Annotated in this window: 53 protein-coding genes, 4 tRNA genes and 1 pseudogene (1 of these 58 only partly in view); 28 read left to right on the top strand and 30 right to left on the bottom strand. The window is 74.6% G+C overall.

Features of this window, described 5'->3' with window-relative positions:
- Positions 1-317: 317 nt before the first annotated feature.
- The 6 genes from AB0C69_RS01855 to AB0C69_RS01880 form a co-directional block, all read right to left on the bottom strand.
- A tRNA-Gln gene (locus AB0C69_RS01855) sits at positions 318-388 on the bottom strand.
- A gap of 90 nt (positions 389-478) precedes the next feature.
- Positions 479-550, bottom strand: a tRNA-Gly gene (locus AB0C69_RS01860).
- A 27-nt stretch (positions 551-577) separates the two neighbouring features.
- Positions 578-649: transfer RNA gene (locus tag AB0C69_RS01865), tRNA-Phe, on the bottom strand.
- A 1-nt stretch (position 650) separates the two neighbouring features.
- Positions 651-723, bottom strand: a tRNA-Ala gene (locus AB0C69_RS01870).
- A gap of 292 nt (positions 724-1,015) precedes the next feature.
- Positions 1,016-1,144, bottom strand: coding sequence for an LPFR motif small protein (locus AB0C69_RS01875; RefSeq protein ID WP_268248260.1), 129 nt, complete (start codon positions 1,142-1,144; stop codon positions 1,016-1,018).
- A 54-nt stretch (positions 1,145-1,198) separates the two neighbouring features.
- Positions 1,199-1,981 (bottom strand): putative protein N(5)-glutamine methyltransferase, encoded by a 783-nt coding sequence (locus AB0C69_RS01880; protein WP_360348490.1) that lies wholly within the window; start codon positions 1,979-1,981, stop codon positions 1,199-1,201.
- A gap of 103 nt (positions 1,982-2,084) precedes the next feature.
- On the opposite strand from AB0C69_RS01880, the gene AB0C69_RS01885 reads away from it, so the two are divergent.
- The 3 genes from AB0C69_RS01885 (at position 2,085) to AB0C69_RS01895 (ending at position 4,650) form a co-directional block, all read left to right on the top strand.
- Positions 2,085-2,888 carry a pentapeptide repeat-containing protein gene (locus AB0C69_RS01885; protein WP_360348493.1) on the top strand — a complete coding sequence of 268 codons (804 nt, stop codon included), beginning with the start codon at positions 2,085-2,087 and terminating at the stop codon, positions 2,886-2,888.
- 92 nt (positions 2,889-2,980) lie between these two features.
- Positions 2,981-3,550: a hypothetical protein gene (locus AB0C69_RS01890; RefSeq protein ID WP_360348496.1), complete on the top strand. Its 570-nt coding sequence runs from the start codon at positions 2,981-2,983 to the stop codon at positions 3,548-3,550.
- A complete protein-coding gene (locus tag AB0C69_RS01895; RefSeq protein WP_345187777.1) occupies positions 3,541-4,650 on the top strand; it encodes a PrsW family intramembrane metalloprotease in 1,110 nt (369 codons plus the stop codon). The genes AB0C69_RS01890 and AB0C69_RS01895 overlap by 10 nt, the downstream gene beginning before the upstream one ends.
- Here AB0C69_RS01895 and AB0C69_RS01900 read toward each other — a convergent pair.
- Entirely contained in the window at positions 4,616-6,010 is a 1,395-nt protein-coding gene (locus tag AB0C69_RS01900; RefSeq protein WP_360348499.1) for an MFS transporter, read from the bottom strand. The two genes, AB0C69_RS01895 and AB0C69_RS01900, sit on opposite strands and share 35 nt — an antisense overlap.
- A gap of 97 nt (positions 6,011-6,107) precedes the next feature.
- Here AB0C69_RS01900 and AB0C69_RS01905 point away from each other — a divergent pair, with 97 nt between their 5' ends.
- Positions 6,108-6,986, top strand: coding sequence for a LysR family transcriptional regulator (locus AB0C69_RS01905; RefSeq protein ID WP_360348502.1), 879 nt, complete (start codon positions 6,108-6,110; stop codon positions 6,984-6,986).
- 89 nt (positions 6,987-7,075) lie between these two features.
- Positions 7,076-8,710, top strand: a complete 1,635-nt coding sequence (locus AB0C69_RS01910) for a ubiquinol-cytochrome c reductase cytochrome b subunit (protein ID WP_360348505.1) — start codon at positions 7,076-7,078, stop codon at positions 8,708-8,710.
- 10 nt (positions 8,711-8,720) lie between these two features.
- Here the strand turns inward: AB0C69_RS01910 and AB0C69_RS01915 are convergent.
- The 4 genes and pseudogenes from AB0C69_RS01915 to AB0C69_RS01930 all read right to left on the bottom strand — a co-directional run.
- Positions 8,721-9,299 (bottom strand): annotated as a pseudogene (locus AB0C69_RS01915) (cbb3-type cytochrome c oxidase subunit I); the annotation flags it as partial.
- Between the two features lie 74 nt (positions 9,300-9,373).
- Positions 9,374-10,306, bottom strand: coding sequence for an aminoglycoside phosphotransferase family protein (locus AB0C69_RS01920; RefSeq protein ID WP_360348508.1), 933 nt, complete (start codon positions 10,304-10,306; stop codon positions 9,374-9,376).
- A 112-nt stretch (positions 10,307-10,418) separates the two neighbouring features.
- Positions 10,419-12,011, bottom strand: coding sequence for a Coagulation factor 5/8 type domain-containing protein (locus AB0C69_RS01925; protein ID WP_360348511.1), 1,593 nt, complete (start codon positions 12,009-12,011; stop codon positions 10,419-10,421).
- 121 nt (positions 12,012-12,132) lie between these two features.
- Positions 12,133-13,254 carry an FAD-dependent monooxygenase gene (locus tag AB0C69_RS01930; RefSeq protein ID WP_360348513.1) on the bottom strand — a complete coding sequence of 374 codons (1,122 nt, stop codon included), beginning with the start codon at positions 13,252-13,254 and terminating at the stop codon, positions 12,133-12,135.
- 62 nt (positions 13,255-13,316) lie between these two features.
- Here AB0C69_RS01930 and AB0C69_RS01935 point away from each other — a divergent pair, with 62 nt between their 5' ends.
- Together AB0C69_RS01935 and AB0C69_RS01940 are read left to right on the top strand one after the other, a co-directional pair.
- Positions 13,317-13,763 carry a MarR family transcriptional regulator gene (locus AB0C69_RS01935; protein WP_360348516.1) on the top strand — a complete coding sequence of 149 codons (447 nt, stop codon included), beginning with the start codon at positions 13,317-13,319 and terminating at the stop codon, positions 13,761-13,763.
- Between the two features lie 112 nt (positions 13,764-13,875).
- On the top strand, positions 13,876-15,435 hold the full coding sequence (locus tag AB0C69_RS01940; RefSeq protein WP_345179344.1) for a FadD3 family acyl-CoA ligase: 1,560 nt from the start codon (positions 13,876-13,878) through the stop codon (positions 15,433-15,435).
- Here AB0C69_RS01940 and AB0C69_RS01945 read toward each other — a convergent pair.
- Positions 15,432-16,334, bottom strand: a complete 903-nt coding sequence (locus tag AB0C69_RS01945) for an acyl-CoA dehydrogenase family protein (protein ID WP_360348519.1) — start codon at positions 16,332-16,334, stop codon at positions 15,432-15,434. The two genes, AB0C69_RS01940 and AB0C69_RS01945, sit on opposite strands and share 4 nt — an antisense overlap.
- Entirely contained in the window at positions 16,331-17,515 is a 1,185-nt protein-coding gene (locus AB0C69_RS01950) for an acyl-CoA dehydrogenase family protein (RefSeq protein ID WP_360348522.1), read from the bottom strand. Before AB0C69_RS01950 ends, AB0C69_RS01945 begins: the two co-directional genes overlap by 4 nt.
- Before the next feature lie 254 nt (positions 17,516-17,769).
- Here AB0C69_RS01950 and AB0C69_RS01955 point away from each other — a divergent pair, with 254 nt between their 5' ends.
- The 4 genes from AB0C69_RS01955 to AB0C69_RS01970 all read left to right on the top strand — a co-directional run bounded on the left by AB0C69_RS01955 (position 17,770) and on the right by AB0C69_RS01970 (position 22,527).
- A complete protein-coding gene (locus AB0C69_RS01955; protein ID WP_360348525.1) occupies positions 17,770-19,392 on the top strand; it encodes a carboxylesterase family protein in 1,623 nt (540 codons plus the stop codon).
- 95 nt (positions 19,393-19,487) lie between these two features.
- A complete protein-coding gene (locus tag AB0C69_RS01960; protein WP_345179352.1) occupies positions 19,488-19,892 on the top strand; it encodes a LytTR family DNA-binding domain-containing protein in 405 nt (134 codons plus the stop codon).
- Positions 19,893-19,902: 10 nt separating this feature from the next.
- Entirely contained in the window at positions 19,903-21,486 is a 1,584-nt protein-coding gene (locus AB0C69_RS01965; RefSeq protein ID WP_360348528.1) for a PQQ-binding-like beta-propeller repeat protein, read from the top strand.
- Between the two features lie 264 nt (positions 21,487-21,750).
- A complete protein-coding gene (locus AB0C69_RS01970) occupies positions 21,751-22,527 on the top strand; it encodes an NYN domain-containing protein (RefSeq protein WP_345179355.1) in 777 nt (258 codons plus the stop codon).
- Here AB0C69_RS01970 and AB0C69_RS01975 read toward each other — a convergent pair.
- The 3 genes from AB0C69_RS01975 to AB0C69_RS01985 form a co-directional block, all read right to left on the bottom strand.
- Positions 22,524-23,843, bottom strand: a complete 1,320-nt coding sequence (locus tag AB0C69_RS01975) for a phosphodiester glycosidase family protein (RefSeq protein WP_360348531.1) — start codon at positions 23,841-23,843, stop codon at positions 22,524-22,526. The genes AB0C69_RS01970 and AB0C69_RS01975 overlap by 4 nt on opposite strands.
- 114 nt (positions 23,844-23,957) lie before the next feature.
- Positions 23,958-24,914 (bottom strand): DUF5954 family protein, encoded by a 957-nt coding sequence (locus AB0C69_RS01980; protein WP_345179371.1) that lies wholly within the window; start codon positions 24,912-24,914, stop codon positions 23,958-23,960.
- A 230-nt stretch (positions 24,915-25,144) separates the two neighbouring features.
- A complete protein-coding gene (locus AB0C69_RS01985; RefSeq protein WP_360348535.1) occupies positions 25,145-26,506 on the bottom strand; it encodes an endo-1,4-beta-xylanase in 1,362 nt (453 codons plus the stop codon).
- Between the two features lie 419 nt (positions 26,507-26,925).
- On the opposite strand from AB0C69_RS01985, the gene AB0C69_RS01990 reads away from it, so the two are divergent.
- The gene (locus tag AB0C69_RS01990) at positions 26,926-27,936 is read left to right on the top strand and encodes a patatin-like phospholipase family protein (protein WP_360348538.1); all 1,011 of its coding nucleotides are present in this window, start codon (positions 26,926-26,928) and stop codon (positions 27,934-27,936) included.
- Between the two features lie 22 nt (positions 27,937-27,958).
- Here the strand turns inward: AB0C69_RS01990 and AB0C69_RS01995 are convergent, their stop codons facing one another.
- The 11 genes from AB0C69_RS01995 to AB0C69_RS02045 form a co-directional block, all read right to left on the bottom strand.
- Positions 27,959-28,990: a M20/M25/M40 family metallo-hydrolase gene (locus AB0C69_RS01995; protein WP_353834706.1), complete on the bottom strand. Its 1,032-nt coding sequence runs from the start codon at positions 28,988-28,990 to the stop codon at positions 27,959-27,961.
- On the bottom strand, positions 28,987-29,772 hold the full coding sequence (locus tag AB0C69_RS02000) for a [LysW]-aminoadipate kinase (RefSeq protein ID WP_345179378.1): 786 nt from the start codon (positions 29,770-29,772) through the stop codon (positions 28,987-28,989). Before AB0C69_RS02000 ends, AB0C69_RS01995 begins: the two co-directional genes overlap by 4 nt.
- A 29-nt stretch (positions 29,773-29,801) precedes the next feature.
- A complete protein-coding gene (gene argC / locus AB0C69_RS02005; RefSeq protein WP_360348543.1) occupies positions 29,802-30,815 on the bottom strand; it encodes an N-acetyl-gamma-glutamyl-phosphate reductase in 1,014 nt (337 codons plus the stop codon).
- Positions 30,812-31,666 (bottom strand): lysine biosynthesis protein LysX, encoded by an 855-nt coding sequence (gene lysX, locus AB0C69_RS02010; RefSeq protein ID WP_360348546.1) that lies wholly within the window; start codon positions 31,664-31,666, stop codon positions 30,812-30,814. The genes argC and lysX overlap by 4 nt, the downstream gene beginning before the upstream one ends.
- Positions 31,663-31,830: a lysine biosynthesis protein LysW gene (lysW, locus tag AB0C69_RS02015; protein ID WP_179846692.1), complete on the bottom strand. Its 168-nt coding sequence runs from the start codon at positions 31,828-31,830 to the stop codon at positions 31,663-31,665. Before lysW ends, lysX begins: the two co-directional genes overlap by 4 nt.
- The gene (locus AB0C69_RS02020) at positions 31,805-32,815 is read right to left on the bottom strand and encodes a transketolase C-terminal domain-containing protein (RefSeq protein ID WP_345179384.1); all 1,011 of its coding nucleotides are present in this window, start codon (positions 32,813-32,815) and stop codon (positions 31,805-31,807) included. Before AB0C69_RS02020 ends, lysW begins: the two co-directional genes overlap by 26 nt.
- Positions 32,812-33,651, bottom strand: coding sequence for a transketolase (locus tag AB0C69_RS02025; RefSeq protein WP_345179385.1), 840 nt, complete (start codon positions 33,649-33,651; stop codon positions 32,812-32,814). The genes AB0C69_RS02020 and AB0C69_RS02025 overlap by 4 nt, the downstream gene beginning before the upstream one ends.
- Entirely contained in the window at positions 33,651-34,496 is an 846-nt protein-coding gene (locus tag AB0C69_RS02030) for a family 3 encapsulin nanocompartment shell protein (RefSeq protein ID WP_360348551.1), read from the bottom strand. The genes AB0C69_RS02025 and AB0C69_RS02030 overlap by 1 nt, the downstream gene beginning before the upstream one ends.
- Positions 34,497-34,507: 11 nt before the next feature.
- A complete protein-coding gene (locus AB0C69_RS02035) occupies positions 34,508-35,281 on the bottom strand; it encodes an SDR family oxidoreductase (RefSeq protein ID WP_360348554.1) in 774 nt (257 codons plus the stop codon).
- A 1-nt stretch (position 35,282) separates the two neighbouring features.
- The gene (locus AB0C69_RS02040) at positions 35,283-36,170 is read right to left on the bottom strand and encodes a sulfotransferase (protein ID WP_360348556.1); all 888 of its coding nucleotides are present in this window, start codon (positions 36,168-36,170) and stop codon (positions 35,283-35,285) included.
- Between the two features lie 232 nt (positions 36,171-36,402).
- Positions 36,403-37,440: a ketoacyl-ACP synthase III family protein gene (locus tag AB0C69_RS02045; RefSeq protein ID WP_360348559.1), complete on the bottom strand. Its 1,038-nt coding sequence runs from the start codon at positions 37,438-37,440 to the stop codon at positions 36,403-36,405.
- A 155-nt stretch (positions 37,441-37,595) separates the two neighbouring features.
- On the opposite strand from AB0C69_RS02045, the gene AB0C69_RS02050 reads away from it, so the two are divergent.
- Entirely contained in the window at positions 37,596-39,827 is a 2,232-nt protein-coding gene (locus tag AB0C69_RS02050) for a lantibiotic dehydratase (RefSeq protein WP_360348561.1), read from the top strand.
- Here AB0C69_RS02050 and AB0C69_RS02055 read toward each other — a convergent pair.
- Both AB0C69_RS02055 and AB0C69_RS02060 read right to left on the bottom strand, forming a co-directional pair.
- Positions 39,800-41,164: an MFS transporter gene (locus tag AB0C69_RS02055; protein ID WP_345179394.1), complete on the bottom strand. Its 1,365-nt coding sequence runs from the start codon at positions 41,162-41,164 to the stop codon at positions 39,800-39,802. The genes AB0C69_RS02050 and AB0C69_RS02055 overlap by 28 nt on opposite strands.
- Before the next feature lie 107 nt (positions 41,165-41,271).
- A complete protein-coding gene (locus AB0C69_RS02060; RefSeq protein WP_360348564.1) occupies positions 41,272-41,856 on the bottom strand; it encodes a dihydrofolate reductase family protein in 585 nt (194 codons plus the stop codon).
- A gap of 761 nt (positions 41,857-42,617) precedes the next feature.
- Here AB0C69_RS02060 and AB0C69_RS02065 point away from each other — a divergent pair.
- Positions 42,618-44,375 carry a hypothetical protein gene (locus AB0C69_RS02065; protein ID WP_353834716.1) on the top strand — a complete coding sequence of 586 codons (1,758 nt, stop codon included), beginning with the start codon at positions 42,618-42,620 and terminating at the stop codon, positions 44,373-44,375.
- On the top strand, positions 44,359-45,756 hold the full coding sequence (locus tag AB0C69_RS02070) for a hypothetical protein (protein ID WP_360348567.1): 1,398 nt from the start codon (positions 44,359-44,361) through the stop codon (positions 45,754-45,756). Before AB0C69_RS02065 ends, AB0C69_RS02070 begins: the two co-directional genes overlap by 17 nt.
- On the opposite strand, the gene AB0C69_RS02075 is transcribed toward AB0C69_RS02070, so the two are convergent.
- Positions 45,757-47,037 carry an MFS transporter gene (locus AB0C69_RS02075; RefSeq protein WP_360348599.1) on the bottom strand — a complete coding sequence of 427 codons (1,281 nt, stop codon included), beginning with the start codon at positions 47,035-47,037 and terminating at the stop codon, positions 45,757-45,759.
- Positions 47,038-47,052: 15 nt separating this feature from the next.
- Here AB0C69_RS02075 and AB0C69_RS02080 point away from each other — a divergent pair, with 15 nt between their 5' ends.
- From AB0C69_RS02080 to kdpA, 13 genes are all read left to right on the top strand, one after another.
- Positions 47,053-47,310 carry a hypothetical protein gene (locus AB0C69_RS02080; RefSeq protein WP_360348602.1) on the top strand — a complete coding sequence of 86 codons (258 nt, stop codon included), beginning with the start codon at positions 47,053-47,055 and terminating at the stop codon, positions 47,308-47,310.
- 241 nt (positions 47,311-47,551) lie between these two features.
- Positions 47,552-47,674 carry a hypothetical protein gene (locus tag AB0C69_RS02085; protein ID WP_360348570.1) on the top strand — a complete coding sequence of 41 codons (123 nt, stop codon included), beginning with the start codon at positions 47,552-47,554 and terminating at the stop codon, positions 47,672-47,674.
- Between the two features lie 159 nt (positions 47,675-47,833).
- On the top strand, positions 47,834-48,268 hold the full coding sequence (locus AB0C69_RS02090) for a hypothetical protein (RefSeq protein WP_360348573.1): 435 nt from the start codon (positions 47,834-47,836) through the stop codon (positions 48,266-48,268).
- Complete coding sequence (locus tag AB0C69_RS02095) at positions 48,265-49,188, top strand: hypothetical protein (RefSeq protein ID WP_360348576.1); 924 nt, start codon at positions 48,265-48,267, stop codon at positions 49,186-49,188. The genes AB0C69_RS02090 and AB0C69_RS02095 overlap by 4 nt, the downstream gene beginning before the upstream one ends.
- Positions 49,175-50,602 (top strand): V-type ATPase 116kDa subunit family protein, encoded by a 1,428-nt coding sequence (locus AB0C69_RS02100; protein WP_360348579.1) that lies wholly within the window; start codon positions 49,175-49,177, stop codon positions 50,600-50,602. Before AB0C69_RS02095 ends, AB0C69_RS02100 begins: the two co-directional genes overlap by 14 nt.
- A complete protein-coding gene (locus AB0C69_RS02105) occupies positions 50,587-50,838 on the top strand; it encodes an ATP synthase subunit C (RefSeq protein ID WP_345181340.1) in 252 nt (83 codons plus the stop codon). Before AB0C69_RS02100 ends, AB0C69_RS02105 begins: the two co-directional genes overlap by 16 nt.
- The gene (locus AB0C69_RS02110; protein WP_345181338.1) at positions 50,835-51,065 is read left to right on the top strand and encodes a hypothetical protein; all 231 of its coding nucleotides are present in this window, start codon (positions 50,835-50,837) and stop codon (positions 51,063-51,065) included. The genes AB0C69_RS02105 and AB0C69_RS02110 overlap by 4 nt, the downstream gene beginning before the upstream one ends.
- On the top strand, positions 51,062-51,586 hold the full coding sequence (locus tag AB0C69_RS02115; RefSeq protein ID WP_360348583.1) for a hypothetical protein: 525 nt from the start codon (positions 51,062-51,064) through the stop codon (positions 51,584-51,586). Before AB0C69_RS02110 ends, AB0C69_RS02115 begins: the two co-directional genes overlap by 4 nt.
- Positions 51,571-53,079: a V-type ATP synthase subunit A gene (locus AB0C69_RS02120; RefSeq protein ID WP_360348586.1), complete on the top strand. Its 1,509-nt coding sequence runs from the start codon at positions 51,571-51,573 to the stop codon at positions 53,077-53,079. The genes AB0C69_RS02115 and AB0C69_RS02120 overlap by 16 nt, the downstream gene beginning before the upstream one ends.
- On the top strand, positions 53,076-54,485 hold the full coding sequence (locus tag AB0C69_RS02125; RefSeq protein WP_360348589.1) for a V-type ATP synthase subunit B: 1,410 nt from the start codon (positions 53,076-53,078) through the stop codon (positions 54,483-54,485). The genes AB0C69_RS02120 and AB0C69_RS02125 overlap by 4 nt, the downstream gene beginning before the upstream one ends.
- Positions 54,482-55,099, top strand: a complete 618-nt coding sequence (locus AB0C69_RS02130; protein ID WP_360348592.1) for a V-type ATP synthase subunit D — start codon at positions 54,482-54,484, stop codon at positions 55,097-55,099. The genes AB0C69_RS02125 and AB0C69_RS02130 overlap by 4 nt, the downstream gene beginning before the upstream one ends.
- 170 nt (positions 55,100-55,269) lie before the next feature.
- Positions 55,270-55,359, top strand: a complete 90-nt coding sequence (gene kdpF / locus AB0C69_RS02135; protein ID WP_345181326.1) for a K(+)-transporting ATPase subunit F — start codon at positions 55,270-55,272, stop codon at positions 55,357-55,359.
- Positions 55,360-55,431: the 5' end (the start) of a potassium-transporting ATPase subunit KdpA gene (gene kdpA, locus AB0C69_RS02140; RefSeq protein WP_360348596.1), read on the top strand. Its footprint extends 1,599 nt past the window's final position; the window shows 72 of its 1,671 coding nt (coding positions 1-72); its start codon is at positions 55,360-55,362; its stop codon lies off the right edge, out of view. It begins immediately after the preceding gene.

Consider the following 55,431-nt stretch of genomic DNA (forward strand, 5'->3'; position numbering starts at 1 on the left):
ACGCACCGAACTCCGCAGCAGCTCATGCTCCTCAGACGGCGCGTACGAGGGAAAGTCGCTCATCGTTCCTCCAGGTTGCCGGGGATGCGGGCCGATACTTTGACGGCCAATATTTGGACGCCAAATTAAGCGAGCGGGCGGGCGCCGTCAAGGCGGTCTCCGGCGGTCACAAGTGCCGCAGCAGCAGGTCGAGCGCCGGGTTGTCGTGGCCGCGCCGCCAGGCGCGGCTCAGCTCCACGGGCGCCGCCTCCGGCAGGCCGACGGGCGAGTACTGACGCTGCGGGCTCCGCCGGTGAGGCGGCGGCCCGGCCGTCGGGCTGCTGGAGCAGGGGTCGAACCTGCATGACGTGATCCAGAGTCACGCATCCTGCCCTTGGATGATCCAGCACGGGTGCCCGCCGGCGGGCGGTGGCGTCCGCCCGCCCGTGGGCACGGGGAGGACCGGCCGGGGGTCGTTACTCCCGCCGGTCCAGTCCAGAGCCGCACCCGGGAATCGAACCCGGTTCTGCTGGGTGGAAGCCAGCCGCCTCACCATTCAGGCCTGTGCGACGCGCGGAGCCGGGAAAGCTCCGCTCGGTGGCCGTCCGAGGAGTCGAACCTCGTCCTCCCGGGTTTCGACCGGGCGCTCGTCCACATGAGCTCGAAGGCCGTGGATCGGGCCGGATTCGAACCGGCATCCTCCCGCTTGCAAGGCGGGCGCTCTCCCCATTGAGCTACTGACCCTTGAGGGAAACGAAAGGCCGCCGGGATCTCTCCCTGGCGGCCTCCGGCGGAGCCTGGCGGCCCTATCCAGAGGCGTTTCCGATAAAGACGGGACCCTGACCCGCGCCGAATCCGGAAAGCCGCGGGGCCTGCTGGGTGATGGTCGTGACCATGGCCGCCGCTCCTTCCCGTCCGTTTCCGATCAGTGGCTTGCTCCTATGGTGCGGGACGCCGGCCGGGCGCGCAACGCTTTTTCCATGCGATCGCCCCGGGCCGTTCGGGGAGAACCGGCCCGGGGCGATCCGGATATGCGTCACGCCGCCCCGCGGCGGCTGCGGCCGCGACCGGGGGTCAGCAACCGCCCCAGAACGCGGAACGGCAGGGTCACGACGCTGACGATCGTCCCGACAATGGCGCTGATCGCTGCGCTGATGCGGCGCATCTGGCTTCACTCCTTCGGCTCGGTCCTGACCGACCGATACCCGCCTGTGGAGTTTTACACCGGCTTTGCGCCGACAATGACCGTGGCGGAGAATTCCTCGGACGCCGCGACGGCGGCCGCGAGGCCGCCGGCCTCCACGGCGGCGACGGCCGCGGCGGCCTGCCGGTCGCTCGTCTCGAACAGCAGGCGGCCGCCCGGGGCGAGCCAGCTCGACGCCTCGGCGGTGACGCGGCGCAGCACGTCGAGGCCGTCGGGGCCGCCGTCGAGCGCCGAACGCGGTTCGTGGTCGCGCGCCTCCGCAGGCATCAGCGCGACGTCCCCGGTCGGGACGTAGGGCACGTTCGCCAGAAGCACGTCGACCTGCCCGCGCAGCTCACCCGGGACGGGGTCGAAGAGGTCGCCCTCGTGGGCCGTGCCGCCGTACGGCGCGATGTTGCCGCGGGCGCAGCGCACCGCCGCGGGTTCGATGTCGGCGGCGTGCAGGACGCACTCCCCCACGCCGGAGGCGAGCGCGGCCCCGAGCGCGCCCGATCCGCAGCACAGGTCGAGGATCACCGGCCGGGGAGGCGCGAGGGCGTGGGCCCGCCGGACGAGGAACTGGGTGCGGTGCCGCGGCACGAAGACCCCGGGTCCGACGGCGATCCGCAGCCCGCAGAACATCGCCCAGCCGAGGACGTGTTCGAGCGGCTCGCCGTTCGCGCGCCGCTCGACCATGGCGGCGGCGTCGTCCGGGGTCCGGGCCGTGGAGAGGATGAGCCGCGCCTCGTCCTCCGCGAACACGCAGCCCGCGGCGCGGAGTCTGGAGACGATGGCGGGTTCGGTGAGGGGTGGTGTCATAGGAGTCCGCAACTGTATCCGGGACCGCGGCGGTCCGCGCGTCCAGGGCACGGCCGGCCCGGCGCGACAATGGAGCGTCGTCCACGAGCCGGGGGGTCGGGAAGTGCCGGAGAGATCGGATCTGAAGGCCGACTGCGCCAGTTGCTTCGGGCTGTGCTGCGTCGCGCTGCCGTTCTCGCGGTCCGCCGACTTCGCCGTGGACAAGGACGCGGGCGAGCCCTGCCGCAACCTCTTGGCCGACTTCCGCTGCGGCATCCACGCCGACCTCCGGGAGCGCGGCTTTCCGGGCTGCACGGTCTTCGACTGCTTCGGCGCCGGGCAGAAGGTGTCGCGCGAGACCTTCTCCGGCACGGACTGGCGCGGAGATCCGGACGTCGCGCGCCGCATGTTCGCCGTGTTCCCCGTGATGCGCCAGCTCCACGAGTTGCTCTGGTACCTGGACCAGGCCGCGGCGATGCCGTCCTCCGGCTCGATCCGCGACGAGCTGCGGCGGGCGTCCGACGAGGTCGACCGCCTCACCGAGGGCGGCCCCGCCGAGGTCGCCGAGGTGGACGTCCGGGCCGTCCGGGAGAGGGTGAACGGCCTGCTGTCGCGGGCGGGAGAGCTCGCCAGGGCGGGGGTCCCCGGACGGAGGAAGAACCGGCGGGGGGCGGATCTGGTGGGGGCGAGGCTCAAGGGGGCCGACCTGCGGGGCGCCGACCTGCGCGGCGCGTATCTGATCGCCGCCGACCTCCGAGGGGCGGACCTGCGGGTCGCCGACCTGACCGGCGCGGACCTGCGGGACGCCGATCTGCGGGGCGCCGACCTCACCGGATGCCTCTTCCTGACCCAGGCGCAGCTCGACTCGGCGCGCGGCGACGCGGCGACGCGGCTTCCCGCCGCGCTGGCGCGGCCCGCGCACTGGTGACCCCCGCGGCCTGATCTTGTTTAGCCGCCCTGTCAAGGGGCATTTCCGCCTGTCAAAGGGCATTTCCGCAGCGCACGTCGTCGGGGGGTCGCGTGGTGCGGGTCAGATGGTGGGGGACGGGCGTGGTGGCGCTCGTGCTGCTGGTCTTCGGCGCCGGGCTTCCCTTGCTCGACCGGGCCCTCGGGACCCGCGGGCAGCCGCTGGCGCCGGGCACGGTGGTGTCGGTCGGGACGGAGCGCGGCGGCGTCCGCCCGGTGACGTTCTCGGTCACCTCCCCCGGCTGGGTCCTGAACCGGGGCACCACCTCCCTCGCCAGCAGCGCCGAACTGCTCAGCGGCGACGTGGTCTTCGACCTCAGCGTGGTGGTCCCGCTGGGATCGGCGGACACCCGGGCGCTGTGGGGCGGTCTCGGGCGGATCGTCGCCGCGGGCGGGCGCACCCGCCTCGGGACGGGGCCCGTCCCGTTCACGACCGCGCAGGGCCTGACCGGGCTGACCGGACGGCTCGCGGGGCGCGAGCGCGTCGGCACGGCGACCGTGTTCGCCAAGGGGACGCTCGGCGCGGCGGTCACGGCGACGGGCCCGCCGCGCGCCTTCGGGGACGCGGCCCCGCAGGTCGAGGCGATGGTGCGGACGATCAGGATCGCGGCGCCATGGGGATGACCCGCGGCGGGCCGGTGCGCCGTCCCGCGTTCTGGCTGTGGGCGGCGGCGTGCCTGCTCGGCGCCTGGATCGCGCTGCGCGGGATCGGCGCACACGTCGCTGCGTTCCCCTCCGGCGCGATCGCCGGGGCCGTGCTGCTCGCGCCGGCGCTGGCCGGCGGAGTATGGCTGCTGCGGCGGCTGCACCCCGTCCGCTCGCCGCCGCTCGGCTACGCGCTGATCGCGGTGGCGTGGGGCGGGCTGGCCGCGTTCGGGACCGCGCTGCCCGCCAACGCGGCGTTCCAGGCGATCGTCGGGAAGACCGCCGGGCCGGGGTTCAACGCCGCCTGGGGCGCGTCGATCGCCGCGCCGGTGGACGAGGAGATCCTGAAGCTGCTCGGCGTCGCGACGCTGGCGCTGATGGCGCCGGCCGCGGTCCGCGGGCCGCTCGACGGGTGGGGCTACGGCGCGCTGTCGGGGCTGGGTTTCCAGTTCGCGGAGAACTTCCTGTACGTGCTGAACACGATCGTCCTCACGGGCGCCACGCACGACGCGAACGCGGCGTTCTTCTCGTTCGGCACCCGGGTGGTCTGCGGGGCGTGGTGGAGCCACTGGGCGATGACGGCGGTCGGCGGCGCGGGCCTGGGCTGCCTGATCGGACGCGCCTCCAAGGCGCACCTCACCGCCGCGGTGGGCGCGTTCGTCCTGGCGATGGCGCTGCACTCCTGGTGGGACGCCCCCGTCCTGACCGGGCTGGTGCTGATGCCGGTGAAGGGCGCGCCGATCCTGCTGGCGGCGGTCGTCTCCTACCGCCTGGCCAGGCGCCGCTACCTCTCGCACTTCCGGCGCACAGTGCACGCCGAGACGCGGGGCGGCGTCCTGATACCGGGCGAGGGCCACGTGCTCGCGTTCCGCAAGTGGCGCCGGAAGGAGCAGTGGGGCGTGCCGGCCGGGGAGACGCGCCGGCTGCTCGAACGGCTCCGAACCGCCGAACTCGCCCTCATCGAGGACGGCCTCGGCGGCCTGGAACCGGACCCGCGGGCCGCCGAGCGGCTGCGCACCGACATCCGCGCCCTGCGGGACGACCTCAAGGCGTCCGGCGCGAACGTGCGCGTGGCGTAGCGGCGAGGACGTAGGCGCAGGCGACCGCGCAGACGGCGGCGGCGACGAGCAGGGCGTCGGCCGGATCGCGGGAGCCGTCCCCCGCTCCGACCGGCGCGAACGCCCCCATGATCGCGACGCCGAGGGTGGCGCCGAGCTGCCGGACGGCGTTCAGCAGGCCGCCCGCCGCGCCGGCCGCGCCCTCGGGGGCCGCGGCGACGACCATCGTCGCGAGGGCGGGCAGCGCGAACGACACGCCGAACCCGGTGCACAGCAGGCCCGCGACGAGCGACGGGTAGGACGCGCCGTCCGGCAGCACGGCGCCGAACAGCACTCCCCCGGCGGTCAGCAGGCCCAGTCCCGCCAGGACGGGGCGGCGCGGCCCCGTCCGCGCGACGATGCGCCCGGTGAGCAGCGGGTTGAAAGCGAACGGCAGGGTCATCGGCAGGAACGCCAGGCCGGTCTGGAACGGCGTCAGCCCGACGCTCTGCCGGAACACCAGCGGCAGCACGAACAGCACTCCGGTCATGACGAAGTTGACCGCGGCGCCGGCGGCCAGCGCGGCTCGCATTCCCGGCGCCCGGAGCACCGCCGGGACCAGGACCGGCGCCCGGCTCCCGCGCTCGCGGACCGCGAACGCCGCACCGGCCGCGACCGCTCCGGCCGCCGAGGCGGCCGCGTGGACGCCCGGCCCGCCGCCCAGGGCGATGAGGGCGTCGGTCAGCAGTCCCAGCGCGGCGCACGCGAGGAGCTGCGCCGCCGGGTCGATGCGCCGGACCCCGCGCGGGCAGCGCACGGCCCGTCCCGCCGCGAGCGCGAGGACGGCGGCGGCGAGCGGGACGTTCACCAGGAAGATCGCGCGCCAGCCCGCGAGGCCGACCAGGGCGCCGCCCGCGACGGGGCCGGCCGCGAGGGCGGCGCCGCTGGTCGCCGCCCAGGTCGCCACGGCGCGGGCGCGCTCGGCGGGCGCGGGGTACAGGCGGACGATCATCGCCATGGACGCGGGCACGCAGGCCGCGGCGGCGGCGCCGAGGACCGCGCGCAGCGCGACGAGCGTCCACAGGTCCGGCGCCGCGGCGCACAGCAGCGACCCCGCGCCGAAGGCCGCGACGCCCACGCGGAAGACGCGGTGCGCGCCGTACCGGTCGGCGAGGGCGCCCGCCGACGGGAGCAGCGCCCCGAAGACGACGGTGTAGCCGGTGACGGCCCATTGCAGGCCCGCGACCGTCCCGTTCAGGGAGTCGGCGAGGTCGGGTTCGGCCACCGACAGGACGGTCGTGTCGAGCAGCACCATGAAGTAACCGAGCGAGATGCCGAGGAGGGCGAGGCCGCGCCGCGCGGGGGCCGCGTCCGCCGGTGCGGAGGGAAGAACCGAGGTCATGGGGCCCCAGTCTGGGAATCCGCGCCGCCGGGCTCCACCGGCGGAACCGCACGGCGCGTTCGGAATATCCGAACGGACGGGCCGGGTTGCCACCGGCATGGAACTGCGCCAGCTGCGGACGTTCGAGGCCGTCCTCGCCCACCGGACCGTCACCGACGCGGCCAACGCGCTCGGTCTCGCGCCGTCGTCGGTGTCGGAGCAGATCCGCGCGCTGGAGGCGTCGCTGGGCGTCCCGCTGTTCCACCGCGGCCCGAAGGGCATGCGGCCGACCGAGGCGGGCGAGCGGATGCGCGGGTGGGCGCGGCGCCTGCTGCGGCAGGCGGAGGAGGCCCGCCGCGAGGTGGCCGGGGAGCGGCCGGTGCTGCGGCTCGGCGCGCTGGAGTCGATCGCCGCCACGCACGTCCCCCGCGTCCTGGCCAGGCTGGCCGAGCGGCGGCCCGGCCTGCGGGTCGAGGTCCGGTCGGACGCGGCCCGCGACCGGCTCCTCGACGCGGTCGCCTCCGGGGACCTGGAGGCCGCGCTGCTGCTGGACGCCGGGGAGGACGTGGGCGGGCTCGGTTTCCCGCCCCCGCCGGCGCCGCTGGACTTCGTCGACGTGGAGCCGGTGCCGCTCGCCCTCGTCGCCGCGCCGGACCACCGGCTCGCCGCGGCCCCCCGCCTGGCCGCCGGCGACCTGCACGGCGAGAAGCTGCTGGTCAACGTGCCGACGTGCTCGTTCTGGATGGCCGGCGAGCGGCTTCTCGGCTCCGCGGTCGAGCGGGTCAGGGCGGGCAGCGTCACCGTGATGGCGTCCTGGGCCGAGCAGGGCCTCGGCATCGCGCTGCTCCCCGAGTTCGCCGTCCGCGACCGGCTGGCCGCCGGAACCCTCGCCCGGCTGGCGTTCGACGCCCCGGACCTGGGCCTCCGCCTCGTCTGGCGCGCCGACCGGGAAGCCCTTCCCGGCATGCGGGAGGTGCTTTACGCGGCCGGCGCCTGACCCTGTCCGCGCCGCCGTCACGGAGCGTTTGCCCCTACCCACCCCGGGTAGCCGCCAGAGGACACCACTGCTCGGCGGGGGAGAACGCTATGGCAGGGCAAAACGGGAGCGAGACCGCGACGGCCGAGCGGGTGCGGCAGCTCTTCTGGGGGGTCAACGACCGGCTCGGGTCCGCGGAGTTCCTGGACAAGAACATCCGCAAGGCGTTCCCCAAGCACTGGTCGTTCCTGCTCGGCGAGATCGCGCTCTACTCGTTCGTCGTCCTCCTGCTCACCGGCGTCTACCTGACGCTGTTCTTCCACCCGAGCGGTACGGAGATCGTCTACGACGGCTCGTACGGCCCGCTCAAGGGCGTCAGGGTCAGCGAGGCGTACGCCTCCACCCTGCACGTGTCGTTCGACGTGCGGGGCGGGCTGCTGATGCGGCAGATCCACCACTGGGGGGCGAACGTCTTCGTCGCGGCGATCTGCGTCCACCTCCTGCGGGTCTTCTTCACCGGCGCCTTCCGCAAGCCGCGGGAGATCAACTGGGTGATCGGCACGACGCTGTTCACGCTGGCCGTCGCCGAGGGGTTCGCCGGGTACTCGCTGCCGGACGACCTGCTGTCGGGCACCGGCCTGCGGATCTTCCAGGGCATCCTGCTGTCGGTCCCGCTCGTCGGGACGTACGCGGCCCTGTGGGCCTTCGGCGGGCAGTTCCCGTCCGCCGAGGAGTTCATCCCGCGGCTGTTCACCGTGCACATCCTGCTCATCCCCGGGATCCTGCTGGCCCTCATCACCGCGCACCTGATGATCCTCTGGCACCAGACCCACACGATCTTCCCGGGCCGGGGGCGGCGGGAGCGGGCGGTGACCGGGGAGCCGACCTTCCCGCATTTCGCGACGCAGAGCACGGCCTACTTCCTCTTCACCTTCGGCGTCCTGGCCGGGCTGGCGGCCTTCTTCCAGATCAACCCGGTCTGGCTGTACGGCCCCTACGACCCGGACCAGGTGTCGTTCGGCTCCCAGCCCGACTGGTACGTCGGGTTCCTCGAAGGCTCGCTGCGCATCATGCCGCCCCTGTCCACGACCGTCGCCGGGCACACGATCTCCTGGAACGTGCTGGTCCCCGCCGTCCTCCTGCCCGGCGCGTTCTTCACGCTCATCGGCCTGTACCCGTTCGTGGAGCGCTGGGCCACGGGGGACGAGCGCCTGCACCACCTGCTGGACCGGCCGCGCAACGCCGCGACCAGGACCGCGATCGGGGCCGCCGTCATCGCCTGGTACGGCAACCTGCTGGCGGCCGGCGGCAACGACTACCTCTCCTCGACCTTCAAGATCCCGCTGTTCTGGACGACCTGGTTCTTCCGCGCCGGCTTCTTCGTCTTCCCGATCGCGGCCTTCGCCGTCACCCGCCGGGTCTGCCTGAGCCTCCAGCGCCGCGACCTGCGGACGCGCGAGGAGGGCGTGGAGAGCGGCCTGGTCTCGCTGACGCCGGAAGGGGGGTTCCGGGAGCGGCACGAGCAGCCGTCGGAGGAGGCGGAGGCGCTGATGCGGGCCCGGCGGCCCGGCGACCTGGTCGCGCCCTACCCGCACCACGTGATCCCGCTGCCGACACCGGACCGGGCCCGCACGCAGGTCCGGACCCGCGTCAACCGCTTCTATCTCAACTACCAGGCGGAGTCGCACGGCGGCGGCCAGGGCGACCTGCGGAAGGGCGGCCCGGAGGACGGCCAGGGCGAGTGACCGGCGCCCGTCAGCCGGACCATCCCGGCGGCGGCAGCGCCGGCTCGGCCTCCTGCGGCGGCTCCTTCGGCGGGTAGTGCAGGTCGAACGCGGGGCGCGAGGAACGGATGCGCGGCATCGAGGTGAAGTTGTGGCGGGGAGGCGGGCACGAGGTCGCCCATTCCAGCGAGGCTCCGGCGCCCCACGGGTCGTCCGTCCCGACGCGTTCGGCGTGCCGCCAGGACCACAGCACGTTCCACAGGAACGCGAACGTCGAGGCGCCCAGGACGAACGAGCCGATCGACGACACGAAGTTCAGGGTCGCGAACTGGTCGGCGTAGTCGGCGTAGCGCCGCGGCATGCCTTCGGCGCCCAGCCAGTGCTGGACGAGGAAGGTGGTGTGGAAGCCGAAGAACAGCGTCCAGAAGTGGACCTTCCCCCAGGTCTCGTTCAGCTTCCGGCCCGTCATCTTCGGCCACCAGAAGTAGAACCCGCCGAACATCGCGAACACCACGGTGCCGAACAGCACGTAGTGCAGATGGGCGACGACGAAGAAGGAGTCGGTGAGGTGGAAGTCCATGGGGGGCGAGGCGAGGATGACCCCCGTCAGGAAGCCTCCCCGCGGGCGCCGGCGCGGTGCGGGCCTTCAGCCCGCGCGGGTGAGAACGGCCCGCCTCTGCGGGGTCATCCAGCGCGGTGGCGGAGCAGGGCGGTGGCGATGGCTACCTGGGCGGGGCCCAGGGCGGTCTCGCCGTCCTCGACGTCCCACAGTGCGTTCTGCAGAACGCGGCCGAGCGTCCAGCCGGTGGCCCGCTTCCGGTCCAGGCCGAGGGCCTCGGTGAGCAGGTCGAAGCGGCGCAGGACCGTCCGGGTGATCGCACCGCTCGCCACCACCTCCTCCCAGCGGTTGTCCAGCGCCGGCAGCAGGTCGAATCCGGGGTCGCCGGCGAGGGGCTTGGGATCGATGGCCAGCCAGGGCTCCCGCTCGGCGGCGAGGACGTTGTCGTAGTGCAGGTCCCAGTGCAGCAGGCGGTCGCCGGGTTCGCCGACCAGTTCGGCCACGGCCGAGGCGCACGTCCGCACCAGCCGCCGGTCGGCCGGGTCGCGCAGCGCGGGCACGGCCCCGGGAACCTCGTCGAGCATGGCGGCGGCGATGTCGGCCAGGCGGCGCAGCCCCTCGGGCGCGGGCACCGCGACCAGGCGCACCAGCAGCTCGGCCAGCACGCCGACGGCGGTGTCGTCGTCGGCCACCGACGACAGCGGCCGGGCCGCGTCCAGGCGTTCGAGCAGCATCGTGCCGGTGTCCGCGTCGTGGTCGAGCAGGCGCACCGCTCCGTCGCCGTCCCATACGCGCAGGCCGACCGGTTCGGTGGCGTGCTCGTCGGTGACCGGCTGGAGCTTGAGCGCGGCGGGCGTGCCGTCGGCGCGGGTCACCGGCAGCACGAGCGAGACCACGCCGTGCCGTCCCGGGCCGTCCAGGCGCAGGGCCCAGCGCTCCAGGAACGCGTCGGCCAGGTCGGGCAGCGCCGCGATCCAGGCGCGGCCGGACGCGCCGAAGTACTTGCTGTGCGAGGCGGCGAGCGCCTCGGGAACGTCGATGCGGATCGACGTGCTCATGGTTGACGTCTCCTTCGTGTGCTCCGGTTCAGGTCGCGTGTCACGAAGGAGACGTCGGCGGTGCCCGGCTTCCGGGCAGGGGTCAACGCATGCCGTGAAGCCTACCGGTCTTTCAGGACGGCGCCTCCTCGGCGCCGCGCCACATCCGCAGGTAGACCTCCGCGCCGCGCGCCATGTCCTCGGTGATCTCCGGCCCGCCGACCGCGCGGAGGTCGGCGATCCAGTCCGGGACGAGGCCGTAGTTGGCGACGCCGTCGGTGTTGAGGTCCCAGGTGCGCAGCCCGGCGCGGAGGCGGTCGAGCTTCACCGCCGGGTCGATCGGCGACGTGAAGGGGTAGCGCAGCGGGCCCGCGTCCCCGCCCGTGCGGGGCTCCGGAAGCGCGCCCATGCCGTTGGCGTCGAGCCCGTAGCCGTAGCCGAACAGGCGGGCGGGATCGCGCTGGGCCTTGTCCCGCCGCCACTCGGCGGTGAACCGGTCGGCCGCGCTGCCGTACCCGGCCACCATGCCGCCGAGCCGGTAGACGCGGGGCAGGTACGTCGCGTCCATCCAGCTGTGGGACGAGACGACGCCGGGGTACCGCGCGGCCTCGAGGATGCCGAGGGTCCGGTCGGCGGCCTTCGCGCTCATGTGGTCGACCTCGACGATCATGTGCCGCTTCATCATCCCCCGCACCATGTACGCGCCGAGGTCGCTGAGCCCCCGGACGTTGCAGTGTGGGCCGCTCGGATAGATCGGGAGCGTGATCCCCGCCATCCCGAGCAGCTTCAGGATCGGCTGGAGGGCGTCGCCGACCTCGCCCGCCGGGGCGATCGTGTTGTCGTGGGCGGGGCCGGTGCACGTCTCGGCCTGCCAGAACCGCCCGGTGCCGACGAAGTTGGCGAGGTTGACGAACGCGCCCGCCACCCCGCCGTCGAACCGCACGCCGCACAGCGCGTTGTCGTACTTGTGGCACACGAACATCGAGGCCACGCCGAGGCTCCGCGCCTCGTCCAGCCCCCGGTCGATGTCGGCGCGCGTGCAGGCCGGGGCGCCGCCGACGATCCGGCAGCCGAACGGCTCGGAGGTCTCGATGCCGAGGACGACGGCGAGCTTGCCGTCCTCGATGACCCGGCGGGCGTCCGCCGAGTCGCGCACGATCCGGAACCAGCCCTTGCCGGGGCCGCCGCTGCGCCCGTCGATGAAGGACTGCATCTCCCGCATCCGCTGCGCCTGGAGCCGGATGCCCGCCATCTCGTCGCAGGGGTTGCGCTTGAGCGGATAGATCTCGCAGAGCTGCCGGTTGTCCACCAGGTGGTTGACGAGGACGCGCTGTCCGGCCCGCCAGGACCGCTCCAGCCACTCGTAGTACACCTGCTGGTGGGTGCGGGAGTCGTAGGCGGGCCAGTCCTTGAACGTCGGCCAGCCGGTCGGGTCGTGCGTCCCGAACGGGGTGCCGTACCGGTTGAAGTTCTCCCACCAGGCGAGCACGCCGTTGCCGGCGTGGTCGGGGCAGTCGCGCAGCGCCTCCTGGATGCCGCGCGGGTCGAACGGCTTGCCGCACATGAGCGCGCCGCCGAACGCCTCGTACGCCATCAGGTGGCTGTGGGCGTCGACGTAGCCGCGCACCTCGCGCGGCTCGCCCTCCGCGTGCGCGCGGGGGACGGGCAGGAGGGCGAGCAGGAGAACGAGGAGGATCGGAACGCGGGTGGCACGGCGGACGGGCATGGGGGCACCTCGGCCGGGGGAGACGTCCAGTGGCTCTCCGCCGAGTGAAACACCGATCCGGCAAAATGTGAATAGTCCTCACATCGTGGCCGGTCAGCCCGGGTCCCTCAGGAGAGCGCGGTCAGGGGGACTCCGCCGCGAGCCGGTTGCTGAACCGGGCGAGCAGGGCGCTCTGGGACGTCTCCGGGACCAGCCGGCCGACCAGCGGCGGGATGCGCCAGTTCGCGGGATTGCGCCGCGCCATGCGGGAGACCAGGGAGATCTTCGGGTGGCGGGCCCTCTCGTAGGCGCGCAGCCCGGACGCCGGGTCACCCGCCCCGGCGAGTTCGCGGCCGAGGACCCAGGCGTCCTCAAGCGTCTGGTTGGCGCCCTGCCCGAGGGTGGGCGGCATGGTGTGCGCGGCGTCGCCGACCAGGGTGACCCGGCCCTCGCCCCAGACCTCGCGCACCTTGTTCCAGTGGTGCCCGAAGAACTCGACGTCGCCGTCGGCCGCGGCGGCGAGCACCTCCGGCACGGGGGACGCCCAGTGCCCGAAGCGCCGCCGCAACTCGGCGAGGGGGGACGCGGGCCGCGGGTCGCCGGGCGTCCAGCGCAGGTCGAACCACCACTGGAGCAGGCCGCCGCCCGCGGGCATGAGCCCGCACGCCCCCTCCCGTCCGGTGATCATGAGGTGGCGGTGGGTGCCGGTCAGCTCGATCCCGATCGGGCCGAGCCCCTGCCAGGTGCCGAACGCCGCGGGCCGCACGGCGCCGTCGCCCCACAGCTGACGCCGCACCACCGAGTGGTGGCCGTCCGCTCCGATCAGCAGGTCCCCGGTGTCGGTCGATCCGTCGTCGAAGGACGCCGTGACGCGGTCGCCGTCCTGGATCAGGCCCGTGCAGGCCGCGCCGTGGCGGACGAGGTCCTCCGGCAGGCCGGCGGCGAGCCGTCCGAGCAGGTCGCGGCGGGCGATGGCCTTCGTCTCGAAGCCGTAACGGGACGCGGCGTGCGCGATGTCCTGCCCGGTGCGCAGCCGCCCGGTGGACGTGAGGGCGTCGATCCGGTCGATGCGGTTGCCGGCGCCGTCCAGCGTCACGCCGAGGTCGTGCAGGACGGCGTTGCCGTTGCTCCAGATGAGCACCGCCTTGCCGCCCGTCCGGGGCCCGGGCGCCTGCTCGTGGACCCGCACCTCGTGGCCCGCGGCGAGCAGCGCGCGCGCGACGGCCAGGCCGCCCACCCCCGCGCCGATGACGAGGATCTCCATATCCCCTCCAAAGTGAAGTATCTCCGATATGAAGTTACATCGCCCCGGAGTATCCTGCGCGGGTGGGTGCCGAACGGGCGGGAGAGGACGTCTTCCGCGAATTCCTGATCGCGGTCCTCCTCCACAACGAGGCGGTCGCCGACCGGCTCGGCCTGCGGCCCCTCGACGTCGCCGCCGTGATCCTGCTGGAGATGCGCGGCCCGCTGCCGGTGGGCGCGATCTCCGAGGAGCTCCGGCTGCCGTCCGCCTCGGCGACCCGGCTGGTCGACCGGCTGGAGAAGGCCGGCTACGCGCGGCGCGTCCGCGGCGAGCACGACCGCCGGACGGTCACCGTGGAGCTGGTCGAGGACGGCCTCGACGACTACCGCGCCCTCGCCGCCGGGGCCCGCCGCCACCTGGACGAGGTCGGCGCCCGCTACTCCCCGGAGCAGGCGCCGCTGCTGGTGGGCATGCTCGACGGCATCGCCGCGGCCTACCGGACGGCCACGGCCGAAGCGCGCGACGCCTAGCGGACGGCGAGACGGGCCGCGCCTACACCCTCGTTTGCCGGGACGAGACGGATGTACCGGTCACCGGGACGCCGAAGGCCGGGCGGGGGCGCGACCGGGATGATGGTGGCTCATGAGCGAGCTGACGGTTCCGGGGTTGGTGGCGCGGGCGGCGCGGGAGTTTCCGGACGCGGAGGCGGTCGTGGACGGGGACGTCCGGGTCACCTTCGCCGAGCTGCGCGAGCAGGTCCGCCAGGCGACGGGCGCGTTCGTCGGCGCCGGGATCGAGCCGGGGGACCGCATCTCCGTCTGGGCGCCGAACGGCCTGCGCTGGATCGTCACCGTGCTCGGCGCCCTCGGCGCCGGCGCGACGCTCGTCCCGCTGAACACCCGCTACAAGGGTGACGAGGCCCGGTGGCCGCTCTCCAAGGCCGGCGCGAAGATCCTGTTCGTGGAGGACGGGTTCCTCGGCATCGACTACCCCGGCATGCTCGGCGTGGACGGATCCGGCGCCCCCGGGCTGCCCGCGCTGCGGACGGTCGTCACGTTCAACGGCGCCGCGCGCCCGGGAGTGATCTCCTGGGACGACTTCACCGCCAAGGCCGCGCCCCCGGACGAGGCGGACGCGCGGGCCGCGGCCGTCGCGCCGGACGACGTCGCCGACATCCTGTTCACCTCCGGAACCACCGGCAGGCCCAAGGGCGTCGTGGTCACGCACGAGCAGAACGTCCGCACCTACCGGGCGTGGGCGGGCCGCACCGGCGTCCGGGCGGGCGACCGCTACCTCATCGTGAATCCGATGTTCCACACGTTCGGCTACAAGGCCGGCGTGCTGGCGTGCGTGATCCAGGGCGCCACGATGGTGCTGCAGCGCACGTTCGACGTCCCCGAGACGCTGCGGCTCATCGAGCGTGAGCGGATCACCGTCCTGCCGGGGCCGCCCACCATCTACACCGCCCTCCTGGACGCCCCCGGCCGGGACGAGCGCGACCTGTCGTCCCTGCGGCTGGCGGTCACGGGGGCGGGGGACGTGCCCGTCGCGCTGGTGCGGCGCATCAAGGAGGAGCTGTTCCCCGAGGTCGTGACCGCGTACGGGCTGACCGAGTCGTCCGGCACGGTCACGGCCTGCTCGGTGGACGACGACGACGAGACCATCGCCACCACGTCCGGCAGGCCCATCGCCGACGTCGAGGTCGCGATCGTCGACGGCGACGGCGAGCGGGTCCCGCCCGGGACCGACGGCGCGATCCTCGTGCGCGGCTACAACGTCATGAAGGGCTACCTGGACGACCCGGAGGCGACCGCCGAGACGGTCCGCGACGGCTGGCTCGACACCGGCGACCGCGGGCGCGTCGACGAGCGCGGCAACATCACCATCACCGGGCGCACCAAGGAGATGTTCGTCGTCGGCGGGTTCAACGTGTACCCGGCCGAGGTCGAGAACGTCCTCGCCCGCCACGACGCCGTCGCCGAGTCGGGCGTCGTCGGCGTCCCGGACGCGCGCATGGGCGAGGTGGGGCGCGCCTACGTCCGGCTCCGCCCCGGCAGGACGGCCACGCGGGACGAGCTGGTCGCGCACTGCCGGGAGCGGCTCGCGAACTTCAAGGTCCCCCGGGAGGTCGTCTTCGTGGACGACCTCCCGAAGACCGCGTCCGGCAAGATCTGGCGCGTGAAGCTGAAGGAGCGCCTCTAGAGGGCGGCGACGACCCGCGCCCGGTGCTCGGCCACGGTGCCCCACGCCGAGTACAGGGCCCGCGCCTTGCGGATCCACAGCGACGGGTCGTACTCGTCGGTGTAGCCGATCGCGCCGTGCACCTGGAGCGCGGTCTTGGCCATCCCGTAGGACGCCTCGGACGCGGCGACCTTCGCGGCGGACACGTCCCGCGCGAAGTCCGGCGTCCCGTACGCCAGCGCCGCCCCGAACACCAGCGGGCGGGCGAACTCCAGCTCGACCATCGCGCTCGCCAGATGGTGCTTGATCGCCTGGTACTCGCCGATCGGGCGGCCGAACTGCCGCCGCGTCCTGGCGTACTCGACCGACACCTCCAGCAGCGCCCGCCCGATCCCGACCTGCTGCGCCGCGCACAGCAGCACGCCGAGGTCGGTGAACCCCGCGCCCCCGGGGACGCGGAACAGCCGCCGCGCCGGGTCCAGCGACCGGGCGGCCTCCCCGGCCGCCTTCCGCTCGACGCCGTCGGCGGTGAGCACCAGGTCGGCGACGTCGGCGTCCAGGGCGTGCGGGACGGCGAGCGTCACGACCGCCTCGCCCTCGGCGATGCGCGGCAGCCACGGCGACCCGCCCAGCAGCTCGGCGGCGGCGAGCGTCTCCACGTAGGGGCCGGGCGCGGCGGCCCGCCCCAGCTCCTCCGCGGCGACGGCCAGCTCGACGGGCAGCGGCCCGGCGCCGCCCGCCTCCTCCGGGACGGCCACCGCGAACGCCCCGGTCTCGGCGACCGCCGACCACAGCGCGCGCCCCGGCCCGGTGTCCCCCGCGGCCCAGGCGCGGGCCGTGTCGGCGGTTCCGGCCGCGCCCAGCAGCTTGCGCAGCGTCTCGCCGAACATCCGCTGCTCGGCGGAGAGAACGAACTTCACCGGGACCCCCTCGGCAGGCCGAGCAGCCGCTCGGCGATCACGTTGCGCTGGATCTCGTTCGTGCCCGCGTAGATGGGGCCGGCCAGCGAGAACACGTAGTTCTCCAGCCACTCCGACTCCAGCTCGCCGTCCGGGCCGAGCAGGTCGAGCGCGGTCTCGTGCAGCGCCACGTCCAGCTCCGACCAGAACACCTTGTTCAGGCTCGACTCCGCGCCGGCGTCGTCGTCCCGCGAGACCGTCTCGAAGCCCTTGAGCCGGTAGGCCCGCGCCCTGATCCACACGTCCGCGACCCGGTCCCGCAGCGCGTCGCCGGAGGCGTCCGCGCGCTCCTTCCACAGCTCGACGAGCCGCTCGGCCGCCGCGGTGAACCGGCCTGGGCTGCGCAGCGTGAGGCCGCGCTCGTTGCCGGCGGTGGCCATCGCGACCCGCCAGCCGTCCCCAGGCTCGCCGATGACGTCCTCGTCAGGGACGAAGACCTTGTCGAGGAACAGCTCGGCGAACGCGGGCTTGCCGTCCAGGCGCCCGATCGGGCGGACCGTCACGCCCTCCGCGTCCAGCGGGAACATCAGGTAGGTGAGCCCCTTGTGTCTACTCACTGCGGGGGGACGACCCCCCGCACCCCCCGGTTCGCTCCGCTCATCCCGGGACGCCTCGGGATCCGACCGGAACAGGCCGAATCCCCGGTCGGCGAACGCCGCCCGGGAGCTCCACGTCTTCTGCCCGTCCAGCAGCCAGCCGCCGTCGGTCCGGGTCGCCGTCGCCCGCAGGGCCGCCAGGTCGCTGCCCGCGCCCGGCTCCGACCACGCCTGCGCCCAGATCACCTCGCCCGCCGCCATCGGCGGCAGGATCCGCGCGAGCTGCTCGGGCGTCCCGTGCTTGAGCAGCGTCGGCGCCAGCAGGTTGATGCCGTTCTGGCTGACCCGCCCCGGCGCGCCCGCCGCGTAGTACTCCTCCTCGAAGACCAGCCACTGCAGCACCGACGCGCCGCGCCCGCCGTACTCCTCCGGCCACGACACCACACCCAGCCGCGCCGCGCCGAGCGTCCGCTCCCACTCGCGGTGCGCGGCGAAGCCCTCCCCGGTCTCCAGCGACGGGAGGGGCCGCGCCGGGACGTGCTCGCGCAGCCACGCCCGCACCTCGCCGCGGAACTCCTCGTCCGCCGCCCCGAACTCAAGATCCATGCGACCCTCTTTCTAACAACTGTTTGGTAGAGTATCCGCCCCTCGCCGCCCCCGCCGCCCCCTCCCGCCCAGTGAGATCCCCGGCGGCCGGGAAACCCCCTCGGAAGCCGCCGCTCGGCGGTGAGGGGAGGCCGTTCGGCGCGTCGGCGCCGCCGCTCTCCCGCATCTGCCGGGGATGTCCTGTCGTGGGGCCCCTGGGCCGCCTTACGTTCGGGCCGTCCGGCAGGAGACCCACGCGGTGAGGACGGTCAGACATGCAGTCCAGAAGATGGCTTCTCGCGGTCGCCTCGGCGGCGTCGGCGGGAGCGGCGGCCGTGGCGTTCGCGGCCTCGGCGCCCGCCCGGGCGCAGGATGGCCCGCGCGCCGGAGAGGCCCCGGCCTGCGCGGAGGGGACGACCGTGCGGACCGACAAGGGCCCGGTGTGCGGGACGGCGGGGGACGGCGTCCGCTCCTGGCTCGGCGTCCCCTACGCGGCGCCCCCCGTGGGGAACCTGCGGTGGGCGCCGACCGCGCCGCCCGCGGGTTGGACGTCCACCCTGGAGGCGACCCGGCGCGGGAGCGCGTGCCCGCAGCCGCCCGGCCTCGGACCCGGCTCGACCAGCGAGGACTGCCTCACGCTGGACATCACCGCCCCTGAGAGGACCGGCGGCCGGCCGCTGCCGGTGATGGTGGAGCTGCACGGCGGCGGGTTCCGGCTCGGGGCGCCGTCCGACGGGACGCACCTCGTCAAGGAGGGCGGCGTCATCAACGTCGGGGTGCACTACCGGCTCGGGATCTTCGGGTTCATGGCGCACGAGGGGTTCGGCGCCCACGCGGGCAACTACGCGCTGCGGGACCAGCAGGCCGCGCTGGGATGGGTCCGGCGCAACATCGCGCGCTTCGGCGGCGACCCCCGCAACGTGACGATCTACGGCGCGTCCGCCGGAGGGTCGAGCGTCTGCGCCAACACCGCGTCCCCGGCCGCGAAGGGCCTGTTCCAGAAGGGCATCGCGCAGAGCGGCGAGTACAACTCGCTGCTCGGCGTGGACGTCCAGTGGCAGCCGCAGGACTGCAAGACCGAGCTGCCGGGCGAGGACGAGGCCCGGAAGGCCGGTGAGCGGTTCGCCGCCGCGCTCGGCTGCGAGGACGCCGCCTGCCTGCGCGCCCTGCCCGTCGACAAGCTGCTCTCGCAGGCCGGCAACGGCATCGGGCCGGACACCGGGACGCAGGGCCCGGTCGTGGACGGCGAGATCCTCCCGATGTCGCCCGCCCAGGCGTTCGCCGAGGGGAAGGTCAACAAGGTCACGCTGATGCACGGCGTCGACCGGGACGAGGTCCAGCTCCCGTCCGCCGACACCCCCGAGAAGTACCGGGAGTACGTCCGGCAGCAGTACGGGCCGCTCGCGAGCCGCGTCCTGAAGCTGTACCCGCTGGAGCGCTTCCCTGCGCCGTCCGCGTTCATCGCGTACCGGACGATCGTCGCCGACTCCAACTCCGTGTGCCCCGCGCTCCTCAACGACGAGCGGCTGGCCAGGCACATCCCGGTCTTCGCCTACCAGACCGACAACGCCGACGCACCGCCCATGTTCTTCCTCGACCCGACGAAGCCGAACGGCTCCTACCACGTGAGCGAGAGCCCGTTCCTGTCGCCGTTCCCCGGCGGCGCCGAGCCGACCGCGAACCAGAAGGCGTTCGGCGCGCAGCTCACCGCCCAGTGGACGGGGTTCGCCCGCACCGGGAACCCCACCGTGGACGGGACGCCCTTCTGGCCCCGCTTCACGCCCCGGGACCCGGCCGTCCTCTCGCTCGTCCCGGCCGGGGACAGCCAGGTCACCCACGAGATCGCGGAGCAGCACCACTGCGGCTTCTGGAACCGGCACGCCCCCTTCGGCGGCTGAGCGCCTTGACGCCCGGTGCCACGACCTGTGCCGGACGTGACAGATGTCCCACCCCGCCCTTGATCATCGATCGGCCCCGCGGTTTCCATGTGCGCATGCACGCCACAGTGGTCGTCCTCGTGGTCGACGCCGGCGGGCGGCGGGAGGCCGCCGACGAGGTGATCCCGGTCGGGGTGGGGCGCGCGGTCCGGTTCGTCCGGCGGTCGGACGTCCGGTACGCCGAGGCCCACGGCGACTACGCCCGCCTCTACACGGGCACGGGCAGCCACCTCGTCCGGGTCTCGCTGGCCGCGCTGGAGGAGGCGTGGCGGGACGCCGGATTCGTCCGCATCCACCGGTCGCATCTGGTCGCCCTCGCCCACGTCGAGGAGATGGTCGTCGAGTCGGGGCGGTGCACGCTCCGGCTCGGCGACGCGCGGCTGACCGTCAGCCGCCGCAACGCCGGCGCCCTCCGCGACCGGCTCGTCCGGGGCGCCCTCCCCGGAACCAGAACCCCGTGAAGGAGATCCCATGCGTCACAGCAGACGGGCGGCGGCCCTCACCGCCGCCGCGTGCCTGGCCGTCAGCGCGTCCGTCGCCCCCGGACCGGCCGCGTCCGGACGCCCCCTGTCCGGCGACTGGCCGACCTGGCAGCAGAACCTGAACGGCACCCGGTACAACCCGGCCGAACGCGGCATCACGCCCGCGAACGTCGGCGGACTCAAGCTCAGATGGGCCTTCGGTTTCCCGAAGCAGGCGGGCGCCCCCCACAGCCAGCCCGCCGTCGTGGGCCGCACCGTCTATTTCGGCGGCCCGGACGGACGCTTCCGCGCCCGCGACGCCCGCACGGGCGCGGCCAAGTGGGAGTTCGACCTCGGCACCGTCGGGACGGGTTTCGCTCAGGTCCGCGACGGCGCGGCCGTCTCCCACGGCCGGGTGTTCTTCGGAGACACGCGCGGCTACATGTACGCCCTGGACCAGGACACCGGCACGCTCGACTGGGCGAAACGGATCGACGACCACGTCAGCGCCACCGTCACCAGTTCCCCCATCGTCTACCGGGGCCGTGTCTATGTCGGGGTGTCCAGCGGCGAGAACCTCATGGGCAAGGAGCACCCCTGCTGCACGTTCCGCGGCCACGTCGACGCCCTGGACACCGACACGGGTGAGCTCGACTGGCGCTTCTACACCGTCCCGGAGCCGCGCCAGGACGGCACCTGGCCGAACGGGGTGCCGCGCTACACGCCGTCCGGCGCGGGCGTGTGGAGCAGCCCGTCCATCGACTCCGCCACGGGCACCCTCTACGTCGGCACCGGCCAGAACTACAGCGGCAGCGGAGGGCACTTCGACTCCGTCCTCGCCCTGGACGCCAGGACGGGGAGACCGCGCTGGACCCGCAAGATGACCGACTTCGACACCTGGCGCCGCGAGTGCAGCAGCCCGTCCCCCGAAGACCAGCAGTACTGCCCCAACCTCCCCGACGGCACCGCCCTGGACTTCGACCTCGGCGCCGCGCCCAGCCTGTTCACCGTGCACGGGCGCCGCCTCATCGGCATCGGCCAGAAGGTCGGCGTCTACCACGTCCTGGACGCCCGCACGGGGGAGATCGTCTGGCAGCGCCAGCTGTCCACGCCGATGCCGGGCGGCGGCCTGAGCGGGATCCAGTGGGGCGCGAGCTACGACGGCCACCGCCTCTACGTCGCCACCTACATGGCGAACCCGGGCACGCTGTTCGCGCTCGACCCGTCCAACGGCCACGTCGCCTGGAAGACGCCGAACCCGGCGGACGGCTGCACCACCGGCGGCGCGGCCCAGTACCCGAAGGTCTGCCGCCTCGGCCACCCGCCCGCCGTGACGACCACCCCCGGCCTCGTCTGGGAGGGCGGCATGGACGGCAAGATGCGCGCCTACTCGTCCCGCACCGGCGAGGTCCTCTGGAGCTTCGACACCATCGCCGACTTCCCGACCGTCGACGGCGGCACCGCCCGCGGCGGCTCCCTGGCCGGCGGAGGCGGCGCCGTGGTCTCGCACGGCATGGTCTACGTCCTGACCGGCGACATGTTCACGCCCTACCCCAACGACAAGGGCTACGCCCTCCTCGCCTTCAGCCGCTGACGCGGCCGACGCCGCAGAAGGCGTCCACCTGCGGCGGCTCATCGTACGGGGACGGCTCCGGACGCCACCGCGACACCGGCACGACGCCCGGCGCCCAACCAGTGGTTCCAGATCCGCGCCGAATGCGGAACCCGGGATCCCATTGCGGTGGGCGCTTCCGGCGACCCGCTGGCCCATGCCGGGCATCCGGCAGGGCGTGCACGACCTCTGATGTACTGGCCACGCCGCTCGGCCGAGCGGCTCGGTGGCGTTCGGGGGGTGCGTATGGTCAGCGAGAACACTGCCAGGCTGGCGGTACTGATCGATGCCGACAACGCGCAGGCCGCGATCGTCGAGGCCCTGCTGGCCGAGGTCGCGAAGTACGGGACCGCGCATGTCAAGCGGGCTTACGGCGACTGGACGGGCACCAGCCTGCGGGGCTGGAAGGAGCGGCTGCTCGACCAGTCGATCCAGCCGGTCCAGCAGTTCGCCTACACCAAGGGCAAGAACGCGACCGACGCGGCGATGGTCATCGACGCGATGGACCTGCTGTACTCCGACCGCTTCGACGGGTTCTGCCTCGTCTCCAGCGACAGCGACTTCACCCGCCTGGCCGCGCGCATCCGCGAGTCCGGCCTGACCGTGTACGGCTTCGGTGAGCGCAAGACGCCCAAGCCCTTCGTGGCGGCGTGCGACAAGTTCATCTACATCGAGAACCTCCTGTACGACCAGGACGCCACCACCCCGGCCGCCGCGACGCTCAAGCCGGCGCCCCCGACACCGGCCGCCAAGCTGAAGAAGGACGCCGCCCTCGTCAACCTTCTCCGCAACGCCGTCGAGGCGGCCTCCGACGAGGACGGGTGGGCCGCCCTGGCGTCCGTCGGCCACATCATCACCAAGCAGCGCCCCGAGTTCGACTCCCGCAACTACGGCTACGCCAAGCTCAACGAGCTGATCGCCGCGACGACGCTGTTCGTCCTGGACCGCCGCAGCCCCGGCGACGGCAAGGCGAACATCATCTACGTCCGCGACAAGCGCCACCAGGACAAGAAGTCCTCCTAGCTCCCTTCACGCGCGCCAGCCGGGCGAGGGCGGTGCGGGCGGTCTGGTGTGAAGACGCCGATGCCGTTGGCGACCGCGCGTTCTGAGCCGTCCGACGGGGTGTTGCGGACGGTCACCGCGGGCTCGCCGGGGGACCGGGCGACGAGCGCCGAGGAGCCGCCGCCGTCGAGGTTCACGGCGTCGTCGGCGCCGGCCTTGTCGAGCAGGGACGCCAGTTCGGCGACGGTCACGCCGCCGCTGCGCTCGGACCTGCCGTCCACCACCACGAGGTAGAAGTGCCGGCCGTCGCGGCTCACCCCGGCCGCCGTGCGCGGCGCCGGGCCGGTGGCGCTCAGGCCGTCCAGCGGCCTGCCGTCGCGCAGGATCGGGAACCCGCCGACGGCGAACCGGAAGCGGACCGGCCCGGTGAAGCGGTAGGAGACCCGCACCCGGTCGCCGGGCTTGAGGCGGCGCAGCGCGCCGGCGCCCTTCTCCCGGCCGACGAGCACGGTCGTGCCGGACGGGATCGCGCCGCCGCCCACCGTGCCGGAGACCCCCGTCACGACGCCCCGCCGCACGGTCACCTCGGCGGTGTCCGTGCTGCACGGGTCGTTGCGCACCTTGTCCGTCCCGCACACCGCGCGCTGCCGCGACACATCCCCCCATTCGGGTCCGAAGGCCCCGACGCCGCCGACCGGGAGCGCGTACTGGTTGAGGCCGCGCAGGGCGATGGTCGTCTTGCCGGAGCGGACACTCCCGGCCAGGCGAAGGCGCCCCACGTGCCCGCGCCGGTCGACGCCGACGCCGATGACGTCCTCGGTGGACGTGCCGGGCGGCAGCGAGGGCCCGAAGCGCTGCCCGTCGGGCACGGCGCCCTTGAGCGGACGGCCGCCGTCCACCTCGGGCCCGGACGACGACCCCGTGGGCGCCACCCCGGCATGGGTCTCGCTGATGTTGAAGAAGTCGCCGTTCACTCCGGCCACGGCGTTCTGCGCGTCCGCCATCGCCGACACCGTGCGCCTTGCGGCGACCACGGGCGGCCGCAGGAGCCCGACCCCGGCCTGCCGCAGGTCGACGTCCACCAGATTCCCGGCGACCGCTCCGCCTGCCCCGGACGTCTCGAACCCCCGCAACGTCGCCCCGGACGCGAGCCTCTCGGAGGAGGTGAACCGCACGTCCCCGACCTCGGCCGAGACGCGGGCCCGCGCCCCTGCCGCGTCGGCGCGCTCCCCCGACCCGGCCCCGTCACCGGCCGGCGCGTCCGCCCGCGCCGGACCCCACCCGACCCCGACCACCACGACCGCCGCCGCCCCCACGACCGCCCACCTACCAGCCATCCGCCCACCTCTCCACCTGGCTTCTCTGCTTTTGATCATGACTCGCGCCGGGTGAAAGGCAAAGGATGCGGAGGTTGACACCCGGGGAAGATCGCGCGACGCCCACCGGCGGGGTCAGCCGAAGGTGGGGAGGCCGTAGCGGTCCTGGTCGGAGGGGCGGGGGGCCTCGGGGCCGTCGCGGCCCAGGCGGAGCATGCGGCAGACGCGGACCGTGCGGAACTCGCGGCCCCGGACGTTGAACCTGTGGCCCGGCGTCGCGCGGATGCCGTCGGCGATCGCGGTCCACTCGGCGAGTTCGGCGTCCGACGGGGAGTCGCCCTGGAACTCGCGGAGCCTCGGCATCAGGTCGGTGAAGTGGCGCGCCAGCCGGTCGCGGGCCTCCTCGGGGTCGTCGCCGCCGGTGAGCGGGGCCCAGGCCTCGCCGTCGACCTCCACCGCGATGAAGGTGGGCGGGAGCAGCACGACCCCGGGGTGCGTGCGGACCGCGTGCCGCGCCTCCGTGCGGACCATCTCCGGGACGGTGCCGGGCACCGGGAGCCGCCCGACGAGGTTCAGCCGGAGTTGCGCCTCCCACTGGCCGCACGGCGCGGGCGGGTCGAGCAGGTGGTCGCGCAGCAGGGCGTCGGCGGAGAGGTCGGCGTCGGTGGACCGGGGCGGCTCCATCACGCGGTCGCCGAGCAGGATGAACTTCTCCACCCGGATGACCCGGTAGCGGCGGTCGCCGATCTCCCACTCGTCCTTGGCGAGCTGCTCGCCCTCCTCGGGGTCGAGGCGCGCGGCCGCCGCGAGCATCGCGCGGGCGGTCGGGGGGTCGGTCTCCTGCGCGGCGGCGGTGCGGAGGTCGATCGCGAGGTTGTAGCGGGCGGTGGCCGGGCCGTCCGCGCCCAGCGACCCGATCCGCCATTCTTTCCCAAATTGCACCGCATGGCCGAATTCGGGGGATCCTGCGGGGAAGAGCTTCGGGTACCGCCGGATCCGCTCACCGAGTTCCCGGTCTCGGACGTCCGCGACCGGATCCAGCCGGGCCACCACGTTGATGTGGTCGTACCCGGGCATCAGCGGGAAGGTCATGCCCGCATCCTGGCCGGATGCGGCAACGCCCGCACGGCTTTTCCCCTATTCGAACGCCGGAAAGATTGGGAGTTGAGGTATTTGCAGCAGTTATTCGAGCGCCCTATCGGTGAGGATGATAACGGCTTTCGCATCGTCCGGACGGGGGCGGAGGCGCCCGCCCGGGGGCCGTCCGGCACGGCGGCATGGGAGCCGACGCCGTGCCGGACGGCGGTCTCGCGGAGCGGGCGTCAGGGACTGCCGCAGGTGACGGACGGGGCCGCCTGGTTCCCGCCCGGGGCGTTGACGGTGAACCCGAAGGAGGCGGACGCGCCCGGAGCGAGGTTCGCGTTCCAGCTCACCGGCTTCACCGTGACGACGTTGCCGCTCGTGCTCGGGGTCCCGTTCCACAGGCCGCTGATCTGCTGGCCCGAGCCCATCGTCAGGACGGCCGTCCACGAGCTGACCGCGCCGGCGCCCGCCGTGATGGTCACCTGGCCGTTGAAGCCCGTGTCCCACTGCGCGGTGCGGGTGTAGGCGCAGGTGACGGTGCCCGGATCGCCAGGGCCGCCCGGGTCCGTGCCGCCGAGGGCTTCGAGGGACGCGTTGTAAGCGGGCTTCTTGCCGTAGTTCCCGTCGAACAGCAGTGCTGCCCCCTCACCGGGGAAGACGTCGGGAATCCACGAGTACTTGTCGGTGATGCCCCAGACGGTGATGACGGTGCAGCGCGGCACGGCGAGGCACGCGGAGACGACCTTCTTGTAGTCGTTCGCCTGGGTGGCGAGCTTGGAGGCGTCGGCGGGCGTGGACATGCGGATGTCCAGTTCGGTGATGTGGACGTCCACGCCCAGGTCGGCGAAGCGCTGCATGTTGGCCTGCATGTCGGACGGGACGCCCCCCAGCGTCAGGTGCGCCTGCAAGCCCACGCAGTCGATCGGGACGCCGCGCGCCCTGAAGTCCTTGACCATGGCGTACACGGCATTGCTCTTCGCGTTCTGGCCGTCGATGTTGTAGTCGTTGTAGCAGAGCTTGGCGCCGGGGTCGGCCGCGCGCGCCGCCCGGAACGCCTCCTCGATGTAGCCGTCGCCGATGACGCGCTGGAACACCGAGTCGCGCCGGGCGCCGGAACCGTCCTGGAACGCCTCATTGACCACGTCCCAGTAGGCGATCTCGCCCGCGAAGTGGCCGGCCTCCTTGGCGATGTGGTTCCGCATGGCGCTCAGCAGGTCGTCGCGGGAGGAGATGGCGCCGACCCAGCCCGGCAGCTGGTTGTGCCACACCAGGGTGTGCCCGCGGATCTTCATGCCCTGCGCCTGGGCGTGGCCGACGAGCTGGTCGGCGGCGCCGAAGCCGAACGAGTTCCTCGACGGCTCGGTGGTGTCCCACTTCATCTCGTTCTCGGGCGTGAGCTGGTTGAACTCGCGGTCGAGCGTGGAGGCGTACGCCGACTCGCCCATGTGGGACTGGGCCGCGGCGGCGCCGAAGACCCGGCCTTTCGCCGCGGCGGCCTCCTTGAGGGTGCCCGGGGCGGCCGACGCGGGGAGCGCGACGGCGACCAGCGCCGCCAGGAGCAGTGCGCTCGCGCCGAGCAGCGCGAGGAGTGCTCTCCTCATGGTCTCCTCCTTGGGGTGGGGGGACGAGAACAACCGAAAAGTTTCGACATCTTTTCGGTAGCCGAAGGGAAAGTAACCCCAGGAAACTCGGGCGTCAACGGTCTTTCCTTGTTTTCACAGGTCAGTGAAGTTTGCTGGTGATCCGGTCCAAGATCGTCCGTCGAAAGTTTTCGGACTGTGCTGGCGGGAGAGTCGGTCTCGATGCCATCTGCTGATCGATTCCGTTCGATCGAAGGTCGTTTTTCTCGATCGAGAAAAATGTGCGGCGAAAAACGCCGGACGGACCATTGAAATAATGATCGATAGGGCATCTTCCTAGGGAGGGGCGGAACGGAATCCATTCACATGCCAGTCGTTTTCCGCTGCCCCGGAACAGCGGACCGCGGCGTCCGGCGGGCTCCGCGGCGGAAGGGAGATCGATGGGAGATGCGGCAGTGCCGCGCGCCGACCTCGTGCTGGAGGGCGGCGGCGTGAAGGGCATCGCGCTGGTCGGCGCGATCGCCGAGACGCAGGCGCGGGGTTACCGGCTCGGCGCGCCGGCCCGCGTCGCGGGGACGTCCGCCGGCGCCATCGTCGGAGCGCTGCTGGCGGCCGGGATGCCGGTCCCGGAGATGGTCGAGCTCATGCGGAAACTCGACTACCGGTCGTTCCAGGACGGCTCGCGCTTCGCCGTCGTACGGGGCCTGTCTCTGCTCACCACCCTCGGGCTGCACAAGGGCGACGCCCTGCACCGGTGGATCTCGGCGCGCCTGAAGGAATGCGGGGTCGAGACGTTCGGTCAGTTGAGACTGCGCGATCCCGATTCGGCGCTCCCGCCGGAGCGCGCCTACAAACTCGTCGTCGTGGTCTCCGACGTCAGCAGCGGGCGAATGGTCCGCCTGCCGTGGGACTACGAACGGTACGGACTGGATCCCGACGAGCAGCCCGTCGCGGACGCGGTGCGCGCCTCGGCGTCCATTCCGGTGTTCTTCCGGCCGTGCCGCGTCTGCCGCAAGGACGGCCGCGCCTGCGTCCAGGTGGACGGCGGGATGCTCTCCAACTATCCGATCACCATCTTCGACCGGGAGGACCGCGAGCCCCGCTGGCCGACGTTCGGAGTGAAGCTGTCGGCCCGCCCGCTTCCCGGGGGCGTCTTCCCGCAGTGGCGCGCCGTCCGCGGCCCGGTCGGCTACGGGCGCGCGCTCGTCTCGACGATGGCGGAGGCGCACGACCGGGTGCAGATGGACGAGCCGGCCATCGTGGCCCGCACCATGTTCGCCCGCACCGACGGCGTCCTCGCGACCGACTTCGACCTCGACGCAACGACCCGCGACCGTCTCTACACGGCGGGCCGCGAGGCCGCGGCCCGCTTCTTGGACGACTGGGACCACCGTGCCTACCTGGCGCGCCACCGTGCTCCCCGCCCCGTCGCGAGCCCGGCCCCCGACTGACGGCGCCGATCCCGGCCCCGGGTCAGAGGGTGGCGGCCAGCTCGTCGAGGGCGGTGGTGAGCACGTCCACGCCCTTCAGGAACTCGGCGATCTCGATGTGCTCCTCATCGGAGTGGTCCAGCGAGCTGTCGCCCGGCCCGTACGTCGCCATGGGCACGTCCCAGTGGGGGGCGACGGTGTTCATGTCGGACGTGCCCGTCTTGAGGGTGGGCCTGGGCGTCCCGCCGTGCCGCCGGATGGCCGCCGACACCGCCCGCACCACCGGATCGGTCCGTCCGCGCCGGACCGCCGGGACGTGCCGGACGACCGTGACCTCGCCGCCGTTCGCGCGGGCGCGCAGCCGCTCGGCCAGGGCCTCCGCGTCGTACCCGGGCGGGACGCGGCAGTCGACGTCGAGACGCGCCTCGGTGAGGTCGCCGTGGACGCCGCGCAGGGTGGCGGCGGGCAGCCCGAACGCGCCGTGGTCGCGCTCGGGGCCGAGCGCCTCCAGCAGGTCGTGCCAGAACGCCACCGCGACCTCGGTGGCCTTGGCGGCGGGGTTGGTGGAGTGCGTCGCGGCGCGGGCCACCCGGTACCCGATGTCGATCTTGCCCTTGTAGCCGAGCACGACCCGCGACCAGCCGCTCGGCTCCCCGACCAGCAGCGCGTCCGGCGCGGGGACGGTGCGCGCCAGGTGCTCGCCGCCCCGCGACAGCCGTTCCTCCTCCACCGCGCCCACGACCCGCAGGGTGCCGGGGAACGAGGGCCGGGCCGCCGCCGCGCTGATCATCGCGGCGAGCGGCCCCTTGGCGTCCGCGGCGCCCCGGCCCACGAGCCGACCGCCCTCGCGCCGCGCGGGCAGCGGCCGGTCGACGGTGTCGAGGTGGCTGAGCAGCATCACCACGGGCCCCCGGCCGGTGCCGATGTCGCCGATCACGTTGCCGGCCTCGTCGCGTCCCGCGGCCATGCCGAGGTCGTTCATGACCTTCTCCAGGTACCGCGCCAGCTCGTCCTCCCGGCCGGAGGGGGAGGGGATCGACAGCATCGCGTGCAGCAGGTCGACGGGGCCGCTCATGTGATCTCCAGTGTCGTGCCGGCGCCGTCCAGGGCCGCGGTGACCGGGCGGGGGATCCGCCCGTCGCCGATCGACACCCGGGGGACGCCCGCGAGCAGGGCCTCGCGGGAGGCGATGAGCTTGCGGTGCATGCCGCCGCTCGCCGCGTGGGGGACGGGGCCCTCGCGCGGGAGCGGGCAGCGGTCGAGCAGGGAGCCCTCGTCGGACGGGTCGCGCAGCACGCCCGGCGCCGCCGTCAGCAGGACCAGCCGCTCGGCGCGCAGCGCGCCCGCGACCGCCGCCGCGACCCGGTCGGCGTCCACGTTCACCGGCGCGCCGTCCTCGCCCAGCGCGGGCGGCGACACCACGGGCACGAAACCCGCGCCGACCAGCACGTTCAGCAACCGCGGCCGGACGCCGGTGAGCCGCCCGCTGTGGTCGTCCCGGACGATGACGGTGCGGCCGTCGCGCACGGTGCGCTGCGCGGGCTTGCGCCGCGCCCGCAGCAGCCCGCCGTCCAGCCCCGTCACTCCGACGGCCGGGACGCCGCTCGCGGCCAGGGCGCGCAGCAGCCGCGGCTTGACCCGCCCGGCGAGCGCCAGCGTGAGCACCTCCAGCATGGCCGGATCGGTGTGGCGGCTGGTCACGCCGCTCGGCGAGACGAGGGTGCGGGCGGGCACGCCGAGGTCCGCGGCGAGCCGGTCGACGTCGGCGGCGCCGCCGTGCACGAGGACGGCCCGGCCCGCGAGCCCGGCGAGGTCCGCGCACACCGTCTCGGCGGGCACCGCGCCGCCGCACTTCACGACGACGATCCCTCCCGCGCCGGCCCCCATCAGACCGGGTGCAGGCCGGGGAACCCCAGGCCCAGGGTCTCGGGCTGGCCGGTGCGGATGTTCAGGCACTGCACCGCGGCGCCCGCCCCGCCCTTCACCAGGTTGTCCAGCGCGGCGATCGCGGTGATGCGGTCGCCGTCCACCGCGAAGCCGACGTCGCAGTAGTTGGACCCGGACAGCAGCTTCGGATCGGGGAGCCGGTGCGTTCCCGTGCGGTGCGCGACGATCCGCACGAACGGCTCGCCGGCGTAGCGCTCGCGGTAGGCGCGGCGGACGGCCCTCTCGTCGGCGGAGGCGGCGCCGGTGGCGTGGCAGACGACCTGCACTCCGCGCACGGCCTCGACCCCGGTGGCGGTCATCCTCGCGTTCAGCCCGGTCAGCCGCGCCACCTCCGCCTCGTGGCGGTGCCGCACGGGGGCGAACACCCGCAGCGCGCCGCTGCGTTCGGCGTGCAGGTTGGCGTCCCCGGCGAGGGCGCCCGACCCGCTCGACCCGGTGCGGGCGTCGATCTGCACGTCCGGGCCGATCAGCCCGGTCAGGGGGTGCAGCGCCAGGATCGCCGCCGTGGCCATGCACCCGGGCACGCTGATGAGGTCGGCCTCGGCCAGCTCCGCGCGGAACAGCTCGGGGACGCCGGGGACGAACGCGCCGAGCAGTCCGGGCGCGGCGTGCGGGACGCCGTAGTACCGCTCGTAGACGGCGGGGTCGGGGTCGCGGAAGTCGCCGGAGAGGTCGATGACCGTCCTGGCCCGTCCCCTCATCCCGGGCAGCAGGCTCATGGTGGCCTTGTGCGGGGTCGCCGTCAGCAGCACGTCGCAGGCGCCGAGGTCGTCCGGGGCGCTGAACAGCAGGTCGGTCTGGGCCCGCAGGTTGGGGTGGACGGAGTCCACGCGGCGGCCGGGGAACCGGGTCGAGACCGCGTGCGCGACCTCCGTCCCCGGATGGCCGATGAGCAGCCGCAGCAGCTCGCCGCCGAGGTATCCGGCGGCGCCCAGGACGCCGACCCGGATCACGCCGCCTCCAGCAGGTGGGAGACGATCGCGTCCGCGACGTCCACGTCCGCGCCGTGCGCGTCCTGGAACCCGCGGAACTCGACGTTGTGGTTGACCTCCAGGACGAGCGGCCCCTCGGGGCCCTCGATCAGGTCGACGCCCAGGATCCCGCCGCCCACGGCCCGCGCGGCCCGCAGGGCCGGCTCGACCAGGTCGGGCGTGAGCGGGCAGGGCTCGGAGCGCGCGCCCCGGGCGGCGTTGGTGCGCCAGCCGTCCGAGTAGCGGTACGTCGCGCCCACCACCGTGTCCCCGGCGACGATCACCCGGATGTCGCGTCCCGGTTTGTCGACGAGTTCCTGCAGGTAGACGATGTGCTGGAGCGGGGAGGGCAGCGCGGCCCGGTGCTCCAGGACGGCCTGCGCCGACTCCCGGTCGCGCACGGCCGCCGCGAGCCGTCCCCACGACCCCGTCAGCGGTTTGATCACCACGGGGAAGCCCAGCCGCTCTGCGGCCTCGGCGCCCTCGTCCGGGGTGAGCGCGACCGCCGTGCGCGGGGAGGGGACGCCGGCGCGCTCCAGCTCCAGCGAGGTGCGCAGCTTGTCGCCGCACACGGTGATCACCTCCGACCGGTTGACCGTCGGCACCCCGCGCGCCTCCAGGATCATCGACGCGTAGAGGGCGCGGCTGTGGGAGATCTCCCGGTTCAGCGCCGCCGCGTACCGCGGCCCGGCGCTGGCCGCCCCACCGCCCAGTTCGGCGCTGAACCGCCGGGTGTCCACGTGCGCGTACGGCACGCCGCGGCGCTCCAGCGCGGCGAAGACGCGCTTCTCCTCGTACCGCACCCGGGAGGCCAGCACGGCCACCGGCCTCACTCGCCCCAGTCCTCCTCGATCTCGGGGGCGAGCGCGAGGGTGACCGGGTCGAGGCCGACGACCTCCAGCTCGCTGGAGCAGTCGGCGCACTGCGCGATCTCGCTGAGCCGGACGGGCTCGGCGAGCTGGACCGGGCCCTCACACTCGGGACAGGTCTGGGTCATGCGTGCCACCTCCGTGGGTTCCGCTGGTCAGGTGCAGCGCGGCGGCGACGACCGCGCCCGCCGTGATGCCGTACCGGTCGAGCAGGTCCTCCTGGCCGCCCGCGCGCTCGGCGAACGTGTCGGGCATGCCGACCCGCGCCACCCGGGCCGGCGCGTGCTCGGCGAGGGTCTCGGCGACGGCGCCGCCGAGGCCGCCCGAGCGCCAGTGCTCCTCGACGGTGACGACGCCCGCGGTGCCCTCGGCCGCCGCGACGACGGCCGCGACGTCGAGCGGGCGCAGCGTGTGCAGGTTGAGGACGGCGGCGCGCACGCCCTGCCCGGCGAGCCGGTCGGCGGCGCGCGCCGCGGCCAGCACCGGGTGCGGTCCGCAGGCGACGATCGCCACGTCCCCGCCGCGCCGCAGCCACTGCGCCCGTCCGATCTCGAACGGGCCGCCTCCGGGCGCCGCGCCGTCCAGGTCGGGGGTGGCGGACCGGCCGAGCCGGATGTAGGCGGGGCCGGGCAGCGCCGCGCTCTGCCGGACGGCCTCGCCCGCCTGCCCCGCGTCGCCCGGGACGACCACGGTGAAGCCGGGCAGCGCCCGCATGATCGCCAGGTCCTCCAGCGCGTGGTGGGTCGGGCCGAGGTGCCCGGCGGCCAGCCCGCCGTGGGTGGCGACGATGCGGACCGGCAGCGCGTTGTACGCGATGTCGATCTTGATGGCCTCCAGCGCCCGGGTCGCGGCGAAGGTCGCCATCGTGGTGACGAACGGGACGTTCCCGCTGGCGGCCAGGCCCGCGGCCGTGCCCATCAGGCTGTGCTCGGCGATGCCGAGGTTGAGGTAGCGGCCGGGGACGCCGGCGAAGGCGGCCGCCTCGAACAGCCCGGTGTCGCTGTCCAGGCAGTACAGCCGGTCGTCGGCGCGCATCAGCTCCGGCAGCAGGTCGCGGTACACCTCCCGCGCGGAGCGCGGCCGGGGCGTCTCCTGGGCGCGGCCGGCCGTCATGAGACGGCCCGCCTGCGCCGGGCCTGGAGCACGGCCAGGGACCGCTCGGCCTGGCGGCCGCTCAGCCTGGCGTAGTGGCTGCGCGTCTTCGCCTCCAGCGACGGCAGGCCGCGCCCCTTGACGGTGCGGGCGAGGACCACCGTCGGAGGCCCCTCCCCGGTTCCGCCCGGGGCGAGCGCCTCGCGCAGCGCGCCGAAGTCGTGGCCGTCGGCCTCGCGCACCGTCCAGCCGAAGCTGCGCCAGCGGTCCGCCAGCGGCTCCAGCCCGATCGCGTCCTCGGTGGGGCCGGTGATCTGGAGGCGGTTGCGGTCGACGACGGCCGTCAGGTTGCCGAGGCCGAGCGAGGCCGAGGCCATGGCCGCCTCCCAGACGGCGCCCTCCTGCAGTTCGCCGTCGCCGAGGACGGCGAAGCAGCGGCGGCCCCGGTCGGCGACGGCGAACCCGTTGGCGAGCGCGAGCCCGTGCCCGAGCGATCCGGTGGGCATCTCCACCCCCGGCACCGCGCGGACGGGGTGGCCCATCAGCCGGCTGCCCGGCCGGGAGTACTCCGCCAGCTCCGCGACGGGGAAGTAGCCCCGCTCGGCCAGCACCGCGTACAGGCACATCGCGCCGTGCCCCTTGCTGAGGATGAAGATGTCACGCTCCAGCGCGGCGGGGCGACGCGGATCGACCCGCATCACCTCGAAGTACAGCAGGGTGAGGATCTCCACCAGCGACATCGACCCGCCGAGGTGACCGCCCTCCGGCCCGGCGCACATCCGCACGATGTGCTCGCGGACCCGGTGGGCGACCGCCGGAAGGTCCGCCGCCGGACCGGCCGGCGCCGGCGCGCCCATCAGCGCCCGCCGGGAAGCGAGGCGAGCACGAAGTGGCCGGGCAGGTGGACGGCGAGGCCCTCGCGGATCTCGGCCACCAGCGCGTCCCCGTCCAGCCGGATCGTCGAGGACCGGCGGTCCAGCAGCGTCGCGGCGGCGGTGAAGTCGCCGACGAGGGCCGTGCCCGCGGGCACCATGCGGGTCCTGCTGACCTTGACGCCCTGCACGGCGAGCCGTTCGAGGAACGCGCCGTCCGCCACGAGCGGCCACCAGTCGTCGGGGTGCATGACGATCCCGTCCGCCGACCCGCCGTACCACTCGCACAGCGCCGCCGTCGCGAGCAGGGTCCGGGCGGCCGAACCGCCGTCCGCCGGGTCGGAGGGCCGCTTGCGCAGGCCCGGGACGCGCAGCAGGCCCTGGATCGGCCCCGTCCCGTTGAGCAGGACGTCGTTCTCCGCCGTGCCGAGCCGCACCAGCAGGCGGTAGTCGACGAACGCGGCGAGCGCGGCCGGGTCGGCGAGGATCTCCTTGGGCACCGGCACCGAGGCCCGCACGACCTGCGTCCGGACGGTCGCGGAGCCGACCTCGAACTCCCACTCCGGCGCGGCGTCGTCCGGCGAGGTGTTCTCCGCCCGCTCGGTGAAGACGGTGACCTCGTCGGCGCCGACGACGGCCTTGCGGAGCAGGTGCCGGACGGTCAGGCGGGGACGGCGCTTGGCGGGCGGGAACAGGTCGCTGATGGAGGCGCGCAGCTCGACCGCCGCGTCCGGCCCGTGACGGGCGTGGGCGAGCGCGAACTCCTCGCCCGGGCTGCGCCGGGTCAGCTCGGGGTCGTCCAGCATCATGCGCACGTCGGGCACCGGCATCTCGGACATGGTCAGACCCCCAGGGAGCGGCCGCCGTCGACGACCTGGACGGTGCCGGTGACGAAGCTCGCGCGGGCGCTCAGCAGGAACACCCCGGCCGCCGCGACCTCCTCCGGCCGGGCGACCCGGCCGAGCGGGATGCCCGCCTCCCGCGCGACGCGGGCCGTCTCCGCCTCGGGTTCGCCGGTGAGGCCGGACAGCAGCGCGTCCGTCGCGGTGTATCCGGGCGCGAGGACGTTGACGGTGACGTCCCCGGGGCCGAGTTCGTGCACCAGGGTCTTGGCGTAGCCGACGAGCCCGGTCCGCACGATCCCCGAGAGCGCGAACGCGGGGATGAGGTCGCGGATCGTCTCGCTGGTGACCATCAGGATCCGGCCCCAGCCGGCCTCCCGCAGGTGCGGCAGCGCCGCCTGCGCGAGCCCGATGTGGGAGACCATCGCGAGGTCGAGGGCGGCGCGGTAGTCGTCCGGGCCGAACGCCCCGGTCGGCCCGGCGGGCGGCCCGCCCGCGTTGGTGACCATGATGTGGACGGCGCCGTGCTCGGCCGCGGCGTCGTCCACCCAGGCCCGCGCCGCCCCGGTGTCGCGCACGTCCAGCGCCCGGGTGCCGACCTCCGCGCCGAGGTCCGCGCGGATCGCGTCGCGGGCCTTGGCCAGCCGGCCGGGGTCGCGGCCCGCGATCGACACCGCGGCGCCCTCGCGGACCAGGTCGCGGGCGATCGCGAGGCCGATGCCCGCCGACCCGCCCGCGACCAGGGCCACCTTTCCGTCCAGTCCGAGGTCCACGTCACACCCTCTTCTCGTAGCCGTACCGGTGCAGCAGCGGGAGCGCCATGAGCGTGGTGGCGGAACGCTGGGAGCGCGGGAGCGCGGCGTGCCACCTGCGGTCCTCCTCGATCCGGGTCCGGCCGCGGCCGAACCGGTTGGGGTTGCCGGTGACGGTGTGGTTGCCGCCGAGCTCGACCGTCCCGTCGGCGGCCACGGGGTTCGGGCCCTCGTGGCCGAGCAGGTCCAGGATGGTTCCGACCGCGGCGCGGGGGCTGCGGACCAGGGCCTCGTAGCGCATGTGCAGCGAGCGGTCCCGGTGCGCGCGGCCGACCGCCTCGGCCGCCAGGTTGAAGCCGGTCCAGTGCCAGGTGCTGTTCAGCGCGGAGCGGCGGCCCGTGTACGCCTTGGGCCGCAGCCACGAGCAGGCGACCGCGCGGGGGTCGCGGATCAGGTGGACGTAGCGGCCCTCCACGCCCGGCAGGGACGCCAGCAGCGCGGCGTCGGAGGCGAACTTGGAGCTGTCGACGATGACGCGGGCGCCCGAGACCCGGGCGATGGCGCGGTAGGCGGCGGCGAGCGCGTCCGGCCACCCGTTGCGCGGCGGGTCGCGCAGCACCCGCCAGGTGTGCCGGGTCCGGTACGCGTCCTGCCAGGCGACGACCTCGGCGGCGTGCCGTTCGAGGGACGTCCCGGGCGGGCGGACCTCCTCCAGCACCGCCGACCAGAACGGGCATTCGCGATGGCCGAGCCCGCACCCGCACCTGCCGTTGCTGCCCGTTCCGAGAACCCCGTTCAGCCAGAGGAAACGCAGTTCGCCGACGTGCACGATCCCCGGGGCCTCGGCGAGGACGTTGCCCAGCATGGTGCTGCCGCTGCGACACCAACCGGTGATGTAAAGCACCTTCATTGGCAAAACCGCGACCTTCCGGGGTGTACCGGCACAAGCTGGTCGGGAACATAAAAACATGATCTTCCGTAAAGTGGAACCATCAAGAGAGGAACAGGATTGATTCGTCTTTTTTGTGACGTCATGACATAACAGAGCGGGGTCGTGATGGCCGGGACGGCCAGCGCTCCGCAATATCGGCGGGCACGCTGGTGGGGGCGCCGGTGAGCGCCTGACGTGGGAGCGGCTCGCGTCAGCCGCCCCAGGCGGGACGCTCGACGATCTCGACGGCGGCGCACGTCCAGGCGAACCCGGCGCCGATCCCGACCAGCAGCACCCGGTCGCCCGGCCCCACCCGCCCGGACTCCACCAGATCGGTCAGGCCGGTGAGCTGGTCGGCCGCGCCGACGTGGCCGGTGCGGCGGCCCCAGTCCCAGGTGGTGCGTTCCACGTCCAGGCCCAGCGGCTCGGCGTACCGGGTGCGCAGCACGTGCAGGCCGACGTTGGGGAAGGCGAACCGGGAGATGTCGGCGATCTTCAGCCCGGCCTCGTCCAGCGTCCGGCCGACGGCCTCGGTCAGGCCGGAGGCGGTCCGCTCCGCGAGGCTCCCCACCAGCGCCCTGGCGTGCGCGGCGAAGGCGGAGCGGCGCGCACGCACGTCCACCGGGCGGCCGGGCGCGGAGGCGAACGGCTCGTCGCCGCGGTACATGCCCTCCAGCGCGGTGTCGACGACCGTCGAGACGGCCAGCAGCCGGGCGAAGCCCTCCCGGGCGAGCACCGCCGCGGCGGCGCCGTCCCCGTAGACGATGCCGCGCACGTCCCCGCGCCACCGGTCGAACCCGGGGTCGGTGAACCGGTCCGCGGTCGTGACCAGGGCGGACGCGCGGGACGCGTCGGCGGCCAGGTAGGAGGCGGCCAGCTCCAGCGCGCCGAGGGCCCCCGCGCACATCTGCTGGACGTCCAGCGCGGGCGCGTGCCGACCCGCGTCGCCGAGGACCTCGCGGTGCACGTACGAGGCGGCCGGCCAGTAGTCGACGCCCTGGAACCAGGCCGACGCGTGCAGCAGCAGCGCGACGGCGGACGGCGGGATCCCGGACCGCTCCAGCGCGCGGCGCGCCGCCGCGGCCGCCATCTCGGGCGGGGCCTCGCCGGCGGCCACGGCGACGGAGGCGTACCCGTCGGCCCTCCGGTCGTCGGCGTCGTAGCGGCCGCCGTCCACCGCCCCGTCCACGTCCACCGCCTCGGGAATCCGGTGGGCGAGCCCGGCGAGGAACAGACCGTCGCAGCGCATGTGCGGACCTCCGGAGAGTGACGGCAAACAAATCACACATTATGTTGATCTTCTTCGCGGGGCGAGAGCCGTTTCGGTGGCGGAGGGAGATCGCAGTGGGCGACGGACGGCACTCGGTGCCGCTACCCGGAACGCGATGGTCGGTTTGGCGAGATGTGCTGATCCGCTCCACCGGATTCCCCGCGGACGGGCTCGCGCTTTTCGCCGCGCCGGAATGCGCCGCGACCGCCGATGCCTTTCTCGACGGCATCGCCGGAGAAACCGAATTCGCGCAGGCCATGGACGCCGCATTGGCGGACGCGGGCCGCGCCGCGGCGAAGATCGCCGCCGACCCGCTCTTCCGCGAGGCGGTGACATGGCAGAACCCCACCGCCGCGGTGCATTTGGCACGTCTCGCCGACGGCCCGGCCGCCCGGCCCGGGAAGAACCCGAGGCTGGAGCGCAAGAAGCGGCGGGGGCGCGAGAACACCCTCGTCCGCTACTGGCAGCGCTACTGCGGCAAGAACGACACCGCCGGGTTCTTCGGCCCCGTCGCCTGGGGCACGATCGACCCCGAGGCGGCGGACGCGGTCGAGGCGAGGCCCGGCGGGGGACTGCTGCGGTCCCGCAAGGTCGACTACGAGTTCTGGGCGCTGGAGGCCTACGTCGCCGCGCTCCTGGACGACCCGGACGTGGCGCCGTGGCTGCCCGTCGGCGTCCACCCGCACCTGCTCGTCCGGGGAGAGGACGTCCTGCGGCCGGGAGAGGACCCGCGGCACCTGACCACCGCCGAAGCCGAGGTGCTGTCCCGCTGCGACGGCACCCGGCCCGCGGCCGAAGTCGCCCCCGGTCCGCACCTGGCCGCCGCCCTGGACCGGCTGGTCGAGGACGGGATCGTCTGGCGGGGCGTGAACATGCCGTACAACCCGCGGGCGGAGCGGGTGCTCCGCGACACCCTCGCCGCGATCGCCGAGCCGCGGGCCCGGGAACGGGCACTGGCCGGACTCGCCCGGCTCGACCGCGCCCGCGCGTCCGTGGCCGCCGCGGCGGGCGACGCCGACGCCCTGGCCGCCGCGCTGGAACGCCTGGACGCCGAGTTCACCGCCGTCACCGGGGCGGAGCCGGAGCGGCGCAGCGGCCAGATGTACGCGGGACGGCGGCTCTGCTACGAGGACACCGTCCGCGACCTGGACGTCACGTTCGGCGGCCCGCTCCTGGACGCGCTCTCCGGCCCGTTCGGGTCCGTCCTCCTGCCCGCCGCGCGCTGGCTGTCGGCGACCCTCGCGGACGCCTACGACGCCGCGTTCCGCGACGTGTACTGCGACCTGCTCGAACCGGGCGCCCGCGGCGTGCCGATGCCGGCGTTCTGGGACGCCGCCCAGACCCTGCTGACCGGGCGCGACCGCCCCGCCGACGCGGTCGCCGCCGAGTTCGCCCGCCGCTGGAACGCGCTGTTCGGCCTGGACGGCGCGCCGGACGAGCGCCGCCTCGCCTTCACCGCCGCCGACCTGGCGGATCCCGCCGCCCGGCTGTTCGCCGCCGAACGTCCCGGCTGGGCGGGGGCCCGCATCCACAGCCCCGACCTGTGCCTCGGCGCGGCCGGCCCCGAGGCGATGGCGGCGGGGAAGTTCACCCTCGTCCTCGGCGAGATGCACACCGCGTGGCCGACCCTCGACTGCGCCGTCTTCGCCGACCGGCACCCCGACCCCGGCCGGCTGCGCGCCGCGGCGGCCGAGGACATCGGCCCCCAGTTCCGGCCGCTGTACCCGACCTGGTGGCCCCAGTACACCGCGCGCATCGCCCCCGTCCTCGGCGTCACCGACCACCAGCTCGCCTTCGCCCCGGCGCCGGGAGCGGACCCCGCCCGCGTCCTGCCGCTGGTCGCGCTCACCGTGCACGAGCACGCTGGCGCCCTGGAGGTCACCGGGCCGGACGGGCTCCGGTGCCCGCTCCGCGAGGTGTTCGCGCTGCTGTTCGGCTGGCTCGGCGCCGAGGCGTTCAAGCTCGCCGGCGCCGGCCCCCACCACCCGCGCCTGACGCTGGACGGGCTCGTCGTCGCCCGCGAGACCTGGCGCACGACCGTCGGCGGGACGGCCGTCGCGCCCGCGCACGGCCCCCGCGAGTACCTCGCCGCCCGCCGCCTGCGCCGCTCCCTCGGCATGCCCGAACGCGTCTTCGCCAAGGTCGGCACGGAGGTCAAACCGGTCTACGTCGACTTCACCGGCCCCCGGTACGTCTCCTCGTTCGCCACGCTGCTGCGCGCCGCCCGCGCGACCGCCGGCGACGACGTCCCCGTCGTCTTCACCGAACTCCTCCCGGACCTGGACGAACCGTGGCTGCCCGACGCGGCGGGCCGGCGCTACGGCTGCGAGCTGCGCCTTCAGTTCTGCGATCCGGAACGTCCCTGAGAGCGGAAGGCGGCCAGCGCCAGAAGCATGCAGGCGGTGAACGCCACCCCGGCCGTGAAGGCGTCCCGCATGCCGTCCACCTTCGACGAACCGGCGTGGTCCACGGTGACCAGGACGGCGACGCCCAGCGACCCGCCGATCTGCTGCATGCTCTGGAGCAGCGCCGAGGCGGCCCCGGACTCCCCGGGCGGCACCGACCGCATCGCCGTGAACGTCGCCGCCACCGCCACCAGGCCCGTCCCCGCCCCGAACAGCAGCACCGGCCCGAGGATCATCGCGACGTAGGTGCCGTCCCGCGACACCTGCGTCAGCCACACCATCCCGGCCACGCACAGCACGGTCCCGGCCGCCATGATCGGCCGCGGCCCGTACCGGGGCAGCAGCCCGGGCACGGCCCGGCTGGCGGCGATCAGCGCGATCGTCGTCGGCAGGAAACCGAACCCCGTCGCCAGCGGCCCGTACCCCAGCACCCCCTGCACGTAGAGGGTCAGGAAGAACAGCATCCCGCTCATGGCCGCCGTGAGCAGGAACCGCATGAGGAAGGCGCCCACCCGGTCCCGGTCGGCGAACAGCCCCAGCGGGACGATCGGCTGCCGCGCCCGCGCCTCGACCACCGGGAACAGCACGAGCAGCGCCGCCGCCCCGCAGAAGGCGCCCACCGTGAGCGCCCCGGACCACCCCTGCTCGGCGGCGCGGATGAACCCGTACACCAGCAGCGTCGCCCCGGCGGTGCACGCGACCGCCCCGCCCGCGTCGAACCGTCCCTCCTGCCTGGCCGACTCCCGCACGACCCGCGGCACGAGCAGCACGATCGCGAGGCCCACCGGCACGTTGACGAACAGCACGGCCCGCCAGGACGCCCACGCGGTCAGGACGCCCCCGAGCACCAGCCCGGCGACCATCCCCACACTCGCGACCATGGAGAACACGGCCAGCGCCCGGCTCCTGCCCTCCGCGTCCTGGAAGGTGGTCGCGATGAGCGCCAGCGCGCCCGGGCCCGCGAACGCGGCCCCCGCCCCCTGCATCGCCCGAGCCGCCAGCAGCCACCCCGGCGAGACCGCGAACCCTCCGGCCAGCGACGCGACGGTGAACACCCCGACCCCCGCGACGAACACCCGCCGGTGCCCGAGCAGATCACCGGCCCGCCCCCCGAGCAGCAGCAGCCCCCCGAACGCGAGCGTGTACGCGTTCACCACCCACGACAGCCCGGCGTCGCCGAACCCGAGCCCCCGCTGGATGCTGGGCAACGCGATGTTCACGATCGAGGCGTCGACCACCAGGGTGAGCTGGCACCCGCACAGCAGCGCCAGCGCCGGCCCCCCACCCCCCGCACCCACCCGACGCCGACCAGACGCTTCCGCAGGGAGCATGGGTCTCCTAACCACGAGCGGCCAGCCCAAAAGCTAACCAACCCCCCACACCCCCACCACCCCCCAGATCTGTCTCAGCGGCGGGTGTAGTGGGCGATGATGACGCCCTTGGGGGTGGTGACGCTGCCGGTGAGGTCGAACTCGGTCAGCGGGGCGGGGCCCTCGAAGAGGCGCTTGCCGGAGCCCAGGGTCAGCGGGTGGATCAGCAGCGTGTAGTGGTCGATCAGGCCGGCGGCGTGCAGGCTCCGGACCAGCGAGGCGCTGCCGTTGATCGCGAGGTTCCCGCCCGGCCGGGCCTTCAGTTCCGCCACCGTCTCGACGGCCTCGCCGCGCAGGAGGATCGAGTTCTCCCACGCGTCCGCGTCGTCCAGCGTCTTCGACACCACGTACTTCGTGGCCGCGTTCATGTGCGTGCTGAACGGGTTGCCGTCGGTGGCGCGTCCCCACGCGTTGAGGAAGTCCTCCCACGTCCGGCGCCCGAACAGCATGTCTCCGGCGTTGGCCATCCCCTTGGCCATCTCGCGGCCCATCACCTCGTCGTTGTACTGCGGGCCCCAGCCGCCCTGGGCGAACCCGTCGCGGGTGTCCTCGTCCGGGCGTCCCAGGCCCTGGACCACCCCATCGAGGGAGACGAACATCGTGACGCTGATCGAACGCATCGGCCCGGTCCTTCCTTGTAGTGCGGGCCGCCCGGTCGGGGCCCGTCACCCTCTACACGAACGCCCGCCCCCGGAATCGACAGCGCCCTGGAATCGGTGGCGCCCCGGGTCGCGCCGCCGAGCGGGACGCCCGACCCGCGCATCCGTCGAAGCGCTTAACCCAAACCTCGGACGGCGGCCGGATTCGGTCAGCTAGCAGATTTTGTAGCGAAGTCGCGTGCCGGGAGCAGTTCTTATGGGGAATGGCGGGGAGGTGCGGCGCGATCGGTGGGCGGGTTTCCGGATGTTGCGCGGTGGTGGGCGCCGAGAACGCGGCGGGACATTGACTTCTGAGTTCACTCCGCGTCGGTGGGATGGTGGAATCGCCGGGCGGGCCGCCGGACGGCGGTCGGCGCGACCATATATGCGCTGACCAGCGGGTCTGAAGGGAGCCGTCTGCCTGCGGAGTTCGAGGTGAGCTTCCTGGCCGTGCGCGGCGGCACGCGTGAAGCCGGGGCTTGGCGGAGGGTCGGCCGAACCGCCGGCAACACCGTTGCGGAACGACGGGCCCGGACGCGGAAATCCTTCATGTCCAGGGGCTCGCGCGCGGCCGGGACGCAATCCGCGCGCCCTTCCGTCCCGGGGTCGGCGTGCCGCGCGTCCGACTCTGGATGGCTAATAATTAGTATAGTAAATTGACGCCGATCGGCGATCCCGCCTGCGGAAACACGGGGGACAAGCCCATGGTCGGCATTGAACCGTTCTCGAAACTGCGCCGAAGGTTGATCGTTCTCATCGCGCTGGCGGCGGCGGCCGCCTGCCTGGTCGCGTTCCAGCCCGTGGCAGGGGCGGACGCCGGAGCCGGCGACGTGGTCGTCAGCACCTCCAGCGTCAAGGGGCGCGACGGCACCACCTACACCGTCACGAACCACATCGTCCGGACGAACGGCCAGGGCCACCGGAAGGAATGGCTGCTGGTCTGGACGGGCGACGCGAGCGTCCCGGGCGGCCCGGTGGGCGCCGCGGGCCACGCCGCCCACCGGAAGTCCGACGTCGAGGGCTCCGCCGACCCCGACTTCCTCGCCGTGATCGACGCGACGAAGGGCTCCCGCGACTACGGCAAGGTCGTCAACACCGCGACCATCGGCCCGCTGCTGCAGAACGAGCCGCACCACATGCAGTACGTGTGGCACAAGGGCGACAAGGTGTACGCCGGCGGGCTGCTCAGCGACACGACCTACGTGTTCGACGTCGCGAGGCTTCCCCAGATCAAGCTCAGCGGCGTCGTCACCGCGACGGACACCCCCTGCGGCACGGCCCCGGACGCCTTCACGACCCTGAAGGACGGCACCGTCTACGGCGCCTACATGGGCGGTCCCAACGTCCCCGGGCCGTGCACGTACACGCACGGTGAGGTCAGGACGGGCAACGGCGCGGCCGGCACCCCGGGCGAGGTGCTCCGGATCGACCAGAGCGGCCGGGTGCGGGTCGAGTACCCGGCGGCGACGGAGGCCGCCGAGCCCGACACCTGCCACAGCATCCCGCAGGTGGACCCGCCGACCTGCGCGAACCCGCACGGAATCCGGGTGCGCGAGGACCTGAACCGGCTGGTCACCAGCGACTTCGCCGAGGTGCGGAGCCTCATGCTGATCCCGTCCGCCGACTTCTACATCGCCCGCGACACCGTGCGGATCTACGACATCGCGCAACGCGACCGGCCCAGGCTGCTGTCGGTCTCCCACCTGCCGGACGGCCCGCGCAAGGAACCGTTCCTCATCGAGGAGGAGCCGCGCGTGGTGATGGAGACGGCGCTCACCAACGAGCGCCACCACCGGGGCGGGTTCGTCTCGACGATGGGCGGGGCGTCCATCTACTACACCCCCGACATCACCGACCCGAAGCCGACGTGGCGCGAGGTCTTCGACGACACGACCGCCTTCACCCGGCTCGCCCCCGAGCTGGACAACCGCGTCGGCATGGACGGCGGCTCCTGGCTGCAGACCAGCGCGGACGACCGCTACCTGTACCACGTCGTCATGCGCCGGGGCGACGAGTCGTCCGGCGGCAAGGACACCGGCATGGTGTACGTGCTGGACATCCGCAAGCTCGTCGGCGCGGGCAAGCAGGCGCGGTGCAACATCGACACCATGGAGGAGGTCACGCGCGGCGGCGCCGAGCCCGACTGCCCGTCCCTGGTGAGCGTCCTGCCCGTCGAGGACCCGACGACCGGCGGCCCGCACTGGGCGGCGCTGGACAACTTCCGGCAGGGGCCCGGCGGCTACTACCAGGAGACGCGGCAGCCGACGCGGCTCGTCATGGCGAACTACTTCGTCGCCGCGTCGCCGTTCGACGGAGACCACCGCGTCTGCATGGTGAACATCTCCCCGCGGCAGCAGCTCTCCATCGACCGCGGCTTCAAGGACGAGAACACCGGCCGCCCGTGCGTGGAGTTCAACCGGGCCGCGTGGCCGCACGGCGAGACCGGCGACGCCCGGCCGCACGGCGTCCTGTTCGCGGTCTCCGATGCCGACGTCCGCTGACGTCCGGCGGGTGGCGGCGGGGACGGCGGCGCTGCTGCCGCTCCTCGCCTCCCCGGCGTGGGCGGACGGCGGCCACGGCGGGCACGGCGCGGTGCCGGACGGCGGCTGGGCGACCACGGCGATCCGCGTGGCCGCGCTGCTCGCGACCGCCGTCGTGGCGGGCGCCGCGCTGCTCCGGCCGCGCGTCGGCCCGCCGTCCCGCCGCGTCACCGTGCTGGTCTCGGTCGTCGCGGCCGTGGCCGCGGTCGGATACCTGGTGGCCGTGGACCGGGTGCTCGTGGCGTTGGCGCTCGGCGCGGTGGCGCTCGCGACGCCCCGCGCGCTCCGGCACCCCCGGCGCTCTGTCGCGTCGGGCACGGTGCTGGCCGCCGCGCTCGGGGTGCTCACCGTGGGCGGGTCGCTCACGGTCGTCCGGGACCGGGTCGCCCCCGGCGTTCCGCTGTTGCGCGAGGTCGACCTGGCCGGGGAGCGCCTGCCGATCCTGGTGACTCCGCAGCGTCCCGGCTGGAACCTCGTCCACACCGGCGACCGCCCGGTTTCGGTGGGGACGTCCCGCGGCCCGGCGGGCGCCACGGCGCGCATGCCGGGCGCGCCGGGAACGTGGCGGCAGGTGTGGCTCCCGCCCGGCCGCAGCCGGATCCGCCTGGCGGCCGGCGGCCGGACGGCCTCCCTCGCGGTCGACACCGGGCAGGGCCCGGCCGCGTCGCCGCGACTCCGCACGGACGGCCCGGAATGCGCGAGCGCCGCCCTCGGCGTCCTCGTCGCGGGCGGCGACACGGCCGTGCCGTGCCCCGCCGACCGGCTCGACGTCGCTGACGCCGCGGCCCTCCGCGCGACGGTCGGGTTCCTCGCCGGCCGCGGCGTGCGTTCCGTCCACCTGGTCGGGGACGGGTCGCCCCGGTCGCGGGCCGCGGCGCTGGTCGTCCGGGAGGCGAGCGCGCGGGCCGGGCTGACGGTCACGGCCGCGGGCGCGGACCGTCCGGTCATCCTCGTCCCGGGCTGGTCGAGCGCGGACGCGGTCCTCCGCCGGATGGCGCGGGGAACCCTGCGCGGCCAGGGCGCCTACCTGGCGCCCTGGCTGCTCAGCGCGCCGCTGCTGGCCATCCCGGCCGCCCAGATGCTCCCGCTGCGCTTCTCCCCGCGCGACCCGGACCCGCTCCGCTACGCCGCCGAGCTGAGGGCCCGCTTCCCGGACGAGACGCCCACCGCCGCCGGCTACCGGGCCTGGCGCGGCCCCGGGGGAACGGACGGCCCGCCCCGCCTGTACGCGGCCTCCCTGGTCACGTTCATGCCGTCGAGAGCCCCGGCGCAACACGCGCACACCGGCACCAGCTGGCTCCCCGGCGGCACCATCACCGTCGCCACCGGCCCCCTGACCTAGCTAGTGGGCGTGCGGGCCCCCGGTCATCCGCGGCTTGCCCGGCGGTACCAGCCAGAGGGACACGACGGCGGCGGCCGCCGCGGCGACGGCGAACACGGTGAACGCGGTGGTGAAGCCGTCGATGGAAGGGACGTCCGCGAGGCCCGCCGCGGCGACGGTGGACGCCACCGCCACGCCGATCGCCGCGCCCAGTTCGTGGAAGGTGTTGACCACGCCGGAGGCGAGGCCGGCCTCCGAGTGCTCGACGTGGGCCAGGGCGGAGGCGCTCGCCGCGACGAACACCGGCCCCACGCCCGCGGCCGCGATCACCAGGCCCGGGAGCAGTTGCAGGCCGACTCCGCCGTCCGCCGGCAGGCCGGTCAGCAGGCCGGCGCCGGCGGCGACCAGGGCCAGGCCCGCCGCGGCGACCGTACGGGTGCCGGCGGAACCCACGAGCCGTCCGCCGACATGCGCTCCGACGCCGGTCCCGAGCGCGGCGGGCAGGAACAGCAGGCCCGTCTCCAGAGCGCTGATGCCGCGCGCGTGCTGCAGGTACTGGGATCCGAGGAAGAACAGGGAGATGAGCAGCCCGGAGGCGACGAGCATGAGGAAGGCTCCGGCGGCCACGGGACGGCGGGCCAGCATGGTCACGTGCATCAGCGGGGTCCTTGCCGCGCGCTCGATCCAGCCGAAGGCGCCGTACAGCAGGACGGCGGCGGCCAGCGGGACGAGGGTGCCGGAGCCGGACCAGCCGTCGTCGCCGGCGTTGGTCATCCCGTAGATGAACGCGGCCGTCGCGGCGGTGACCGTGCCGGCGCCGAGCAGGTCGAGCCGCTGCCCGGAGGGCCGGCCGGAGCGGCCGCGCACCACCGCCGGCAGCGTGCCCAGCAGGACGAGCCCGACGGGGACGTTGACGAAGAACACCCAGCGCCAGCCGGGGCCGGCGGTGAGGACGCCGCCCAGCAGCACGCCCGCGGCGAAGCCGGCTCCTCCGAGCGCACCCCAGATGCCGAGGGCCTTGTGGCGTTCGGGGCCGTGGAAGGTGGTGGCGACGGTGGACAGCGCCGCCGGGGACAGCAGCGCCGCGCCGACGCCCTGCGCGATCCGGCCGCCGAGCAGCAGCGTCCCGCTCTGGGCGAGGCCGGTGGCGAGGGAGGCGGCGGTGAAGACGGACAGGCCGGCCAGCATCATGCGCCGGGCGCCGAAGGCGTCGGCGAGCCGTCCGCCGAGCAGCATCAGGCCTCCGAAGAACAGCGTGTAGGCCGTGACCGCCCACGTCAGGCCGGTGCGGGTGAGTTCCAGGTCGACGCCCTGTTCATGTTCGGGCTCGGCGGCCTCGGCGTCGCGCTGCTCCTCGGGATCTGCCTCCGCCTCGCCGCGATCGGCGGCACCGTCCTGCTCGTCATGCTGTGGGCGGCGTCCCTGTGGCCGGACACCAATCCCTTCATGGACATGCACTGGATCTACGCCGCCCTGCTGATCGCCGCCGCGCTCGCCGACGCCGGAAGGACGCTCGGGCTCGGCCGGTTCTGGGAACGGCTCCCGGTGATCCGCCGCCATTCCCTCCTCCGCTGACGGCGAGGAGGCGGAAGACAGCGCCTTCTGAGGGGCCGGCCCGTCCTGACCCCTCGGAAGGCGCTCGCGCATTACCGGGCGTTCCAGTCGATGGCGGAAACAGCGGCGCGCCAGAAACGCGCGCCACACTGGCACTGGCCTGCCCCGCCGGCGGCGATGCAGGTGCGCCATTCTCCGGGAAGGGGTTCCGGCTGTGGCCGAAACCCCTTTTCCCTTGCGCTCCGCTCCCGGTGCCGGGCAGATGCCCGGCCGTCGGCACATCCCGGCCGAGGTGATCCGGTTCATGGCCGACCGCGCCTCTTTGCGGGGCACCCGGGGGATCCCCGGCGCGTCGCACGCCGTCGCGGCCTCCAAGCCCGGCTGAGCGCGCCCACGGGAAAGTCACTCCCTGTGATCGGAAAATAGCTGTTTGTGCGCCGGTGTGGAGGGGACTCGTCCTGCGAAGGGGGCATCCGGCCGTGTCGGCTCGCGACGCCTTCACCGGGGATGAGGGGACCGAGCGGGCGAGTCCAGGGGAGGCACGGTGCCGGCACTCCACGACCTTCTCCAGCGCTTCCGCCCTGCCGGAGCACCGGGCGCCGCGGCCGCCGTCCCCTCGGAGCCCCGGGCCGTGGAGGACGAGCTGGAGCCCGTCTTCTCCCGGCTGGAGGAAGCGGAGCAGGAGCGGCGGCGCACCCTGGCGGCGGCGCACGACCTCGCGCGGACTCTCACGGGGTCGGCCCGCGAGCAGGCGGCCGGCCTGGTGGAGCAGGCGCGGACCGCGGCGCCCGGTGAACGGGCCTCGGCCGCGGCCCAGGCTCTGCGGGCCGTCGAGGACGAAGTGCGGGCCATGCGCGTCGCCGCGGAAGACGAAGCCGGGCGGATCCGGGAGGTCGCCGCCACTCGGCTGGACGGACTGGCGGCCCGCGCCCTGGGGTTCGTCGCGGGCTTCCTGGACGAGACGAGGGCCTCCCCGTGAGCGCGGGGTACGTCGCGGGCCAGGTCCGGGCCCGGGCGCTCGCGCGGAACGCGCTCGGCCCCGCGCGGGTCAGGGCGATCGCGCGGGCGGGCTCCCTCGCCGAGGCGCTCGCGAGCCTGGCGGCGACCCCCTACGGGAGGCGGCTTCCCGCCGGGCCGACGCTGGACGCGGCGCAGCACGCGGTCGCGGAGTCGCTGCTCTGGGATCTGCGCGTGCTGGCGGGCTGGCTGCCGCCCCGCGGCGTGATCGCCCTCCGGGCCCTGGCCGGATGGTTCGAGATCGCCGGGATCGACGGCCTGCTCCAGCGGCTGGAGGGGCGGCCCGCCGAGGAGCCGTACGCGCTCGGCGCGCTCGCGACGGCATGGCCGGCGCTGGCGGACGCCCCGGACGCGGGGGCGGTGCGCGAGCGCCTCGCCGCCACGCCCTGGGGCGACCCCGGGGAGGCCGATCCGTACGACATCAGGCTGTTCCTCCGGCTCTCGTGGGCCTCGCGCGTCTCCGGGCTCGGTACGCACGCGGGCGCCTGGGCGGCGGGGGCGGCGGCCGTGCTGGTCGCGGGGGAGCGGTTCGGCGACGGCAGGATCCTGCCCGAAGCCGCCCTCGTACGGGCTCGCAGGCTGCTCGGCGGTGCGGCGGTGGAGGCGCCCGACGTCCCCGCCATGGCCGATCGGCTGCCCCGGGGCGTCCGCTGGGCCCTGGAGGGCATCGACGACCCGGCCGACCTCTGGCAGGCCGAGACGCGCTGCTGGCGGCGGCTGGAGCAGGACGGCGGCGCGCTGCTACGGGGCTCGGCGTTCGGCCTCGGCCCGGTCGTCGGCGCGGTGGCCGTGATGGCCGCCGACGTCCGGCGGGTGCGCGCCGCGCTGGAGACGGCGGCGCTCGGCGGCGGACCGGTGGAGGCCTACGATGAGGTGGCCTGAGGGCCTGCGGCCGGTGCGGATGGCGCGCGTCGCGGTCGTGGCACCCGCCGACGCGCTGCGCGACGCCCTGGCGCGGGTGGCGGACGCCGGGGTGGTCGAGCTCGATCCGGGACGCCGCCCGCAGGGCGCACGCGACGACACGGCACGTCCGCCGCGGCGGGCGGAGGCCGCGGGTCTGGAACCGGCCGTCCTGCCGTCGGCTCCCGATCCGCGGCGGTTGGCCGAGTGGAACCGCCCCGAGCTGCTCGAAGGCGAAGCCCGGCTCCGAGAGCGCGCCGCCGCCGCGGTCCGCAAGGGACAGGTGGCCGCGGCCGTCGGCTGGACGCCCCGCGCGGCCCAGGCGGCGCTCGCCGCCCGGCTCGCCGAGGTCGGCGCCGCCCTGGTGCGGCTGCCGCACCCGCGCGGCGTGGAGGCGCCGTCCCTGCTGGCGGGGGAGGACCGCAGGGAGAGCCTGCGCGGTTCCCTCGTCCCGCTGGTGGCGACCTACGGTCCCGTCCCGTACGCCGACCTCGATCCGACCCCGCTCGCGTGGGCCGCCTACGTCCTGATGTTCGGGATCATGTTCGGCGACGCGGGCCACGGGCTGATGCTGATGGCGGCGGCCGCGGCCCTGCTCGCGGGCCGCCCGCGCCGGCCGACGCGCTGGCGGCGGGCGTGGCCGTTCCTGCTGGGCGCGGGCGCCACCGGCACGGTCTTCGGCGTGCTGTACGGGGAGTTCTTCGGCCCGACCCGTGTCGTCCCGCGGCTGTGGCTGTCGCCGCTCGACAGCCCGGTAGAGCTCCTGGTCTCCGCGGTGGGTCTCGGGGCGGTGCTGCTCGCCGGCGCCTACGCGCTGGGCATCGTCAACCGGTGGAGGGAAGGGGGCTGGTCCGCCGCGCTGTACGAGCCTTCGGGCATCTCCGGCGCTTCGGTCTTCGTCGGGATCGGCGCCCTCGCCGCGGGCGGCTACCTCCACCGGCCCGCCGCCGCCCTCGCCGGCGCGGCCGTCGCGGTCCTCGGGCTGGCGCTCGCCCTCGCCGGCTTCCTCGCCAGGGCGGGCGGCGGCGGGACGGGCGCGGTCGAAGCGGTCGTGGAGCTGTTCGACCTGGTCGTGCGGCTGGGCGCCAACGTGGTGTCGTTCGCGCGTCTGGCGGCGTTCGGCCTGACGCATGCCGCGCTGGCCGCGGTCGTCTGGACGGGGACCGCCGCGCTGTGGCACCACGGCGGCGTCGCGCGGGCCGCCGCCGCGGCCGTCTTCGTCCTGGGGACGTCGCTGACGTTCGCCCTGGAGGCGCTCGTCGCCGGGGTGCAGGCGCTCCGGCTGGAGTACTACGAGCTGTTCTCGCGGCTCTTCACCACGCAGGGCCGGCCGTTCCGGCCCTGGCACATTCGCATGACGGCAGAGGAGGTGGACGCTCCGTGTCCACGGGTGTGATGGCGGCCGGGCAGGTGGCGGCCGCGAACTGGGCCCCGTTCGTGGGCGCGGGGATCGCGGTCGCCGGGGCCTCGATCGCCGCGGGCGTCGCGGTCGCCTACACCGGCGCCGCGGCGCTCGCCGCGCTGAGCGAGCGTCCCGAGCTGTTCGGCCGCGCGATGGTCATCGTCGGGCTGGCCGAGGGCATCGCCATCTACGGCCTGATCATCGGCATCATCCTGATCGGGAAGGCATGACCGCCGCAGGCCGCGTCGCCGTGCTGGGGGAGCGGGCCCGCGTGGAGGGCTACGGCCTCGCCGGGGCGCTGGTCAGCCCGGCGGACGGCCCCGGCGAGGTCCGGTCCGCCTGGGAGGCGCTCGGCGACCGGGCGGCCGTGGTCGTGCTGACGCCCGCGGCGGCCGCGGTCCTGGGGGACGCGCGCCGCCGGCGTCCCGGGGTCGTGACCGTGGTGATGCCGCCGTGACGGGCGGCAAGGGCATCGCGAGCGCGCTCGCCCCGGTGCGCGAGGCGCTGGCGGACGGCGCCCGCGTCGAGGCCGCCCGCCTGGTCGCCGGTGCCGAGCGCGACGCCGCCGCCATCGTGGACGAGGCCCGCGCCGAGGCGTCCCGGATCCTGGACGGCGCGCGGGCGGAGGGACGCGCCGACGGGGCACTGGCCGCTGCGGCGGCGCGGTCCCGGGCGCGCGCGGAGTCCCGGTCGATCGTCCTCGGCGCGCGCAGGCGGGCCTACGAGGAACTGCGCCGCCGGGTCCGCGGCGAGGTCCGGGCCCTGTTCGACGGCCCGGACGCCCCCGCGAACCGGGCGGCGCTGGCGGCGCGGGCCCGGGCGCTGCTCGGATCCGGCGCGCGGGTCGAGCGGGCGGGCGGCGGCGGTCTGGTCGCCCGCGTCCCCGACGCGGAGCTGGACCTGTCCGCGGGCGCCCTGGCGGACCGGGCGTTGGCGGCCCTCGGGACGGAGGTGGCGGACCTGTGGGCGCCGAGGTGACCCGCGTCAACGGGCCCCTCGTGGAGACCGCCGGGATGCGCGGCGCCGCGATGAACGACGTGGTCGAGCTCGGCCCGGCCCGCCTCCCCGGGGAGATCGTCGCGCTGGAGGGCGCCGCGGCCACCGTCCAGGCCTACGAGTACACCGGCGGCCTCGCTCCCGGCGCGCCCGCCGCCACGACCGGCCGCGCCCTGTCCGCGCCGCTGGGCGCGCACCTGCTCGGCGGCGTCTTCGACGGCCTGCTGCGCCCGCTGAGCGGCGCGGGGGTCTGGCTCGACCCCTCGGCCCGCGCCGTGCGGGCGGACGCGGACCGGGCCGAGCACTGGCCGATCCGGCGGCCGCGCCCCTACGCCGAGCGGCTGGACGCCGGCGCCCCCCTGCACACCGGCCAGCGCGTCATCGACCTGCTCTTCCCCGTGCCGTTCGGCGGGACGGTCGCCGTCCCCGGCGGCTTCGGCACGGGCAAGACGATGCTGCTCCAGCAGGTCGCCAAGTGGTGCGACGCCGACGTGATCGTCTATGTCGGGTGCGGCGAGCGCGGGAACGAGATGGCCGACGTGCTCGAAGAGCTGGCGGAGCTGGACGACCCGCGCACGGGCGGCCGGCTCGCCGACCGCACCGTGGTCATCGCCAACACCTCCAACATGCCGATGATGGCCCGCGAGGCGAGCGTGCACAGCGGCGTCACCGTGGCCGAGTACTTCCGCGACCAGGGCAAGGACGCCGTCGTCATCGCCGACTCCACCTCCCGCTGGGCCGAGGCCCTGCGCGAGTTCGCCTCGCGGGCCGGCGAGCTGCCCGGCGAGGAGGGGTACCCGGCCGCGCTGCCGTCCGCGCTCGCCGCCTTCTACGAGCGCGCGGGGCGGGTCCGGACGCGCGGCGGCGCCGAGGGGTCGGTCACCGTCATCGGCGCGGTGTCCCCGCCGGGCGGCGACATGACCGAGCCCGTCACCGCCTACACCGAGCGGTTCGTGCGGGCCCGCTGGAGCCTGGACAAGGATCTGGCGTACTCGCGGCACTACCCCGCGGTGTCCTGGTCGGGTTCCTTCGCGCGGGACGTCCCGGCCGTGGCCCGCGCCCACGCCGACGCCGGGGACCCCGAGTGGGCGCGCCGCCGCGCGCGCACGTCGGGGCTGCTGGCGGAGGCCGACCGCCTGACCGCCCTCGCCGAGCTCGTCGGCACCGGCACCCTGCCCGCCGCCGAACGGGTGACGCTCCTGGCCGGGCGCCTGCTGCGGGAAGGCGTCCTGCAGCAGAGCGCCCTCAGCCCCACCGACGCGTCCTGCACCCCCGAGCGCACCGCCGCGCTGACCGATGCCGTGATCGCCGTGGCGGACCGGTGCCAGGACCTGGTCGGCGGAGGCGTCGCCGTGTCGGCGATCGAGGATCTGGACTACTCGCCCCTCGTGCGGGCCCGCGAGGACGCCCCGGCCCCGGCGGACGTCCGCGACCGCCGGGACGCGGTCCTGGCCAGGCTGGACGGCCTGCGGTGACCGACTGGCCGAGACCGTCCTACACCGGCATAGCGCAGGTGCGCGGACCGCTCGTGGTCGTCACGGGCGCCGGGGACGTGGGGTGGGACGAGTTCGCCGACATCCGGGTCGGACGGGACGGGGACGCGGCGGACGGCGAGGCGGCGGAGGACGACCGCCACGGGCTCGTGCTGGACACCGCGCGCGACCGGGTCCTGGTGCAGGTGCTGGAGGGCACGGGCGGCATGAGCACCGAAGGCATGCGCGTCACCTTCAGCGGCGCGCCGCTGCGCGTCCCGGTCGGGACGGCCTGGCTCGGGCGGGTCTGCGACGGCATGGGGCAGCCGCTCGACGGCGGCCCGCCGGTGCTGGGCGCCGCCGCCCCCGTCGCCGGGGTCCCCCTCAACCCCGTGCACCGCGAGCCGCCCGCCGAGCCGGTGCTGACCGGCGTCTCCGCCATCGACGCGCTCACCACGCTCGCCAGGGGCCAGAAGCTGCCGGTCTTCTCCCGCGCGGGCCTCCCGCACCTGGAACTGGCCGCCCAGATCGCGGCGCAGGCGTCGGCGGGCGACGAGCCGTTCTGCGTCGTCTTCGCCGCGATGGGCCTGACCCACGCCGACGCCGCCGCCGTCCGGGAGACCCTGGAAGGACGGTCGGCGTCCGGCGAGCTGGTGCTGCTGCTCAACCTGGCCGACGCCCCCGTGATCGAAAGGATCGTCACTCCGCGCATCGCGCTGACCGTGGCCGAGCACCTGGCCTTCCAGGAGGGCCGGCACGTCCTGGTGGTCATGGGCGACATGACGTCCTACTGCGAGGCGCTGCGCGAGGTGTCGGCCGCCCGCGGCGAGATCCCCGCGCGCCGCGCCTACCCCGGCTACCTCTACAGCGACCTGGCCTCCCTCTACGAGCGCTGCGGCCGCGTCCGCGGACGCCCCGGATCGGTCACGCTCGTCCCCGTGCTGACCATGCCCGGCGGCGACATCACCCACCCCGTGCCCGACCTCACGGGCTACATCACCGAGGGCCAGATCGTCCTGTCCGGCGACCTGCACGCGCTCGGCGTGTACCCGCCCGTCGACGCGCTGGAGTCGCTGTCGCGGCTCATGCGCAAGGCCGCCGGGCCCGGCCGCACCCGCGCCGACCACCTCGACGTCGCCGCGCAGACGACGGCCGCGCTCGCCGGGGCGCGCCGCGCCCGCGAACTCGGCGAGCTCGTCGGGGCCGGCGCCCTCAGCGACACCGACCGCCACTACCTCAACTTCGAGCGCGCCTGCCGGCAGACCCTCATCTCGCAGGGCAGGACGGAGGCCCGCCCGCTGGGAGAGACCCTGGACCTGGCATGGCGGGCGCTCGCGGCACTGCCGCGCCGCGAGCTCACCATGCTGCCCGCCGAGGCGATCGACGAGCACCTCGGGCGCGAGCGGTGAGCACGGGGCCGCGGGGACGCGCGGGACGCCTCTGGCACCGCCGGCGCATCGCGGCCGCCGAAGCCGCCATCGACCTGCTGGAACGCAAGCTCGGCATCCTGCGGGACGAGCAGGACGGCCTGCACCGGCTCGCCCGCGCCACGGGCGAGGACTGGGAGCGCCGCTGCCGGGAGGCCGACAGGCTGCTGAACCGCGCCACGCTGCTGGGCGGGCGCCGGGTGCTGCCCCTGGCCTCGACCGGCGACCGGGCCGAGCTGACCGTGGAGCACACCGTCCTCATGGGCGTGACCTACCCCCGGCGCATCGTCTTCGACCTGCCCGACCGGCTCGCGCCGTCGCCGTCCGGCACCGCGGTGGCGCCCGCGCGGCGGGCCTGCCGGGCCGCGCTCGAAGCCGCCTGCGCCCACGCCGCCGCGACCGCGGCGGCGGCCGCCGTCGACGCCGAGGTGGCCGCCACGCGGCAGCGCGTCCGCGCGATCGAACGCCGCCGCCTTCCCCGGCTGCGCGCCGCCCTGACCGAGATCGAGGCCGCCCTGGAGGAGCGCGAACGCGAGGACGGTGCCCGCCTGCGCCTCCTCGCCGGCCGCGAGGGCCGCCCGGACGGCCGTCCCTGAACCCGGCCCGGCCGCTAAGAGGCCGTCAAGTTCCGCCAAAACTCCCCGAGCGGGCGCTTTGCTTCATGCGCTCCTGGAAGGAAGACGACCATGGGCGACGTCGTGTTCGTTCTGCTGACGGTGGCGGTCTTCGTCCTGCTCGCCCTCGTGGTGAAGGGACTGGAGAGGCTGTGACGGCCGAGAACGCGATCGGTCTCGTGCTGGCCGCGGTGCTGACCGTCTTCCTGATCATCGCCCTGCTCTTCCCGGAGCGTTTCTAGATGAGCCCGACCGCCGCCGGAACCGTCTTCATCGCCTCCCTCGTCCTCGCTCTGGCGGCGGTGTACCGGCCG

The sequence above is a fragment of the Actinomadura sp. NPDC048032 genome, from assembly GCF_040653175.1.
Lineage (GTDB): Bacteria > Actinomycetota > Actinomycetes > Streptosporangiales > Streptosporangiaceae > Spirillospora > Spirillospora verrucosospora.

Excerpts from the sequence above, each read along its gene's own strand:
- AB0C69_RS01925 (WP_360348511.1), bottom strand. The coding sequence starts at position 12,011 with ATGCCCGTCCGCCGTGCCACCCGCGTTCCGATCCTCCTCGTTCTCCTG.
- AB0C69_RS01970 (WP_345179355.1), top strand. The coding sequence starts at position 21,751 with ATGGTCAGCGAGAACACTGCCAGGCTGGCGGTACTGATCGATGCCGAC.
- AB0C69_RS01875 (WP_268248260.1), bottom strand. The coding sequence starts at position 1,144 with ATGCGCCGCATCAGCGCAGCGATCAGCGCCATTGTCGGGACGATCGTC.
- AB0C69_RS02030 (WP_360348551.1), bottom strand. The coding sequence starts at position 34,496 with ATGCCGGTGCCCGACGTGCGCATGATGCTGGACGACCCCGAGCTGACC.
- AB0C69_RS02080 (WP_360348602.1), top strand. The coding sequence starts at position 47,053 with ATGTTCGGGCTCGGCGGCCTCGGCGTCGCGCTGCTCCTCGGGATCTGC.
- AB0C69_RS01990 (WP_360348538.1), top strand. The coding sequence starts at position 26,926 with ATGGGAGATGCGGCAGTGCCGCGCGCCGACCTCGTGCTGGAGGGCGGC.
- AB0C69_RS01980 (WP_345179371.1), bottom strand. The coding sequence starts at position 24,914 with ATGACCTTCCCGCTGATGCCCGGGTACGACCACATCAACGTGGTGGCC.
- AB0C69_RS02020 (WP_345179384.1), bottom strand. The coding sequence starts at position 32,815 with ATGACGGCCGGCCGCGCCCAGGAGACGCCCCGGCCGCGCTCCGCGCGG.
- AB0C69_RS02040 (WP_360348556.1), bottom strand. The coding sequence starts at position 36,170 with ATGAAGGTGCTTTACATCACCGGTTGGTGTCGCAGCGGCAGCACCATG.
- AB0C69_RS01905 (WP_360348502.1), top strand. The coding sequence starts at position 6,108 with ATGGAACTGCGCCAGCTGCGGACGTTCGAGGCCGTCCTCGCCCACCGG.
- AB0C69_RS01975 (WP_360348531.1), bottom strand. The coding sequence starts at position 23,843 with ATGGCTGGTAGGTGGGCGGTCGTGGGGGCGGCGGCGGTCGTGGTGGTC.
- AB0C69_RS02100 (WP_360348579.1), top strand. The coding sequence starts at position 49,175 with ATGAGGTGGCCTGAGGGCCTGCGGCCGGTGCGGATGGCGCGCGTCGCG.
- AB0C69_RS01960 (WP_345179352.1), top strand. The coding sequence starts at position 19,488 with ATGCACGCCACAGTGGTCGTCCTCGTGGTCGACGCCGGCGGGCGGCGG.
- AB0C69_RS01920 (WP_360348508.1), bottom strand. The coding sequence starts at position 10,306 with ATGAGCACGTCGATCCGCATCGACGTTCCCGAGGCGCTCGCCGCCTCG.
- AB0C69_RS01995 (WP_353834706.1), bottom strand. The coding sequence starts at position 28,990 with ATGAGCGGCCCCGTCGACCTGCTGCACGCGATGCTGTCGATCCCCTCC.
- AB0C69_RS01940 (WP_345179344.1), top strand. The coding sequence starts at position 13,876 with ATGAGCGAGCTGACGGTTCCGGGGTTGGTGGCGCGGGCGGCGCGGGAG.
- lysW (WP_179846692.1), bottom strand. The coding sequence starts at position 31,830 with ATGACCCAGACCTGTCCCGAGTGTGAGGGCCCGGTCCAGCTCGCCGAG.
- AB0C69_RS01965 (WP_360348528.1), top strand. The coding sequence starts at position 19,903 with ATGCGTCACAGCAGACGGGCGGCGGCCCTCACCGCCGCCGCGTGCCTG.
- AB0C69_RS02070 (WP_360348567.1), top strand. The coding sequence starts at position 44,359 with ATGCCGACGTCCGCTGACGTCCGGCGGGTGGCGGCGGGGACGGCGGCG.
- AB0C69_RS01950 (WP_360348522.1), bottom strand. The coding sequence starts at position 17,515 with ATGGATCTTGAGTTCGGGGCGGCGGACGAGGAGTTCCGCGGCGAGGTG.
- AB0C69_RS01895 (WP_345187777.1), top strand. The coding sequence starts at position 3,541 with ATGGGGATGACCCGCGGCGGGCCGGTGCGCCGTCCCGCGTTCTGGCTG.
- AB0C69_RS01985 (WP_360348535.1), bottom strand. The coding sequence starts at position 26,506 with ATGAGGAGAGCACTCCTCGCGCTGCTCGGCGCGAGCGCACTGCTCCTG.
- AB0C69_RS01955 (WP_360348525.1), top strand. The coding sequence starts at position 17,770 with ATGCAGTCCAGAAGATGGCTTCTCGCGGTCGCCTCGGCGGCGTCGGCG.
- AB0C69_RS01910 (WP_360348505.1), top strand. The coding sequence starts at position 7,076 with ATGGCAGGGCAAAACGGGAGCGAGACCGCGACGGCCGAGCGGGTGCGG.
- AB0C69_RS02025 (WP_345179385.1), bottom strand. The coding sequence starts at position 33,651 with ATGGGCGCGCCGGCGCCGGCCGGTCCGGCGGCGGACCTTCCGGCGGTC.
- AB0C69_RS01900 (WP_360348499.1), bottom strand. The coding sequence starts at position 6,010 with ATGACCTCGGTTCTTCCCTCCGCACCGGCGGACGCGGCCCCCGCGCGG.
- AB0C69_RS02060 (WP_360348564.1), bottom strand. The coding sequence starts at position 41,856 with ATGCGTTCGATCAGCGTCACGATGTTCGTCTCCCTCGATGGGGTGGTC.
- AB0C69_RS02045 (WP_360348559.1), bottom strand. The coding sequence starts at position 37,440 with ATGCGCTGCGACGGTCTGTTCCTCGCCGGGCTCGCCCACCGGATTCCC.
- AB0C69_RS02110 (WP_345181338.1), top strand. The coding sequence starts at position 50,835 with ATGACCGCCGCAGGCCGCGTCGCCGTGCTGGGGGAGCGGGCCCGCGTG.
- AB0C69_RS02085 (WP_360348570.1), top strand. The coding sequence starts at position 47,552 with ATGCCCGGCCGTCGGCACATCCCGGCCGAGGTGATCCGGTTCATGGCC.
- AB0C69_RS01880 (WP_360348490.1), bottom strand. The coding sequence starts at position 1,981 with ATGACACCACCCCTCACCGAACCCGCCATCGTCTCCAGACTCCGCGCC.
- AB0C69_RS01930 (WP_360348513.1), bottom strand. The coding sequence starts at position 13,254 with ATGGAGATCCTCGTCATCGGCGCGGGGGTGGGCGGCCTGGCCGTCGCG.